We start from the raw sequence: 57671 nt of genomic DNA, 5'->3' as shown, positions 1-57671 counted from the left end.
AGGCAACAAGCATAATGAAAGCAATGGCACCCATTAAACCGATACCGTCTGCCATCACTTTATCCAATGATTTGTAAGGAATTACAAAAAATGCAAGCATGAGGACGAGACCTGTTAAAGCACCAAGGATTAAGTTTTCGGATATAATTTGTACAATCAACGCACCAACAATAGCTACCAAGGTTAACAAGTGTTTGGAATTAAAGGTCAAGTCAACCTCTGCTTCTTCACGAACTTTAATCGTACCACTTCCACCTGAACCGATAATCGGATCGCGTTCTTTCCGGTAAGTGATAAAAACAGCAACCAACAGTCCGACTACCATTCCCAGTCCTGGCATCAACATGGCAAGCGCTGTATCCCATACAGACAATTCAATGCCATTTTCCGCTAAGCCATCTACTATGATACCGTGGTAGATGAACCCAAATCCAAGTGGCAACATCACATACGGTGCCTTCAGTCCAAAAGTTAATGCCGAAGCAACTGCACGGCGGTCAATTCGCATGGAATTAAACAACTTTAATAACGGTGGTATCAAAATAGGTATAAATGCTATATGCACAGGAATCGCATTTTGCGATAAACAAGCAATCCCAGCAATAACAAGAACAATCGTTGTTCGTCGGCCACCTAATTTCTTGATTAGAAAATCAACTAGAAAACCGACAATTCCAGTATAGCTAATAGAAATAGCAAAGGCTCCGAGTAAAATATAACTTAAAGCTGTATTTGCCTGGCCACCCATTCCACTTACTAACAGATTGATGGAATCACCGAATGACAGCCCAGACATTAATCCAGCAACAATCGCAGCAGCAATGATTGCCAATATAACGTTCAACCGTAACAAGCTTAGAATGGTCAAAACAAGTACAGACACAACAACTACCCATTCCATAAGTAGTTCCCCCTTAAATCTTTTTCACTTTAACACTTTATCATAATAAAGTATTAAAGGATAAATTTCAACCCCTAATTGCTAAAATAACAAAAAAGATAGTTGCTTAACTTCCTCTAGAAGCGGTATAAGCACTATCTTTTCTGGATCTTAATTCTCTCTACTTTACCTTGAATGAATAGGAAACATGGTCTTGGATTGGAAGCCAAGCTCCTACTCCTTGCTTCGTCACATTTTTAATTACAAGTTGTTTTTTCGTTCCCTTCAGTTCAATATATACCTCCCCAAACGTTACTTTGCCTTTTTCATTGATTGCTGGTGCATATGCTTCCAATGTACCGGTCTGTTCAGGGGGGACGGGGTAAGAGTGAGCCGTTTTCGTATTCCTGCCAATCGTCACTTCATAAGCAAGTGGCAGTTTTGTCTTTTCTTCTGTCTTATTCAGCATCATTTTTCTAACTGTTTCTGAATTGGCAATTTTGTTTGTGAGCATTCCTCTTATTTCTTTATTCTCTTGTTGGATATAGTTCAATTGTTGTTGGGTATCTCCGCTATTTTTCAATTCATTCTTATTGATCTGCTGATACTCCCAATTCACAGATGTTTCCTCTGATTCATAATGAAGCGGCCAGCGCCCGAGAAAAATCTCTGCCCGATAGCCAATCCCGATCGGCGACGGTTTGATCGTTGTTTCATTCAATTGCTGAATCAAATCAGAATTATCAATTGGAACGGAGGTGCTTTCCAATAATTCCTTTGTTTCATTACTAGGTTCAACAGATTGACGATCAGAACTGTCATTTTGTGCCGTGTTTTCCTTAGATATATCCAATACATGACTTGGCAGTTTGAAACTATCGGTTGTATCCTTCTTCTCTTCTGCTGAAGCAAAAAGCGGAAAAACAAGTAGGATGTATAAAGTAAGCATCAGAGCAGACAATCTCTTTAATTTCATAAGCCTCCATCCTTTCTTTTGTCTATAGTTTTTTCGCTTCATGAAAAAATATACCCTTCTCATACAACAAGTTCATGAAGTAAATTTAGATAATGATTTCACTATACTTTAAAGGATGAGAGATTAATTTTATTTGTGCACGAAAAAGGCCGCACCTCACTTGGCACCGCCATTCCCATTGAAATTTTTTCTTATTGTACGTTCATGAAGGTATGCGTTTAACACTCCACCGAGAAGGACGATTATGCCAAACAAATAAAACCAAACCATTAATACTATAACCGCCCCGAGACTGCCATACATTGTGGAGTAATTTCTCAAACTGCTTACGTAAAATGAAAATACCCAAGAAACTAATTGAAAACCAAAGGTAGAAAATAATGCACCCCAGACTACATTCCTGAAATATACTCTTCGGTGGGGAGCCAGCTTATAAAGCGCGAGAAGGGCAATAAAGAAAATAATGGAAGATGTAACCCAGCGGAAAGTCTCCCATATTTGAAGAAACTCATGGGAAGATCCGAAGAATGAGAAAAAATACTCTCCAATCATTCTCCCTGAAACCGGAAGCAATAATGCGACAATGACGACTAAAAACATCCCGATGGTAAGCAGAATTGATAAGAAACGATACACAATAAATATACGCTTTGGTCTTATGCCGTACGCTCGGTTCAATGCTTTCGTGACTGCGTTGACTCCATTAGAAGCTGCCCATAGTGTTCCTATGATACCGATGGAAAGTAATCCACCATTATGGGTGTGGATGAGGGTTAACAGATTGGATTCAATTAAATGGTACACCTGAGGAGGCGCATAATCGACGATCAACTGTAGAATCATATCTTCGTCCAAAGGAAAAAATCCGACTAAATTAACTAAGAATAATAAAAACGGAAAGAGTGAGAGAAGAAAGAAATAAGCTAATTGTGCAGCCAAACCAAATACATCTACTTTTTCCATACGTTCATAAAATTCTATTGTAGCTGGAATCAGTTTTTTCAACATTTGTTCCTCCCACACCATCCATAAACATGCCCCATCGCAAAACCTTGAGATGGGGCATATCTTTTGTGCTATTTTATTCTTCAGTCTTAATTTTTATTCATTAAACGATCGAGTGTGGTTTCAACTTGTTCTAATGCATTAATTGTGTTTTCCGCTCCAACCGTGAAGTTTTGATTAACTCTGTCAAATGACTCACGTAGCTTATGGACGGTTTCCGTTGGGTTGCTAAGTAATTCACTGGAATTATCTTTCAATTTGTTTAAACACTCTTTGGTATAACTGCGTGTTTCTTTGTCATACTGCATCGCGAGTGCACCGAGTAACGCACCAGCTACCATGCCGAAAATCAATTTCCTTTGTCCCATGTTCTTCTCTCCTTTACCATTACGCTAGATTATCATGCCTTGTTCATTCACTTTCTTATATTATAAGCAAATTACATAATAAGAAGCAAAGAAAGCTGTAGAATTTTGTCTATTTATCTTTAACCTTCCTTTACTTTTGTAATCTTATTAAGATGATTTTTGTATTTTGTAAAAAAAGCTTGACTTATTGTGAAAAATTCGGAATATTATATAGTATAAATCTATTTGAAAAAAGGAGGATGAAAGGATGATAGAATTTTTAGAGAAGGTCAGTGGATTTGTCTGGGGCCCTCCCCTGCTTGTACTAATTGTAGGAACCGGGATCTATTTAACACTCAGACTTGGATTTGTGCAGATTTTCGCACTACCGACCGCACTTATAAACGCATTCAGCCGGAAAAAACAAGATAAGTTATCAGAAGGGGACATCTCCCATTACGAAGCTTTGACCACTCAGATGTCAGCTACAATTGGAACAGGTAATATTGTCGGGGTGGCTACCGCCGTTATTGCTGGAGGACCTGGTGCTGTTTTTTGGATGTGGATTATGGCTGTATTCGGAATGGCAACCAAGTACGCTGAAGCGGTACTTGCAGTAAAATATCGGGTAAAAGACGCTCGAGGAGAGATGGCTGGTGGTCCGATGTACTACCTGGAGCGTGGCCTGAATGCAAAATGGCTGGCTATTCTATTTGCGATTTTTGGTTCGATTGCCGCATTTGGAATTGGAAATATGGTACAAACAAATGCCGTGGCAGCTGCTGCGGAAAACTCGTTTAGCATTCCTGGATGGGTAACTGGTATTATCTTAACTATTATAACTGCTATCGTCATTCTCGGGGGTATTAAAAGCATCGGTCGTGTAACCGCTTTCTTTGTACCTATAATGGCTGTTTTTTATTTAGCAGGTGGACTAATTATTATGATTTTAAATTTTGATCTCGTTCCAACTACAGTAAGCACCATTCTTACAGATGCTTTTACTGCTGAAGCTGTTGGTGGGGGTATCTTAGGTACAGTAATCCGCTATGGGGTCGCCCGAGGAATCTTCTCGAACGAAGCTGGACTTGGTTCTGCTCCAATCGCAGCGGCTGCTGCAAAAACAGACTATCCGGGAAGACAAGGTCTTGTTTCTATGACACAGGTATTTATCGATACCATTATTGTTTGTAGTATAACTGGAATCACTATCGTTATGGCTGACCTTCATCAAACTGGTATAGCAGGTGGAGCATTGACAGGGGAATCCTTTGGTACATTCCTTGGCACGCCAGGAATCTATATCGTAAGTATCGCTACGATTCTATTTGCATACTCTACACTCATCGGTTGGTCATATTATGGTGAGAAATGCTTTAACTACTTGTTTAAGAGTCCGAAAGCCGTTTCTATTTATCGTTTCGTTTGGGTTGCAGTTGTATTTGTAGGTGCAGTTACAGTCATTGATATTGTCTGGTTGTTTGCAGACATATTTAACGCACTCATGGCAATACCGAACTTAATTGGACTACTCGGACTATCCGGAGTTGTAGCTTATGAGACGAAACGATTCTTGAAAGTCGCAAAAGAAGAAAAAGAAGCTGAAAAACGAGCGAAAGCCTCATAATATGTATAATTGAAAGAGGACCAATTCATCTTTGAACTGTTCCTCTTTCAATTTCTTATTTTTTTAATCAAGGAAATGACCTCATCGTCATGTCCTGGCTCAATATATACTAAATCCGTGTTATTAACAATGGATTCCGTAAAAATCCTTAAATCCTCATCCGTAAAACCCTCTGGAGTATTTGTTTCCCAGTGGCTGGGAACAAAATAAACATTGATTGTACCATCACCGTTACTACTATATGTAACAGAACCCTCCACTAACCGGGAACCTGTCAACTGGACAACTTCTTCTGTGTATGTTGCACTTGATTCCGCATTCGGGTTCACGGCTTCTCCCTCAGGAATATGTGTAACATACAATTCATCTATTTCTTGGTTTGGTCCAAGTTGCAACCAGACCCTAGCATATTCGATCTGTTCACTACTATAAGTTGATAATAAATCCACTTCTTCCTCATTTAGCCTATCTACAGCATTCTTCTGATACTCATCTTCTACTACAGACTCTTCAGAAGCAAGCGTTTTAAGAATGCTCTCCTCTATTTCAATTTCATCAAAACTCGAATTCTCTTCGGTTAGAAGACCCTTATCTTCCTCGGCTTCATTTTTCAAAAGGATGGAATGATCTTCTGCCACGGCATTACCACTACTACTGCAACTGGCGAGGATAAGAAAAGTCAATGCGAATACAGTTTTATCAATGTTCCCCTTCACCGCACTATCCCTCCATTATGGTTCAAACTGATTTATGCAATACTTTTTAGTTAAGCAATAGGAGCGATACACTGCTCATCGTTATTTTTCGCGGTATTCACATAAGTAGATACGGGATACGCTGTGAAGGATGGATCAGAAAAGCTGTGAAGTAATTGCTTCGCTTGAACTGGTTTATATTCCCTTGGATCAATCCATCGATCTTCCTCGCCTTTTGGCAGGATAATCGGCATCCGATGATGGATATCTTGCATGAATCCATGAGAATCCTTCGTTAAAATCGTACAGGTAAATAATGTCTCTTCTCCTTGAGTCCACTTGTCCCATAAACCAGCAAAAGCAAAAAACTTTCTTCCCTCTACAGAAATGCGTTGCGGTATCTTCTCTCCTTCTTTTTGCTGCCATTCATAAAAGCTGTCTGCCACAATAAGGCAACGTTTCCTCGCCATAAGTTGTTTAAAACTCGGTTTGACGTCTGCTGTTTCACTTCTCGCATTGATCATTTTATAACCGATTTTAGGGTCATTCGACCAAGAAGGGACCAACCCCCAACGTAAATATCCGGCACGTTTTTTCTTGCCATCATGAATAATTGCGAGTACATTTTGTCCTGGCGCTACATTATAACTTTGATGAAAGTCATCGATTGGTTCCTCCAAATCAAACTCATCCAAAAGTTCTAATTGATCCCCAAGCAACGTATATCTTCCACACATGTGATGACCCTCCCTAAAAAATACTGAAATCCCAATGACTTGCTATATGTCGTAATAATCGGGTTCCTGCAACACTGTTACCTTGTTCGTCTAGAGCTGGACCATATACTCCAACTCCACAGCCATCCATAAACGGCAGCACTTCTTCTCTAATACGTGGTGGAACAGAAGCCATAATCCCCCCAGCTACACCACTTTTGGCTGGGACGCCAACGTAGGCCGCGAATTTACCCGAAGCATCGTACATTCCACAAGTAAGCATCAATACTTTAGCTAGGCGGGCAATTTGTCTAGGAATGATTTCCTCACCAGTAGTTTTATCCATTCCATCGTTCGCTAGGATTAAACCTAACTTAGCAAGGTCTTCCACTGTGATTTTAATCGAACATTGTTTGAAATAAGTCTCTAAAGTTATCCCTAAATCAGATTCCAATACTCCAGCCTCTAACAGGAAGTATCCAATGCCCCGATTTCGGATGGAGGATTCTCTTTCAGACTCATAAACGTCCACATCCAACTCTGGGCGACGCCCGAGGATTTTTTCCAACAGTTGAAAAATCCCTTCAAGCTTTTCATCTGATGTTCGTCCTTGTAGCATTGATGTCACTGTGATTGCCCCTGCATTGATTAATGGATTGAATGGTTTTTCAATTTTTCTCATTTCAAGATGGATGATTGAATTAAATGCATGTCCTGTAGGTTCCACATCTACTCGATTCAGCACATAAGAAACACCTCGGTCCATACAAGCAACAATAAAAGCAAATACCTTGGATATACTTTGAATGGAGAACGTAGCATCCACGTCTCCAGACTTGATTGTCATCCCATTATTCCCCATAATAATGACCCCAAGTGCATTGGGATCAGCTTTAGTCAATTGCGGGATATAAGAAGCGAGTTCACCATCGACAGTATGCTTACGATAAAATCTTACCCAGTCATCCACATAATTTTGTAGCCATTCCTGAGTGAGCTCTGTATTTAAGTTAGTTGAACCCTGTACCATTCAAATCACCTCTCACCATAGTTTACGCATTGTATGTATAAAAAGTCTCCATAAACAGACAAAATTGTAGAAAATCTAACGTGTTCCGGATATTATATGAATCGTACCACCTTTTATCCAATAGTATGATTCAAAATTACATTATTTGTCCCGCCCCTTTTAAGCAGGAATATGTCATATTATTGGATTCGAAGGGCAAATTTACTTCCATTGTAGCAAGCTAATCTCTATTTAGGCAAAGAAATAGGAGGCTAGAATCTAGCCTCCTACTCTTCGATCATATATTTATTCAACTCAAGCGTCTTGCGCTTTCTCTATTATGTCGTCTAGCTGCAGCGACCAGGGACCGCCCGAACTTCATGCGCTTCCGGTCGATAAGTCAACATCGGTTCGTCACCTCACCGTGTTTCCTTTATCTTCCTGCACCGCATTCCAGTTCGGCTGTCCCTAATCGGTCGCTTCCGCTTTTGTTTTTATTTTCCAATAAACATTTGTGTCCAGTGGTTACCATTTTCCACAAAACCTACACCGATGTGTGTAAATTCACCGTTCATGATATTTGCACGGTGTCCTGGGCTGTTCATCCAAGCATTTACAACCTCTTCCGGAGTACGTTGACCTTTTGCGATGTTTTCTCCAGCTGTACGGTAGTCAATACCGAAGCTCTTCATCATATCAAATGGTGAGCCGTACTGTGGGCTATTATGGTCAAAGTAACCAGTTGTAGCCATATCTCTAGATTTTTCACGAGCAACTTTGCTCAGGTTTTCGTCAATTTGTAAAGGTGCTAGACCTTGTTTTGCACGTTCTTGGTTAGTAAGTTCCACCACTTGTACTTCAAATTGGCTAAGTGCGCTTTGTTGCTGTTGTGGTTGTTCTACTTTTTCAGCTGGTTGCTGTGTTTGTTGCTGCGGCTGTGCTGCAGGTGCTTTAGTTTCTTCTTTTGCTGGTACTTGTGGTGCTGGTTGCTTAACTTCTTCTTTTTTCTCTACTGGCTGTTGTTTCTCTGGTGCTGGTTGTTTAACTTCTTGTTTTGGTTGTTCTTTCTTAACTGGTGCTTTCTTTTCTACTTCTTTCTGATCAGCTTTTTGTTCAGCTGGGATCAGCTTTTGAAGTTGTTCTAAATCAAAGTTTGTTAAGAACTTCGATTGAATAGTTTCTAGACCTTTCTTTAATAGGTTAGAAGCATCTTCTTGAGATAGCATTCCTGATTCCCCATTAATAGAATAGTAGACTTTATATGAAAGGTCCTTTTCAACTGGTGCAGCATCCGCAGAAGCTGAAAATGCACCTCCAAATGAAAATACAACTGCTGAAGCAGCAATAACCGTTATTTTACGAAGCATATTTTACATCTCCTTAATTTGTGTTTTTTTGTGCTGTCTTGCTTGCAGAATCATCATAGCACGACTTTTTTGTAATAATTCAACCATAGATTTCCATACTCCTATTCTTTTAGTTTAAATTCAGAACGTTTTTGGAGAAACCTTTATGTAATCACAAACCTCCACTTGGTATAAAAATCTAATATAGGGAAAAAACTATGATTTATGGTAGCTTTTACTAACAAATTAGACTTGACAACATACAAGGTTCTCCGTTTTGTTACAAGAACTGTGATTTTTTATTACAAAAAGACAAATTTGTAATTGAAATGTTACTTGATTTCACCCCCTTACATGTCTTACGTTAAAGAGAGGTAGTATATAATTTTAGAGCCGATTAGAGTTCATTCCTCTCTAATTTAAACAGAGGGATTTCGACAAAATTTGCACGGTGTTATATAGAAAGTAGGAAAACTACCAATTGAACAAACTGAATTAAAATAAATAGATGAAAAACTATTATTGGAGGATTAATCATGTTTTCAAATGCAGAGATTGGAATAGACTTAGGAACAGCTAATATTCTCATTTATTCAAAGTCAAAAGGAATTGTATTGAATGAACCATCTGTTGTGGCGATCGACGTAAACACAAAAGATGTCGTTGCAGTCGGCACGGAAGCTAAAGAAATGATTGGTAAAACACCGAAAAATATTATACCGATCCGACCGCTCAAGGATGGGGTAATCGCAGACTATGATGTGACTGCACAAATGCTGAAAGTATTATTGAAGAAAGTAAGTAAAAAAATTGGCGTTTCCATGCGTAAGCCTACTGTTGTCGTTTGTACACCTGCTGGAAGTACCGAAGTGGAAAGACGTGCCATTCACAATGCAGTTGCAAGTTTTGGCGCCAAAACTGTTCATTTAATTGAAGAACCTGTCGCAGCTGCAATCGGAGCAGATCTGCCAGTTGATGAACCACTCGCAAGTGTTGTTGTAGATATTGGTGGAGGAACATCAGAAGTTGGGATCATTTCCTTTGGCGGGGTCGTATCCTCTAACTCCATACGTGTTGGTGGAGACAGCTTAGATGAAGAAATTATCAGCTACATCCGTAAAACATATAATGTATTAATCGGAGAACGTACAGCGGAAAACATCAAAATGGAAATTGGCTTTGCCCATCCAAATCACGATGAAGTAACAATGAGTGTGCGAGGACGTGACATGGTTACAGGCTTACCGGATACCATTGAAATCTCATCAAAAGAAATCTATGAAGCAATTAAAGAACCACTAGTAAAAATCCTTGATGCTGTAAAAGCAACACTTGAAAACTGTCCGCCTGAGCTTAGTGGAGATATTGTAGACCATGGGGTTGTTTTGACAGGTGGGGGTTCATTACTTCAAGGGATGAAGGAATGGCTATCCAACGAATTAAGTGTACCAGTCCATATGGCACCTAACCCACAGGAAGCTGTCGCCATTGGAACTGGAAAATCACTCAAAATGATCAACAAACTGCAAAAAGCAGCCAAATAAAGACTCTAACGGAAGCATACGTTCAGTGACAAGGCATTGCCACTAATCGGCCTTCCTTTAATAAACCTCAATAAAAACTACCCGAGTGGATTTTTTCTCTCGGGTAGTTCTTTTAATGTTTATAATACAGTTTCCTTGATCTCAATTCCCCTCTTTGCCAATTCCTCAATATATATTTCACCTGGTACTCCGAACTCAGGTGGATAGACCCCTTTATCCTTTATTAAACCTTTACCGATCAACTGAGCAACGATTGATATTGTACTGGCAGTCACTCTTGCCATGGCAGTTATATTTTTCTCTCTATCTTTGAATGTCTGCATTTCATATTCATACGTCTTCGCTTGGCCCGCCTTATCTCCAGAAACGATTACCCGGAGTAACACGGCATCATCTTTATCTCCTAATTCTACAATTGGGTCAAGGGTTTTCAACAATACTTGGCGTGGGCTGACCTTTGTTCCTCCCACCTCGACTTCATAATCTAGTTTAGTGAGATTTAGATCAACCAGCAATTTAAACTTTTCAGCATGTCCCGGGTAACGAATTGTCTTATATTCTAGTGTTTGCACATTTGGGAAGGATTTCGTCAACGTGGATGTGCCTCCAGATGTATGGAAGGCCTCCAGCGGTGCGAATTTATCAAAATAAATTTCCTCAACTTCGGATAGAGATGGGACCGTTGTTTTTTTCCCATTTCGGATAACAACGGAAGGATCCGTGTAGTGATCAAAGACACCTTCCATTGAAAACACATGATTATAGCCAAGAGGTGGTTCCGGTCGAACTGGGATACCGCCAACATACAAACGAATCTCTTCCACCTCATCCAATTTGCTTGCGCCATACCCTGATAAGATATTAATCATACCTGGCGCCACACCCAAGTCTGGGATAATGGTTACCCCTTTTTCTTTGGCTTCATCATGTAAAGTTAACACTCGGTCTGTCATCCCCCCGATATGTCCACCTAAATCTACGACATGTGTTCCTACTTGAATCCCGGTTCTTGCCACGATTTCATTAAATGTATAAAATAGCGCATTAATGACTACATCAAATTTCCCGATATATTCCTCAAGTTCCTCTTGATTACTTGCGTCCACTATATAGGCAGTGAGTTTCTCCGAGTCGATTGCCTCTTCTGCCGCTTCCAGCTTTTTGCGATCCACATCCGCAATGCCTACCTGCAAAACTTGTTCTTGCTGCGCTAAATCCCTTGCCGCTTCCTTACCCATTAATCCTGCGCCTAATACTCCTATTTTCATATGCATTCCCCCTGCATCAGTAGTGTTGGTTAAATCATTCTTCCACATCAATTTGGGCACGCTGTAATTTCCCACTGAAATCCACGTACACCGCTTTCCATTCCGTGAACACGTCCAAAGCCTGCACCCCAGAATCTCTGTGGCCATTTCCGGTACCTTTCGTTCCTCCAAACGGCAAATGGATTTCCGCTCCGGTAGTACCGGCATTCACATAAACGATTCCAGTGTCCAAATCTCGCTGTGCTTTAAAGACACGATTCACATCTCGTGTGAATATCGAGCTCGATAAACCGTAAGTAACACTGTTATTCACTTCAATCGCTTCCTCGAATGTTTTTACTGGAATCAAGGACACGACAGGACCAAATATCTCCTCTTGAGCAATCCGCATCGTACTTGTTGCATCGGTAAACAGTGTCGGTGCAAAATAGTACCCTTTATCAAAATCTCCGCCAGCAAGCACATTTCCACCAGCCAGTAATTTCGCACCTTCCTCTTTTCCGATTTCAATATAGCGTTCAATCTTTTCCAGACCCGCTTGATTAATAATAGGTCCAACCCGAATTCCATCCTTCAGTCCATCCCCGATTTTCAGGTCCTGCATCGCTTCAAGCAAGCGTCCTTCCAGCTCTTCTTTTACGGATTCATGGACAATGACCCGGCTGCAAGCTGTACAACGCTGCCCGCTCGTACCAAAGGCACTCCAAATAATCCCTTCAACAGCTAAATCCAGATCTGCATCATCCATTACGATGACGGCATTCTTTCCACCCATCTCCAAGGAGACTTTTTTCAACTGTTTCCCACAAGCTGCTGCTATTTCTCTTCCAACATCGTTCGATCCAGTGAAGGATATCACGCGAATATCGTCATGATAGACCATCGCATCACCAACTGTATTTCCCGAACCAAAGACGACATTGATGACTCCCTTCGGCAAGCCGGCTTCTTCAAAGATTTTCGCAAGCTCGTACGCCATTATTGGAGTTTCCGTAGCCGGCTTCCATATGACCGCATTACCCGCTACAATCGCTGGAAATGACTTCCACGTTGCAATCGCGATTGGAAAGTTCCAAGGTGTTATAATGCCCACTACACCAATTGGTGCACGTTGGCTCATAGCAAATTTATCCCGTAATTCGGCTGGTGTCGTCTGGCCAAATAATCGTCTGCCCTCGCCAGCCATATAATAGGCCATATCAATTCCTTCTTGAACTTCTCCTCTTGCCTCTTCCAGCACCTTGCCATTTTCCATCGTCAGCAATTTAGATAAGTATTCTTTCTTTTCCTTCATCAAAGTTCCTACTCGATATAACACTTCGGCCCGCTGAGGAGCTGGCACGAGCGCCCACTCTTTTTGAGCAAGCTTTGCGGCTTCTACAGCTCGATCTACCTCTTCTTTTCCAGACAAAGGCACATGCACAATTTCTTCTCCAGTCGCAGGATTATAGACAGCTGTTTGTTCATTGACTTCAATCCATTCCCCATTGATAAAATTCTTTAGAACTTTCTCTTCCATGAACATAACCTCCTAATCTATTCTACTTTTGCATCTTTAAAAGCATGCATATAGGGATCAGCAAAATTTCACTCCCTCATTTATGTAAGCGATTACAAAGATGCATATATACACTATTCTATATTTCTTTGCAATTTCCTTTTTAACGTGTAAAATTAAGATAATTCAAATATCATCATTTTTTTCCATTTTATAGATTCGGCATTGAAGGAAGTAAAGGAGGAAACAGTTTGCGGCTCATTACAGTTGATTTTGATGGCACATTGTTTGAAGGAGATTCATTTAAGCTGATGTTTCAGGCGGGTAAGAAGGAATTTGGCCTCCAAAGTTGGACAACCATTTTTCTTGGTACGTTACAGGCCCTGTTTTTAGGAGTGACCAAAGGGAAGCATGCTCTCCGCATTCATTTTTTCAAAGCCTTCGCGAAGACATTTAAAGGCAAATCCGAGGACGAACTCGCCTCATTTTTTGATCATTTAATTCAGGGTGGAAAAGGTCAAATCAACCAATCTCTTGTCAATAAAATTAAAGAACACCAGAAAAATGGCGACGAAGTCATTATCCTTTCAGGCGCCTTGAAACCATTTTTGGATGCATTGATTGAAGAGCTGGGTCTTACAGTTACAACCATCGGAACCGAATTGCTTTATGATGAAAAAGGAAAATGTACAGGAGCTACAGGACCCGTCGTAAACGGCGAAGGAAAAGTACAAGCAATAACCAACTGGCTAAAAGTAAGAGAGTTAGATCCCGAACAGTTGGAAATCTGGGCATACGCCGATAGTGAAAGTGATATTCCCCTGCTCTATTTCGTCGACAAGCCAATCATTGTTAATCCGAAAAACAAAATGAGGGAAGTTGCGGAAGTAAATCACTGGCCCATTTTTGGTGAGAGTTGAATCTTTTCATACAATTAAATGACGAATATACTATATAGAAATAGAGTTCCAACTTTGAATGGAACTCTATTTTTATTGATTCACCTGTTATAATAGTAGCTGGACGGAAAAATTGATGAGTGTTATTTCTCAATTGTTTGTATAGCACAAGGACAGTACGAACGTCGAAGATATTGTATATGGAAGGAACGGAATATAACCGATGAAATCTAAATTATATATTTCCATCATTTGTTCATTAATATTTTTATTATTACTTGCAGCATGTGGTGGGGGCGAAACAAAACAAAGAGACCAAAAGAACACCGATAGAGAGGAATTAGTTTTAGCAGTAGGTTCTGAACCAGAAGAAGGGTTTGATCCAACGACAGGTTGGGGACGCTACGGTTCACCGTTATTTCAAAGCACCTTATTACAACACGATCCTGACTTTAACATAACTTATGACTTGGCAGAAAACTATGATGTCAGTGATGATGGATTAACGTGGACGGTTGATATACGGAAAGATGTCAAATTCTCAGATGGAGAAGCGTTAACTGCTGATGATGTTGTTTTCACTTTTGAAACAGCAAAAGTGAGCGGTTCAGTCATCGACCTTAGTAATTTGGAAAGTATTGAAGCAACTGATGAATATACAGTTCAATTTAACTTAAAAGAGCCACAATCTGCTTTCATTGATTTGCTCGTAACAACAGGAATTGTTCCAGAACATGCCTATGACAAGCAGTATAATGAAAATCCGATTGGTTCTGGACCTTATCAGTTGGAGCAATGGGACAAGGGACAGCAAATTATCGTTACCGAGAATCCATATTATTATGGAAAGAAACCATATTTTAAAAAGCTGACATTCTTATTTTTAAATGAAGATACTGCCTTTGCGGCCGCGAAAGCAGGTGAAGTTGATGTAGCTTCCGTCACAACTTTATGGATTGAAGAAGAAGTCGAAGGAATGAATCTTCTTGAACTGGAAAGCGTGGACAACCGTGGAATTATGTTCCCCTATGTACCAGAAGGAGATGTGACAGCAGAAGGTTATCCTATTGGTAATGATGTAACTGCGGATATCGCAATCCGTCAAGCAATCAATCTTGCAGTTAATCGTCAGTCTTTAGTAGATGGAGTGTTGCAAGGATTCGGCACGCCTGCATATTCGGTTGCCGATCAGCTACCTTGGTGGAATGAGGAAACAAAATTTGAAGATGGAAGAGTGGAAGAAGCAAAACGTATCCTCGACGAAGCAGGATGGATAGTCAATCAAAACGGCATTCGGGAGAAAAATGGAATAACAGCTGAATTTCAACTACTCTACCCTGCTGGAGACCAAGTCCGTCAATCTTTATCCATGGCAGTCGCTGATATGATTGAGCCCCTTGGTATTGCAATACAAACAGAAGGACATAGCTGGAATGAATTAGCTAGATTAATGTATTCCAATCCTGTTATGATGGGCTGGGGTAGTTATTCCCCATTAGAAATGTACAACTTATACAGCAGTAATACAAAAGGAATCGGTTTCTACAATGCCAATTATTATGGAAATTCTGTAGTGGATCAATATATGGAACAAGCGCTGAACTCCCCTTCCCAAGAAGAGGTTTATGAACTTTGGAAAAAAGCACAATGGGACGGGAAGACAGGTTTCTCGGCTCTCGGTGATGCGCCTTGGGCTTGGCTTGTCAATCTTAGTCACTATTATCTCGTAAATGAAAGACTTGATATTGGTGAACAAAAAGTTCAACCACATGGACATGGCTGGCCGATAACAGACTTTATCGAAGAATGGCGTTGGAAAGAACAAGAATAGAAAGAAGGGGCGATGTTGCGGTTTAAAAAAGCAATACGTTATATAATTGGAAAGTTAATTAAGCTAGCAGTATTACTCCTCGCTGTGAGCATTTTATCATTTATACTCGTCAGCAATTCGCCAGTAGACCCTATCCAAAGTTATATTGGAGCAGATATGACTAGAGTCAGTCCGGAGCAACGGCAAAGCATCGCTGAATATTGGGGTCTGCATGAACCACCTGTGCAGCGATTCCTCCATTGGGGGAAGAATCTTTTACAAGGGGACATGGGTACATCATTGATTTATCGCAGTCCTGTATCCTCAATAATCGCTGAACGTTTTGTCGCTTCGCTGGCATTAATGAGCTTAGCCTGGGTACTTTCAGGTCTTTTTGGCTTTTTACTAGGTATCATTGCTGGAATGAAAGAAGGAACTTGGATCGATAAAATAATCAAAGGCTACTGCTTCACGTTGGCATCTACCCCTGCATTTTGGCTCGGGTTAGTGCTATTAATATTGTTTTCCGTATGGTTAGGCTGGTTGCCAATCGGACTCAGCACACCTGCTGGAATATTAGCGGATGAAGTCAGCCTGTTGGAGCGAATAAGACATCTTATTCTACCTGTATTGACTTTAAGCATTGTCGGAGTGCCTCATATTGCACTACATACAAGACAGAAGCTTATAGAAGTATTGAATAGTGAGTATGTCCGGTTTGCCAAAGCAAAAGGTGAACTCGGTTTTACATTACTCTGGAATCATGGGTTGCGCAATATATCCCTCCCTGCTATATCCGTCCACTTTGCATCATTCGGTGAACTGTTTGGAGGGGCGGTTCTCGCGGAGCAAGTATTCTCCTACCCTGGTCTTGGACAAGCGGTTGTCCAAGCTGGTCTAAGCGGTGATGTCCCTCTGCTGCTTGGAATTGCTTTATGCAGCACCATTTTCGTGTTTATTGGTAATTCAATTGCAGACATCCTATATAAAGCGATCGATCCTCGAATGCGAAGAGGTGATTTATAATGGGACGCATCACATGGAATTTAAGGCAGCGCACCCTTGGTATGATCATCTTTTCCTTACTATTGCTTCTAGGAATGATTGTTACAGGAATAGTCATCGGTGATGATAAACTTGCAATTAATCCTGATGCAATGAACCAAGAGCCTTCGCTCGACCATTTATTCGGAACAGATTGGCTTGGCAGGGACATGCTTGCGCGGACATTGAAAGGACTGGCACTTAGCTTCTTTGTCGGCTTGCTTGCCGCTTCATCAAGTGCAATGATTGCTCTAACGTTCACACTTATCGCATCATGGAACCGCGCCCTTGATCGAATCGTCACCTGGCTTATCGACCTATTTCTCAGTGTACCCCACCTCGTCCTATTGCTCTTGATTTCATTTGCCATTGGCGGGGGATTTAAGGGAGTTGTAATTGGGCTAGCCCTTACACATTGGCCGAGCTTGACCCGTATTCTAAGGGCTGAGATGTTGCAGGTTAAGACAGCTCATTATGTCCATTTATCCAAACAATTAGGCAAGACTCCTATCTGGATTGCAAGAAGACATATACTGCCCCATCTATTGCCACAGCTTTTTATCGGGTTTCTCTTGCTGTTTCCGCATGCGATTCTTCATGAAGCTGCCATTTCATTTTTAGGTTTCGGATTACCTGCTGAACAGCCTTCTATCGGGATTATTTTATCTGAATCCATGCGTTACTTATCTACCGGAAAGTGGTGGCTCGCTGTTTTCCCAGGATTGTCATTACTCCTGATGGTTCTTCTCTTTGATACGCTCGGACAACATATTCGTAAATGGGTAGATCCGTTTCACGGACAGAAAGGAGTATAAAAATCATTGGCTTTAACAAATATAGAAAATGAAAAAACTCCTCTGTTGGAGGTCGAGGATTTTGCACTCACTTTCCGTTTGTATAAAAAGGGATTACGTGAGCAGCGGATGCAGGTTGTTCGCAAATTGAATATGACGATCAATAAAGGGGAAGTCGTGGCAGTTATCGGAGCAAGCGGCTCTGGAAAAAGTTTGCTTGCAGATGCGATATTAGGGATCCTTCCCGAAAATGCAATCACAGAAGGCAAATTGCACTATCAAGGCAAACCCTTAACAAGAGATAGACAGAAAAAACTTAGAGGAAATGAGATATCTTTGATACCTCAGTCTGTCAACGCCCTCAATCCGCTCATGAAAGTAGGAAAACAAATACAAACAGCTCTGAAGCATAGTGGTCACCGCAAAGCGCTACAACGAGATATTCTGCAGAAAGTAAATTTAAACGAAGATGTAGCTAATTATTATCCGTTTCAACTATCTGGTGGGATGGCAAGAAAAGTTCTTTCGGCAATCGCACTTGTCGGTCATCCTGAATTAATTATTGCTGATGAACCAACGCCGGGATTGGACTCACAATCACTTCAGGAAGTAACGAGCTTTATTAGAAGTCTTGCTGATGATGGAAAAGGGGTCATGTTCATCACCCATGATATAGATACCGCATTGAAGATAGCGGACACGATTGTCATTATGAATAAAGGAGAAACCATTGAAACCGTCCAAGCAGGACATTTTAATGGTAATGGGGAAAACTTAAAGGAAAGCTATACAAATGAATTGTGGAATGCACGCAACCAAATCCTAAAGTCCAATTATAAAAAAAAATCGTCACCATCTCCTGGTGATAAATCCCTTCAGATTAGAAATCTAAACTACTCGATTAACGGTAAACAGATTCTCGAGGATATCAATTTCGATGTCCTACCAGGAGAGGTTGTAGGTTTGATGGGAGAAAGCGGCGCAGGTAAAACAACACTTGCTCGAATTATTGCAGGTCATCAACAAGCAGATGGTGGTTCCGTAAAAATTAATGGACATGAACACAGAAAAGGACGAAATCCAATTCAACTTGTCGGACAACATCCGGAGCAGTTTATTAACCCTAAATGGACGATGGGACAAGTACTTGAAGAAAGTGGTATGTTGGATAGTGAAGTGATTCATATGCTTGGTATCCAGGAAGAATGGTTGTCCCGCTGGCCAAGCGAATTATCAGGAGGAGAGCTTCAACGTTTCTCGATTGTCCGTGCGTTACATCCGAAGACGAAGTTTCTGATCCTTGATGAAATAACTACAATGCTCGATGCAATCAGTACAGTGGAAATTTGGAGTGTTGTCTTAAAAGTTGTTAAACAGCGGAACATTGGTTTACTGGCAATTAGTCATGATAAACAATTATTAAACCAAGTTTGCCATCGCATTCTTGATTTCCATGAGCTATAGACAGAAAAATAGCGTAACACCTTCATAAAGGAGTTACGCTATTTTTCTTCGGGAGCTCAGTCCCCGCTATATCGATAAACCAACTCAAAACTATCTTCGTTAAGCAACTCTGCTACATGGACATGGACGCCGTGACCCAGTATAACTTCCGATTCCGAAACAGCGATCACCATTGCTCTCGTGTTTTTCCGTTTATCGAGGTATACATCGCCTACGTACGGTTGAAGCATTTTATCCTTCTCTGCCAAATAAGAAATGGATTCATCCTTCAAGCGTTGTTCTTCTGGAACAAGGTCTTTGTCATAGTAAGCAATCTCCTGGCTCGCATCATTCTTACCTGGTACCATGACGACATATTCATGGTGTTTTACCCCATTGTCTCTTGTGGTAGTCACACTTACATCATCAACACTTTCGACCTTCTCTATTTCATTTAAGGAATAGTGATCTAGTAAATCTGGAGCTGGTTTTGTAATTAAAATATAATCGCCCGGCTCCGGCTTCGTATACTGATCAATGGTATAACGTTTTCCATAAAAAATGAATGTATCGTTATGTTTCGGTTTATAAAGTTCGATTTCACTTGCCTTGGTTAATATTTGCTCCATATCTTTCAACCGATACAAATGGACCGACTGCTTAAACATCGGTTTGACAGAGTATACTTTATGCAACTCGTTTTTGTAAAAAACGAATTGACCTTTACGCACCTGGTATAACTTCATATGCAACCTCCTGAAAATAGCCATTTAATGTTGTCCACATCTATCAATGATTCACTTTTCAGCCTTATTTTAAACCTGTCCGTCATTTTCAAAAGCTTCAATTTGGAGTGATAATTCTTCCCAACGCTCAAGTTTCCTGTCCAGGTTCTGTTTCACTTCTTCCAATTCACCAAAGAGCTTTTGCACTTTTTCCGAATCACTGCCAGCATTTCCAATCTCTTGTTCTAACGCCTCCACCTGTTCTTCCAACGCCATGATGTCATCCTCAATCGTGTCCCATTCCTTCTGTTCTTGATACGTTAATTTCTTCTTCCGCTTTTTCTCTTTAACGACTGGAGGATTTTTTTCTGATTTGGTTCGCTCTTTCGTTACCGTTCCGCTTATCGTCTCCAAATATTCACTATACGTACCAATAAAACGCTTGGTCCGTCCAGTACCAGTAAAAATAATCAACCGTTCTGCAACACGATCTAAGAAATAGCGATCATGGGACACCGTGATGACAACTCCAGGAAAGTGATTTAAATACTCTTCTAATACGCTTAGTGTTTGCGTATCGAGATCATTCGTCGGTTCATCAAGGAAAAGTACATTTGGCTCGGTCATTAGGATTTTAAGTAAATAAAGTCTTCGCTTCTCTCCACCTGACAGTCTGCGGATATAGGAGTACTGTTCGCTGCGGGGAAAGAGGAATCGCTCACACATCTGTTCTGCTGTAATTACAGAACCATCGACAGTCTGAATAACTTCCGCCGTTTCTTTAATATAGTCAATAACCCGTTGCTCCCCGTTGAGCTCTTCATCACCTTGTGTATAGTAACCGATTTTCACCGTCTCTCCTACTTCAATTTCTCCAGAATCCGGAGAAAGACGCCCAGCCATCATATGAAGGAGGCTCGATTTACCTGAACCATTAGGACCAATAATTCCGATTCGGTCTCCAGGAATAATCAGTTCATTAAAATCTTGTAAAATCTCTTTTTCCCCAAATCGCTTGGAGATATGTTTCATTTCCAACACTTTTTTCCCAAGACGTGCGGAACCGATTTGTACCTCTAAGTCCTGTTTAGACGTATTAAATTTCTTCTCTTGCATTTCCTCGACTCGTTCAATACGAGCTTTCTGTTTAGTCGAACGGGCCCTCGCTCCCCGCTGCAGCCATGCAAGCTCTCGGCGAAGTACATTATGATGCTTAATTTCACTGCTTCTCTCCAGCTCTTCCCGCTCTGCTTTCTTCTCCAAGAAAATCTCATAATTACCTTCGTATATATAAAGATTCCCTTTATCCAATTCATAAATCCTGTTTGTAACACGATTTAAGAAATATCGGTCGTGAGTAACAAGAAGTAGAGCGCCCGGGTAACTCTGCAAATATTTCTCGAGCCACTCAACTGTGCTGTGATCCAAGTGGTTTGTCGGCTCATCCAGAATCAATAAATCGGCCGGTTGGATGAGCGCCTTAGCAAGAGCTACTCTTTTTTTCTGACCGCCGGATAAATTTCCAACCGGCTCATCAAACTTTGTAATTCCTAATTTGGTTAGTATTGTTTTCGCTTGAGTACTTGCTTCCCATGCGTCTTCCTCGTCCATTTGACGCTGCATAAAGAGAAGTTTCTCCTGAAGCTTTTCATTTCCGGGATCCTCTTGAAGCTCAAGCAATGCTTGCTCATATGCACGCAGAAGCTTCATGATTGTAGAATCTCCGAAATAAATCTGTTCCATCACTGTAAGCAAAGGATCCAGTTCGGGATCCTGAGCTAAATATTCAATCTCATAGTCTTTCGCATGTTTAATCTTTCCATGTTCCAAAGACTCTAATCCAGCAATCGTCCGCAGAAGTGTTGATTTTCCAGTCCCATTTACACCGATCAAACCGATACGCTCCTGTGGTTCAATCGAGAAAGAAATCTGATCAAAAAGAACTTTTTCCCCGAATGATTTATATAAATTTTCAGCAGTTAACATTAGAAATCCATCCTATTCGGCTTTATCGTTTCGTTTTTGTCTTATAAAATTTTTCACTACCATCACAATTATAAATAGCAGCCAGGAAGTCACGATATAAAAGATCCGTTTACTTGTATCTGTCATATCGCTAAAGAAGAATGCCATACCAATCCAGATGACACCAATAACTCCAAGCTGTGCTAGTAAAAGCTTCTGCATATCTATTCCCTCCAACTTATACCTATTCCTTAGTTTATCTTACTGACTGATATATTTCCATTTCTAGACGGGTGCTTGCAGCTTCTACGGAGAAGTAGTTGCTGTCTAGCCCAGATGTTTATTTTTCCAGCCAAAAAGGCGAGCTTATATGCTCGCCTAATTCAGCACGATGAAGTCATTAATCTTCATCTTTTACATCTATGTCTTCCGGAATCGGTTCATTTAAATATTCTTGAATCATCAACCGATATTTCTCCACTTGTTCAAAATGTGTAGTAAACTGTTCCTTATTCACCAAAAAGGTATTTCCGTCATGAACTGCACGAATTTTACCTTGAAGAATAAGTGCCGTGACCTTCTCCTCGGGCATCGATAAATACGCTGCCGTTTCCTTAACAGTCAGGTACATCATTCTACACATCCTTTATGATAAAAAATTTTCCACTACCAGTTTAGTAGAAATTGTTTTAATACGTCACATTACTCAGCCAGTACATCGTGGTACTGCGTTGTTTCTTCCATCCGTTTCTTTGCGAATACACAAAGAGGCTTGATTTTCTTCTTATTTTCTCGAGCATATAAAACGACTTGTTCCAATAACTTTCCAGCAACACCTTGACCTCTAAGTTCATCAGAGACATACGTGTGATCAATAACGAGCATTGTTTTACTAGATTCCAAATACGTCATTTCAGCAAGTGGTGACTTCACGTCTTCACCCACATAAAATTTGTTGGCTGCTTTCTTAATGGTTGTCATTCTAATCCCCCTAAAATATGCTACTCTACTATTATAGCCTAATAAAAAAGATTTTTGGGTAAATTTATTTGCAATTCTTTAGAAAAACTTTACACCTAGTTAATATTCAGTTGTCTTAAGCGGGTATAACCTTTATAAATCCTCTTAAAGCCATACAACTTCCATATTGGTTTCAATCACCAATTTCTGTTACGCTTAACCGAAGGAGTGATTGCTATGCAACAATTAGTATTCCAGTCGGCCTGGGACAAACAGATTGCCCCAAACGATCGGGAGAAAATCATAAAACTATTCAACTCATCAAAAGACGATTTACACACAGAAATTACTTTTTTGCCTATAAAACAAGCATTTAACCACGAACATGCATTACTTGTTACAGTACTTATCCATAACTTTACTGACATTGATTTTCCTATCGAGAATCTGCAGCTATCCTATTATGAAACCAATCATCCAGTAGCGGAACATTCATTTTCTTTTCCAGGCTTAACCGTTACGGCCAATACAAGTATGCCATGGACCTTTATTTTCCCTCATTCCAGCTGGTTAAGTGAGCCATTGCTGCAAGATGGTGAACTGATTATTATTAATTAAATTTAAAAACTGACTTTTCAATATTTAATGATAAAATAAGGTAGAAGCGGAGCATATAAGCTCTTATCTCAAGGAAGAGGAGTGGAATTCATGCAGGAAAAACAAGTTGAAAGAATCCGTAACGGAAATGGATTTATCGCAGCGCTTGATCAAAGTGGTGGCAGTACACCGAGAGCCCTGAAAAATTATGGGATAACAGAAGATCAATATGATGATGAAGAGAAAATGTTTGACCTCGTCCATGACATGCGTACTCGTATCATTACCTCACCTGCTTTTAATTCTGAACGTATCCTTGGTGCTATTCTCTTCGAACAGACGATGGATCGAAAAATTGAAGGAAAGTACACTGGGGATTATCTTGCAGAAGTAAAAGGGATTGTTCCTTTCCTAAAAGTAGATAAGGGACTTGCGGATGAAGAAAATGGTGTACAACTGATGAAACCGATTGAAAATTTAAAAGAGTTATTGGACCGCGCAAACGAACGGAATATATTCGGCACGAAAATGCGTTCCGTCGTTAAAAAGGCAAATCCAGAAGGCATCCGCCAAATCGTCGAACAGCAATTTGAAATCGGGAAGGAAATTCTGGCTTCTGGACTGGTACCAATCATAGAGCCTGAGGTAGATATTTTCAGCGAGGATAAAGCACAGTCAGAAGAGATTCTCAAAGAAGAAATTCTCAAGCAGTTGAACGAATTAGCTGAGGGCCAAGATGTCATGCTCAAACTGTCTATCCCCACCGTGGCAAATCTTTATAAAGAATTAGTCGAGCACCCTCGTATCATTCGGGTAGTTGCTCTATCAGGTGGATATCCATTAGATGAAGCAAATGAGAAATTAAAAGAAAATAAAGGAATCGTTGCCAGCTTCTCCAGGGCACTGACACAAAACCTGAATGTCAATCAAACGGATGAAGAATTTAACCGAGCCCTTGATGAAGCAGTGGAAACCATTTATGATGCTTCAGTAAATAAAAATTAATTGTTGAATAGCCCCATTCTACAGTACTTGTAGAATGGGGCTATTTTTTTCTTTGTATGCCTATTGACAATAAACTCATCCACTATTATAGTTATACACACGAGTGTAACACCGTAATACCATAGAACGACTAAAGGAGGGTCGGCCGATGAGAAATATATTCACCGAAGATAAACCCATCTATCTTCAAGTTCGTGAGCAGATTGAAGATCAAATCATCAATAAACAATTACAAGCAGGTGACCAGGCGCCTTCAATAAATCAACTTGTAAATTTTTTTAAAATCAATCACCAGACCGTCTCAAAAGGAGTTAATCAGCTTGTGGAAGAAGAAATTCTTTATAAGAAAAGAGGGATTGGAATGTTCGTTTCAGAAGGAGCTAGGGAAAAACTTCTCGTCAAACGACGCCAATTATTCATTGAGGATCATATTGTGAACCTTGTACAGGAAGCTAAGAAATTAGAAATAACCGATGAAGAAATTTTGAAGTTTATCAAGCAAGTAAAAGGAAGTGAAAAAGAATGAATATAGTCGCTAGAAATCTCAACTTCGCTTATGGACGTCATGAGCATGTTCTGAAGGATATTAATTTCGAGATCAATGAACCTAAAATCTATGGTCTATTGGGTAGAAATGGTGCGGGTAAAACATCGCTTCTCTCCATTATCGGCTCCTTCCGTGAACCAACTTCAGGCGAATTATTGATAAAAGGTGAAGCTCCCTTTGAAAATGCAGAAGTGATGCAGCAGGTAACTTTTATGTACAGTAAAGATTTCAGCAGTGAAACAGAAAATGCCAAGTCCTTGTTGAAGGATTCCAATCGATACCGTCCGAATTTTGATTACGACTACGCATTGCAACTCGCCGAAAAATTCAAACTGGATTTGAAGAAACCATTATCTAAACTATCAAAAGGAAAGCAATCGATATTCAATGTGATTGTAGCACTAGCAAGCAGAACTCCAATTACGATATTTGATGAGGTTTATCTTGGTATGGATGCTCCGGCTCGAGATTTATTTTATAAAGAACTGCTAAAAGAACAAGAACTGCACCCTCGCATTATGATTCTATCCACACACCTCGTATCAGAAATGGATTATTTATTCGATGATGTACTGATCATAAAGGACGGAAAACTATTGCTCCACGAATCATATGAAGAATTATTATCACGGGGAGTCACACTAATTGGAAGTAAGCAGGCAGTGGATACTTTCAGCAACGGAAAAGATATTATTCACCACGAACAATTAGGCGATACACATTCTGTCACCCTCTACGGAGCATTCGGTGAGGATGAAAAACAACGCGCCAAACAGCAAGGGCTACAAGTCGGCCATAGTTCATTGCATGACTTGTTTATTCAACTCACGAAGGAGGAGGATTGAGATGAACAAACCTATACCGTTCTCACGAATCGGTTTTGATTTACTGCAAGCACAGCTCATCTGGACATTATGGTATTTGGGGATACTCGTCCTTGTCAATATTGTCAGACTTGTATTCTCTGCAGATGAAATCGATACATTTTATAATCATGCTTTTGTTGCAAGTAACGTTTATATGCTCGTAATAGGGATAATTTCAATTTACTTCCTTCCCTACTTTGTAGAAAATGGAATAACTAGAAAAAACTATTTTTACGGGAATATCATCGCTAGCATATGCTTATCGATATTAATACCTATTATTGCTTATGTTATTACCATTTTTGAAGGACTTGTGCTAAGTAACTTAAAACAATCTATGCTACATGCTGTGCCTGACCCGGATACAAATTTCATCGGTGATATATTTCAGAGCATCCTTCTTACTCCCCATGTTGATATGGAAGCAAACCTCTTATTATCACTAGGTTTATTCAGCATCAATATATTTGGATTTTACCTTATCGGTTGGCTGATTGGAACTGCCTTTTATCGATTAGGAGTAATTGGCGGCCTGTGCTTCATTGCCATATCACTTTTAATCATCGTAGCAAAGGATTCTTTCTTGAGAATAGCCATGGACCATCCATTATTTGAGAGTTTTTCAATCTTTGAAGCTGTGCCTGAAAGCATGGCATTGGTTCTCGTATTTATCATTCTATTGGTACCTATATTCCTTATCCGCCTCTTAACGAAACGAGCACCAGTTAAAATTTAAACACACAAAGAAGGGGGATAATCCCCCTTCTTTTATACTGATTCTGTATTCGGCTTAACTAATTTCTTTCTCAGCCAAGGCTGTGACTTCCAACGTCGATACGCGAAAATGCCTCTAAACCACTCATCCATTCCTTGTGCAAGCCAAACACCGAGCAGACCTAAACCAAGATGGATACCAAATAGATAACTGAAAACGACCGCAATCCCCCACATTGATATTATGCCGATCACAACTGGGAATCTTACATCTCCTACCGATTTCAGAGATCCCATCAACACCATGTTAAAGGCACGACCAGGTTCAATGAATACAATCGCCCAAAGGACGGGTACCGCAACCGCAATAATTAATGGGTCCTCTGTAAACATTCCAAGTAAACTCTCCCCAGTTAATGCAATAACTAATGAGATAACGAGGGAAACAAGGAAAGCAATTCTTAATGTTTTCAAGCCCCGCTTCAATGTTTTATCATACAATTGTGCTCCAACATAACGAGCCACCAAGATCTGTGTACCTTGAGAAATCGCAATTGAGAACATGAAACAGAACATGGATATATTTAAAATATAAACCCTAGCTGCTAAAGCGGCATCACCAATAATTGCTACAAAGCTTGTAATCACCACTTGTGAAAACTGATAGGAAAGCTGCTCCCCAGCTGAAGGGATACCAATACCCATCAAATTTTTCGTATTTGTTTTGTCTATTTTCAGAATGTCTTTCAGATTAAATTTAATCGCCAGACGTTTATAAACGAAAAACAACAGAGCAAAAACAAGAAATATCCTAGCCACGATGATCGCAACAGATACACCTACCACCCCTGTTACTGGAATGCCGGCAAAACCATATATAGCAATGAAGAAACCTATAATGCTGATTATATTCATAACTATCGTCACGAACATTGTTTCTCTCGTATAGCCATAGCTTCTGAGCATCGCACTTAATGCCAACGCTACCGATTCAATACATAAGGAAAGACCAGTAACGACTAAGAAAGTGTGCGCAAAATCATAAACTTCCCCGCTCAATCCATAGAAGTTTAAAAATATACCACCGAATAAAATTACAACAATGGTCATCGCAATACCAATCCAGAAATTCAACCCAAATGCAGATCTTGCATAATTTCGGGCCACCTTAATATTATCGGCTCCAAGGTTCTGCCCAATTAAAATCGTTGCACCAATTGCAGTAACGTTAAAAATAAGAATAAATATGTTCATAATTTGGTTGGCTACACCAACCCCAGCAACCGCATTATCGGAATACCCACTCAAAATCAAAGTAGCAATAATCCCTACACTCATATGTAGAGAAATTTCAATAAAGAGCGGCCATGTAATACTGAACAGTGACTGTTCCTGATATTTATTTGTTTTTACACTCAATGGTAATCGTTTCTCCTTTACGATTATTTCGTTCTCCTAATTTATAAGCAGTTCTTTTCCAGCAAAAAAGACCGCCCAAAAGTTCGTAAAACCACGATCTTCCGCGACAGCCCACATCAACATTAGCATATTCCACTATTCGTTTCCCTATTAGTAAGAGGTTATGTTTTTATAATTTCTGCATTAGAATATTATATCATAAACCATGCACTTTTCAACCAAAAAATAAAAAGGAAAAACGCAACCTGCGAATTTCCTTTTTTCTTAATCTATTACTGATTTCGTTTATTCTTGTTATGAATTTGATTCGTATCGAAATCCTCTGCAATTTCCGTTTGATAGTTAAACCCTCTTTTGTATTTTTGTTCCTCCTGATCAGGAAACACATTGGCCTCCACATATCGATGGAAAAATATTTCAAAAAAAGTTACACCGATGGCTGCTAATAAAGAAGCCGTAAAGGTATTATCAATCGCAGTCATATTTTCTATATACAAGTAAATTACGGCCCAAGCAAGCCCGAAGTCTGCAATCGTTCCTATTGTATTATTTGTCTTTGGCAGGATAAATAAATCACCAAGCAAATATGCCAACGCCCCTAAGATAATCGATAAAACCAACACTTGCGTAAATGTCATACCAAAACTGAATCCTAAAATCAAATATAATATAGCCACGGCACCGACGAACTTAATCAAAAATGCTCTCAAGTGTTTGTTCAAGTTGAAACCTCCTTTTATTCCAAGCCTGTGAGTAAAAACTGAGCTATTGCTATTTCGCTAACTTCAAAGCTGCTTTCGATGCCTTTAATTCCACTTTCAACTGTTTATCGAAATCTCTAGGATGGTAGTAGCCTTTCTTTATCATGTATTGACTGATTTGCTTATGGGTTTGGATAGCATCATTTAATTGACCACGGAGCAATGTACGTACCTCAGGGGTTACAGATTCCGTTAAAGCAAAGGTCAAATTTCTAACCGCTGCTTTGGATGAAATCAGAAAATCGAGAGCAATTACTTGATCTGTCATTCCGCTCATACCTGCAATTTTTTGGAGCATATTCGTCACATGACCACCTCCCTACTCTTTAATAATTCATTAATTTGGTCGACATGCTGCTTTCCTGCCGACACTTCCATCGTAAGAATGTTTTTGAGCTCTTCACATCCCACTAATCCCTGCATAACTGCAGCTTTTGTTAGACTTAGATTTTTTAAAGCCAAGACTTCCTGCAGTTCCATTCTTTCATGGAGAGCTAATTTCTTCTTCATGACTTCACCTCTAATCAAACATTTTTCATAGCTTTTGCGATATCCTCCATTACTATTCAATTTCTTTTATCGCATAATCTAGCAACGCCTTCAGGAACCCTATTCAATATGTATAGGATGGAATTTTCGTGGAAAAGTAGGATTACTTAAATCAGGAGGTTATGCATATGGAGAAAGATCACTTGGCTTACCATGAAACTGTCGATACTCATGAACTTTTGAACTTGAGGACTATAGGATTACTCAAGTCCAAGCTGATGCAGGGAGTAGTCTTTGACCAGGAATTGCGCAAATTAATGCAAAAAAATGTAGAGACATCGATTATGGATATGAAAGAATTGAAACGATTATATCCTGAGAAAAGTCCGGAGTGAGGTGACAACCATGAATGATTATTTAGATCCAATTAACGCCGTGGGAATGCCCGAAAAGATTGATTCTGCGATCGCACTAGATTTATTGCTGACCGTGAAAGAAGCAATCCGCAATTATTCCGTTGCCTTAACGGAAACTACGAGTCCGGAACTCAGAACTACACTCCACCACCAAATGGAAGCTATGATTGATTTCCAAACTGAAGTGATTCAGCTCATGGCCGATAAAAAATGGTTTCATCCGTATGACTTGGATGAACAACAAATACTAGACTTGAAATCAGCTCAGAATGCAATAGAAATAGCTGCATTGAACCTTTTCCCAGACAACAACAACCGAAAAGGACTGTTCCCTACACCACCAAAATAAACGTAAGAAAGGAGTCAAATGATGAAAGCAGTCACCTATCAAGGAGTTAAAAATGTAGTAGTCAAAAATGTAGAAGCTCCCAGAATTCAGAAGCCAGATGATATCATCGTCCGCCTTACAAGTACTGCGATTTGCGGTTCCGACCTGCATCTTATTCATGGAATGATACCAAACCTTCAGGAAGATTATATTATTGGCCATGAACCGATGGGCATAGTGGAAGAAGCGAGCCCAGAAGTTAAAAATGTTAAAAAGGGAGATCGGGTCGTTATTCCCTTCAATATAAGTTGTGGCGAATGCTGGTACTGCATACATGAACTGGAAAGCCAATGTGATAACTCTAACGATAATGGCGAAATGGGTGCATATTTCGGTTACAGCGGGACAGCTGGTGGCTATCCAGGTGCACAAGCAGAGTACTTAAGAGTTCCATATGCAAATTTCACTGCTTTTAAAGTTCCCGATGATAGTGAAGTGGATGATGATAATCTACTCTTACTATCTGATGCAGGTACGACCGCTTATTGGAGTGTGGACAACTCCGGGATGAAAGAAGGAGACACAGTCGTTATTCTTGGTGCGGGACCCGTTGGTTTACTGGCACAAAAGTTTGCCTGGTTAAAAGGTGCAAAAAGAGTAATCGCTGTAGATTATGTTGGATACCGATTAGAACATGCGAAGCGGACGAATAACGTAGAAATAATTAATTTTGAAGACCATGAAAATGTAGGTTCCCATTTACATGAAATCACTAAAGGTGGAGCTGACGTGGTCATTGATTGTGTTGGTATGGATGGAAAAATGAGTGACCTCGAATTTCTTGCCACCGGACTCAGGCTTCATGGTGGTTCGATGGGCGCACTAGTTATCGCAAGTCAAGCGGTTAGAAAAGGCGGCAATATCCAGGTTACTGGTGCCTATGCAGCTAGATACAACGCCTTCCCATTAGGCGATATCTTTCAGCGCAACGTAAATCTAAGAACAGGTCAAGCACCCGTCATTCATTACATGCCCCATCTATATAAACTCATTGCTGATGGCAAGGTTGATTTAAGTGATATCATTACCCATCCGCTACCTTTGGAAGAAGCAGCATATGGATATGAAATTTTCGATGCTAAGCTGGATAATTGTATAAAAGTAGTTTTAAAACCGTAACGCAATTGCCATATATTGGATGTTCCGTTCTAGAGAGAGTTATGATATAATATTCTTCTATATTTATATAGAAGGAGGATGCCGCATGGCAAAAAAAGCATTAGTGGTAAAACAACAAAAGCCACAGAAATTTGCAGTTCGCGAATATAGCCGTTGCAAACAGTGCGGCAGACCACACAGTGTACTACGTAAATTTGAATTGTGTCGTATCTGCCTTCGTGAATATGCATATAAAGGACAACTTCCTGGCTTGAAGAAAGCTAGCTGGTAATATATAGAGATAAAACGGTGAGAATATTTTTATTCTCGCCGTTTTTTTACATAAAGCAAAATAAAACCTGGATAAGCAATTTATTGCTAAACTGCTTATCCAGGTTTATATATCATAACTTAGCGATTATTGTTAGGAAAAATCTTGTCCGCAAAATTTTCCCCTCGAAGAATAGTGTATCCCGTTTGACAAAAATCACTCAAAAATTCTTATAATGTTTTATTATCAGTTTCTGCTCTTAATTTAAATTGAAGTGGATTCAGTTGTTCCCATGCATTTCCTACTTGCAGTAATTGTTGTTCAGATAAATGCCTGCCTATAAATTGCATACCTGCTGGAAGTCCGTTGCTATCTATTCCCATAGGTACGGCTAAGGCTGGAACGCCTGTTAAATTAACCGGTACAGTAAATGGCAGTGTTCGCTTTACAACATCTAAATTTTGCTTCACCCAGTTTGCTTGAAATTTTGGAGTCTTAATAGGTATCGTTGGCCCGAGCAACATATCCACTTCTTGAAATGCCTTCTCAAATGCTTGAACCATTCTTCTTCTTGCCTGTTGTGCTTGAACATATTTTCTTCCTTCCATTAATGATCCAGCCAAAAAAAATGAACGAATATCTGGAGAATAATCTTCCGGGTGTGTTTTTAACCATTCGTTGTGAAAGGCAGCCGCCTCACTGCCTACAGTCAAATATCCAGAAAATGTGGACATCTCCAGTTCGGGAATCTCCAGTTCTTTTACCTCTGCACCTAGATACTGTAACTGGACGACTGCCCTTCGAAACAACATTGCTATATCCTCATCTAATCCCTTAACATAGTAGGTGGGAATCCCAATTTTGATTCCTTTTATATCATTATGGATTGCCTCTGAATAATTAGGTAGTGGAACACGTAAAATTGCTGGATCGTTCGGGTCATATCCTGCCATAACTTGTAGCATAATTGCCAAATCGCCAACCGATCGCGCCATTGGTCCAACCGTGTCCAATGACCATGCGGAAGGGAAAACTCTAAAGGTACTGACTAGTCCATAAGTGGGTTTTAAACCGTACACCCCGCACATTGACGCTGGTAAACGAATGGACCCGAATGTATCACTGCCTGTTGCAAGTGTAGCCAGCCCAGCTGCTAAAGAAGCTGTCCCTCCCCCACTTGAACCTCCTGGCATATATTCGAGATTCCAAGGATTACGAGTGGTTCCAAAAAAAGGATTAGTTCCAGTAGAGCCCGCAGCAAGCTCATGCATATTCTGTTTACCGAGCATAATGACACCGCCATGTAACAATTTGTTCACGACAGTTGCCGATTCACTAGGAAAAAAATCTGCAAAAAGTTTTGACCCATCCGTCGTTCTAATACCCTTCGTAAATTTATTGTCCTTTATTCCAACACCAATACCATGTAATGGTCCTAAATATTCTCCTTTCATAATTTTATTTTCCGCGTCCTTTGCCTGAATTATAGCCAATTCCTCCAGTGGTGTAATGTATGTCCTAAGTGTCCCGTCCATTTGCCTGATACGCTGTAACATATGTTTTGTCAGTTCTACTGGCGAAAGCTGTTTTCCTTTGATATATTTCCCCAGTTCTCTAGCTGTCATTAAAGAAAGATCGTTCATTTCAATAGCTCCTTATCTACAACTGTAATGGGAACTTCCATATTTAAATACGGAGCATTTGCCAAAGGTTGCTCTGCTTTCTGTACCGTCAATAATATGTCTTTTATAAAGACAAGATCAGACTCAATCACTGGAAAACCTTGTGCTTGTAAGTTGTTCTTTATTAAGAATTCACCCATACCTTCAACCCCTTAAGATGATGTCGCGCTATACTATATGAATGCCTATTTGAATTGTGCAAATTTAGTTCTAGACAGAGGTTATCATTCATAGCTATAACATTGGGTGATTAATTGAAAAAGGTGGGTATGCTATGGATGATAAGTCTTCAAAAGATAAAAAACAGACAGACCAGCCTAGAGCCGAAAATGCAAAGCAGCAACAACTGGACCATTTCCGGATCCGAGATACAGGAAATCCATTAACTACAAAGCAAAACCTAAAGGTATCCAATGATTCGGAAACATTAAAGGCTGGGGTACGTGGACCGCAACTGACCGAGGATTTTTATTTTCAAGAGAAAATGGGGCATTTCAATCGGGAAGAGATTCCTGAGAGAGTGGTGCATGCAAGAGGATATGGAGCGTACGGTGAGTTTGAGTGTTATCAATCAATGAGTCATGTGACAGAGGCAGGTTTCTTACAAGAAGCTGGAAAGAAGACTCCGACGATTGTCCGCTTCTCAACGGTTCAAGGTCCAAAAGGTTCTTATGATACGGCAAGAGATTTACGCTGTAAAGGGGTCAAATTTTACACAGAGGAAGGGAATTATGACTTAACAACGATTGCCATGCCGGTATTAATCATACAAGATCCAATGAAATTCCCTGATGTGATGCATGCATATCAAAATAAGCAGGATGAAGGAATTCCTACCGCCACCGGTGCCCATGACAGGTTCTGGGACTTTGTAGCAAGTAATCCGGAGTCCATCCATATGGTGACCTGGATTATGTCAGACCGTGGTGTTCTTAGAAGTTATCGTGAGATGGAGTCTTGGTCGATTAATACGTATATATTCATGAATGACCAAGGCAAAGGAACTTTCGTAAGGTTTTGTTTGGAAGCCGGTTGATGGCGTTCATTCCTTGCTTAATGATGAGGCTCTAAAGATTGGTGGATTAGACCCTGATTATCACCGTCGCGATCTCCGTTTATCCATTGACCTCGGGTATTATCCGGAATACGAGCTTGGTGTACAAATGCTTGAAATGGAAGATGAGTTTAAATTTGATTTTGATATTCTTGATCCTGCGAAGTTTTGGCCGGAAGAATTGATACCGGTTCAAAAAATTGGAAAGTTAACATTAAATCGTAATGTGGATAATGAGTTTGCCGAATTGGAACAAGTTGCATTCAATCCTGCGAATGTTGTTCCTGGAATAGGTTTCTCTAATGACCCCGTCCTGCAAGGAAGGTTGTTTGCATATCGTGACACACAGCATCACCGTCTAGGAAGCGCGAACTACGATGAATTGCCAGTAAACCGTCCACTTTGTCCATTTCATAACAATACCCGTCGCGGATTTATGCGTCACCGGATTGACGTTGACCAAATAAATTATCGTAATAACTCCTTAGCTGGCAACACACCGTACGTTACTCCACCAGAAGAGGGCGGTTATAAAGAATATCCGAAACGTGTGGAAGGCCATGTCATCCGGGGACGAAGCCCATCATTTAATGACTTTTTTACTCAGCCTAGAATATTCTGGAACAGTTTGACTCCGGTGGAGAAACAACATACGATAGAAGCCTTCAGTTTTCAGCTTGGAAAAGTAAAAACCGAGTCTGTCCGTCAAAAGAATGTCGATCTCCTTGTGAATGTGGATAGGGAAATGGCGTCCATTATTGCTGATAATATCGGTGTAAGAAGACCAAGCGGAGATAATGTACCTGTCTCAACAAGTTATCCTTCTCTAAGTCAGGCAAATACTCCAAAGTATGCGAGGATGCAAAAAGTAGGAGTTTTGATTGGAGACGGATTTAATGATCAGGAAGTAAATGACGTGCTAAATGAATTGAGAAGAAATCAAACTGTCATCCGAATTATAAGCCAAACATTAGGAACGGTCACAGGTTCAGGTGGTACAAAGCTCCGGGTCGACGAAACATTCTTGACTTCCAGCCCTTATCTCATGGACACTCTCTATGTAGTAGGGGGAACTTCCAAAACACAAGATAGATTTAATGCGAATATCGCCGATTATATTCGTGTGGCTTATACACATTACAAGCCAATAGGGGTCGCCTCTACCGGACAATCATATATTCAACCATCACCTGGAAACAACTTAGCCGGAGTCGTCTTCGCAAACAATAACCCTAATTTTGCTCGGGACTTTGTTGCGGCAATCACACAACAGCGTTTCTGGGATCGGACATAATAAAAGGTGGAAAGGATAATTTTGATATCCTTTCCACTTAATTTATTGACCTAATTAATCTTCCCAATAAAACAAAGCATCCAAGAAAAACTGCCTATGAGAGTTGTCTCATAAGCAGTTTCACAATAACTATTCATCACTTCCGCGATAACGCTCATACGGCAGGGTGTTCCATGTCCGGTACTCTAGCTGGTCTTTTTGAATTGGTGTGGACAGGTCTTCAAATATCTTGCGGGCAACGTCCAACTCTTTCTTAGCTTCTTGCTTATCTTGATACATAAATTCATCAGAAGCAGTTTCTGGCGCCTGTTCCACCTTCTCTTCCAGGTTCTCGACGACCATTTCTTGATGTCGATGGATCGTTTCCCTTGCTTCTGTCACCCAATCATCTTGGGCTGAGCGATTGACATCGGTTACATAAGTGAATTCGTTATAAATATCCCGGTACACCCTATCAGCATTCTCCCTGACGTCACGAGTGACTGCGATTAAGTCTTCAATTGTCAATTGCTCAGGCTCCAGCTCCTGTTTCCGCTTCGCACCGCCGAGGCGTTCGTTCTTCAAGTAGAACGGGAAGATACTCTTAATCGTTTTACCAACTGGATTAATCGCCACCTGATTTTCATCAATACCTTTAGGCTGGATACCTTGCATTGCAATCCGCGCTGACTCTGGACGTACGATTTCTTTCGGTGGAAGTATACCGTATCGTAGAAGCTCACGGATACCTGTTCCAGAAATATTGATGCGATACTTATCATCATGCGGGCAAGTATATTCAGATGCCGGACTATCGCAACGTGTGCAATAAAATACTTCATGGAATAAACGAATGTCTATGCCGAGCTCCTCTGGTTTGAACGTATCAAAAATATTATGGGCTGCATACTTATCGTAGTAATCACCGATACCTGCATGGTCCCTTCCGATTAATGCATGAGTACATCCATAATTCTTCATAATCAGAGCGTGAAGTACTGCTTCGCGTGGACCAGCAAATATATACGTTACCCGAAGTGGAGCAAGAATTGTCCTTTCTTTTGGATAATATGTCTCGAGTACACTACGGTATGCAAGCATCCGGAATTCATGGCGGGTATACTCACGTTTTGCCATTTCCACTAGTGGCTGAACAAATAGCCCATCCAATTCTTCCAGTGCATTACGGTGGATATATTCATGACCGCGATGGAGTGGGTTTGCCCCAGTTATAAATCCACCTACGGAATTGAACTTTTTCTCTTCATAGAAAAGTTTCCACGTCTCTTTCGGCTCCATTCGAATACTTTCGAACGGGCCCCAATGGACACGGCGCAATAAATGAATCGTTCCTCCGAGTGCTGTATCACCCATTCTCCGGTAAATCGAATCTACTCCCGGATGATCACGATCAGTCGTGCCAAATAATTGTTCTGCCCGAAATTCTCTATCATAATCAAAAATATCTTCAATCGTTAAAATGGCCACTGGCTGCCTCGAATGATCGGCAAGCGCAATCTCATCACCGACTTTTAAAGACTTGATAATCTCTTTATTTTTATCGCCAATCGGTGCAAAGCTTAATGGTACTGGCCAAACAACCCCATTGCTTAATCGCCCTTCAGTAAGAACGGATTTATAATCAGCCTCATTCATAAAGCCTTTATTTGGCGATAAGACCCCTGTCGCAATCATTTCTAATGTTATGACGGCTTCCAAGTCCACCATAATCATTGGTAAATGGTTCGCCTTTTCAAGCGCCGCCTCAAGCTCTTCCCCTGCAAGCACTTGATTCACTAACTCACCACCATGTGGTTGTTGTGGATATCTAAGCTTTTTTGAATCATCTAACACCTTTTGACTCATAAATCTTCCTCCTCTATTTATCTATATACAATATATTCTATGTTTCTATTTCTATCTCCTGCATAAAAGTTCGTTTATCTTGGACCCCTATAACCTGTATTCGCTCTTACCTTAACCTCTGCATATCGAACCGGGTCATATTCCTTAGATAAAACGGTTCCTAAATAACCTGCTAGGAACCCTAGAGGTACACTAACAATCGCCGGATTGGAAATAGGGAAAATCGGTTCACCAACAAATAGTGCCGCTCCCTCTACTGGTGAAAATACGCTTGGACTCATCGAGACTAAGATGAGTGCTGACAATAATCCGGTAAGAAGTGCAGATACGGCCCCAGTTGTATTGAAACGCTTCCAATATACCGTATAGAGAATAACTGGCAAGTTAGCACTCGCTGCTATACAGAATGCTAAGGACACAAGAAACGCTACGTTCAAATACTGTGCTCCTAGTGCAAGAAGGATGGAAATGACTGATACAGCCAACGACGCATTGCGGGCTGCCAACATTTGCTGACGGTCGGTCGCTTTTCCTTTTTTAATGATCTGGCCATAAATATCATGAGCAAATGCGGAGGCACCAGATAAAACGAGACCTGCCACTACTGCTAAAATGGTTGCAAATGCTACCGCACAAATAAATGCGAATAGAATGTCTCCCCCAATTGCCTGTGCAAGTAACGGTGCTGCCATGTTTCCACCTGGGTTAGCAGCAAGAATCGAATTTTGCCCAACGAATGCTGCTGCACCAAAACCTAAGAATAACGTTAAAATATAGAAAAGTCCTATCGTCCATGTCGCAGTAATCACCGAGCTTCTTGCAGTTTTTGCATCTTTAACGGTGAAGAAACGCATAAGGATATGTGGTAATCCCGCTGTACCAAGAACAAGAGCAAGCATTAATGATATCGTGCCTAGTGGCTCTGTATAAAGAATTCCTGGCTTCAAATAGTCAGCACCATGATTTGTCGCCGTTTTAACAGCTGTAAACATGGATGAAATATTAAAGTTGAATTTCATTAAAACGAGGAAAGATATGACTACCATCCCAGCCATAAGAAGAACGGCTTTAGTAATCTGCACCCAACTAGTCGCAATCATTCCCCCAAATAATACATAAATCGTCATCATGACTCCGACGATCAATACTGCAATCCAATAATCGATTCCAAACAGCAATTGAATTAATGCACCTGCACCAACAAGTTGAGCAATCATGTAGAATAAGACAATCGTGATTGTACTTAGTGCCGCGGCCCCTCTAATTTTTTTCGCATCAAAACGGGAATTAATCATATCGGCAATAGTATATTTCCCAAGATTCCGTAGCGGCTCCGCTACCAAGAATAAGACAACCAAATAAGCGATCAGAAATCCGATACTATAAAAAAATCCATCAAAACCATTCAGTGCAATCATTCCGGCAATTCCGAGGAACGATGCAGCAGATAGATAATCTCCGGCAATCGCTAAACCATTTTGCCAGCCGGTTAATCCACCACCGGCTGTATAAAAATCTCCGGTACTTTTCGTACGTTTAGCTGCGTAATAGGTGATGACAAGGGTTAGTATGACGATAGCTAAGAAAAGAATAATAACTGTTGCATCCATCAACTATTACCTCCCTTTATCTGTTCATCGATAATATCCTCTGCCATCTCATCAAATCGGTTCGCTTTTCGGACGTATAGTGTACACAATACCCATGTCATGACGAATTGGGCAATTGCAAACACCCACACCCATGATATATCACCGAAAAATGATGAATTAAGAAACGTTGTATATGAAGTGAGAATTGGAAGCGTAAAGTAAAAAATCAGAAAGAAAATCGTCCAAGGAACTATAAACTTTTTCTTACTCTTCATAAAGGATTTGAATTCCTTACTTTCTTCTACCTTAACGAAATCAATAGATTCCTTATTATCTTTTTCAACCGTAATTGGCTGTGTATTCATATTAGCCACCCTCTCCATTCTCCTGAGATTATAAATTCCCGAATCGCCGCTACCCGTATGCTTTACTACCTTCCGATAGACCTCCCCTCATTGAAAGCGCTTACTGGCAGTATAATAATTCAAAGGAAGTTTGTAGCGTTTTTTTCGTGAACGGTTGGATTTCAGGATTGAATGGTTACACCATACAGATTAGTGGTTATATTTTGAACTTTTTTATTAATATTTTACTTGCCGCACGGCTAACTGGTATTTTCGTTTGATCTTTATCTTTCAATGTCACATTACTCGTTCCATTGAACCATGGAGTAATTTCTAAAATATGATTTAGATTGACTAGATAACTTCGATGAGTCCTAAAAAACGAATGATTTTTCAACTTATCTTCTAAATCCTGTAATGTCATTTTACTTAGTATCACCTTATCCTCTGTATGGATCTCCAATTGCTTTTTATGAGGTACAGCATAATAAATCGAATCTGGTGAAAGTACCACCATCCGTTCTCCATCATCAATCAGCAACTTATCAGTTGCCGGCTGCTGTTCATTCACTGCATGTTTGCTTCCTTTCGAGGAGATCGCTTTACGTAGTCTGGATATTGCCCTTTTAAAATTTGCTTCCTCATAAGGCTTCAGTAAATAGTCAATTGCTTCAATATCAAAAGCATCCATCGCATACTCATCATAAGCCGTAGTAAAAATAAACAATGGACTTTCTTCTTTCATTTCAGTAATGGCTTTAGCTGCTTCAACACCTGACATACCTGGCATTTCAACATCAAGAAAGATGACATCTGGCTTATGTAGACGATATTGTTCGATGAGTTCTTCCCCAGATTCTGCATGGGGAGATAATAATATATCTTCCTCGTCTTGCAAGAGATACATCAGCTCTTTTCTCGCCATTGCTTCATCTTCCGCAATCATCGCTCGAATAATCATAATATCACCTTCCTCTCCAAGTGATGACTTTTCGGAATCCGGAAATACACCTCACTACCTCCCTGTGGCAGATTACGTATTGAAAGCTTGGAGGATTCCCCTAATAAGCTGACAAGTCGTTGATTGACATTATAGATACCGATCCCACCACTTTTTCCTTCTGATAGTGGTTGTTCACCTGCAAATTGTAAAACATGCTCTGGAAATCCATTACCGTTATCCCGAACTAAAATAAACACGTCTGTTTCTTCCAATGATATATCTATTTCAATCTTTCCACCTTTTGATTTATGATGCAGACCATGGTTAATACAATTCTCCACCAGTGGTTGAATCGTTGAAGGCGGGATATATATATTGGAAAGATCATCAGGTTTATTAATATTTATCCTCAATCTATCCATAAACCGAGCTTGAATAATCGATGTATACGCTTCTACATGCTCACATTCCTTCTCAAGCTCAACAAGTGACTTGGAGACAAGCCGAAGGTTGAACCGCATAAAGCTCGCAAGTTTTAGTGTCAGATGGCGAGCCGTTTCTGCATTTTCCCGAAATAATGTCGCGATTAGCTGCAACGTATTAAAAAGAAAGTGTGGATTGATTTGTGCCTGTAAATTACGTAATTCCGTATCCCGCATATGCATCTTTAATTTCTCTGCATGCAGCATGGTCAATTGGTTGGAAATAAACTTCCCCAAACCTTCTGCCATCGTCAATTCCACTGGGGAAATATGTTCTGGCTTTCGAAAATAAAATATAATTAAACCTGTATGCTCCGTTCCTTGTGTAATTGGTATCATAATCGCTGCTTGAAACGGACAATTTTTTTCTTTACATTCCACTTCTTCCTTCTTATATGTAACTTGCATTACCTTGGTCCGAATGGCTTCCTGAGCAACCGAAGATCGAATGGGTTCACCAATTAAGTGATGCCTGCCAATACCCTTGTAAGCAAGTACTTCCTTATTATTTGTAACACTGACTGCGGCCAGCTCCAGCCGTTCATATAATAATTCCGCAATTCCTTCTGCCATATCACCACTGAAATCCTTTTTTAAATAAGGAATCGCTTCTTCTGCTATTGTCAATGCTTGCTTTGTAGCAATTGCTGCCTCATTTTCCTGCTCCTTCAGTACAATTCCTACCATTGCTGTAAATATGGCGATTGCTAAGCTGTTTGATAACACAAGCGGAAGGCCGATCCAATCGACAATCTCTACAATATCTAATGCATCTGTATAAAAAATCAGCAATAACTGCATCTGTAAAACTGGCGGAAACACTCCAATAAATAAAGCCTTTAAAGGAGAGATGACCCGTTCATTAGAGAAAAATCGCGCCGTCAATCCCGCCAATAATCCAGTCAATGGATTAACAAACCCATTCGCCAACCAACCGACACCGCCTAGGAACATAAGATGGATACCGGCTATCAAACCCGCACCGAATCCAACAAATGGCCCCCCTAACAAGCCTGCAATTACAACCGCCACCAAACTCATACTGACGATCAACTGATCATCTTCCACTGGTAAGACGATAAAGTCGACATTTAGTACGGTCCCATCAGCTATCAGAATCCCTGTTGTCGTACTAGCAATAGCAAAAGCACCAAATACGATAGCATGAACAATCGACATACCTTTATTAAATTTACGATCAAGCAGTTTCTTGAATCCAGGTGTTCGAGTCAATACAAAGGCGATGACAAGCAGAAGACCTATCCGTTCAAATAAGATGAGTGTCAAGTCTTTCATGATGCATCACTCCTCGACTGGACCCCTGTTTGAGCCTGTTTATAAAAATCTTCATAAGATATTTCCGACGCAGACTGTCTTCGTGATAATAGCGTGCCAAGAACTGCTCCGATAAACCCGATTGGAATTGCAATAATTCCCGGATTATATAAAGAGATAATGGCTTCACGTTGAATCAGACCCTCCGGATGCATAATATGGGGACCGATTAATAGTAGGAGCATCGATGCAAACAAACCACTTAACATCCCGGATATCACTCCAAGGCGATTAAAACGTTTCCAATAAATTGTAAGTACCAAAATAGGAAAAATGCTTGAAGCTGCAACGATGAATGTCATGGAAACAAGGAAAGTAACATTCATCGTTTCCAGTCTTAAAGCAAAAATCGTAGAGAGTATACCGACTACCAAGGCTGTCCAACGAGCAGCAAGCAGTTGCTCCCTTTCCGTTGATTTCCCACGTTTAATCATATGATGATAAATATCATAAGAAAAAGCTGTCGTTGCTGAAATCACTAATCCTGCAACTACTGCCACAATCGTCGTAAAAGCTACTGCGGAAATGAATGCCAATAGAAAATCTCCCCCTACCGCCCGAGCTAGTAAAGGTGCCGCTAAATTCCCAGTAGGATCCGCTGAAATTAATGTCTCATACCCAATAAACGCTATCGTTCCCAATCCAAGTATTAATGTCATAACATAAAATATTCCAATAATCCATGTCGCGCTTAATAAAGAACGCCGCACCTCAAATGTATTCTTCACTGTAAATAAACGGATTAATATATGAGGAAGACCTGCAGTACCTAATACCAAAGCCAACTGAAGTGACAATAATTCAAGCGGGCTTTCAAACAAATGCCCCGCATGAAAAAAATATTCTCCAAGTGGCGAGTTTTCTTTCACATCCGTAACAATCGCAGCAACGTTCCAGTTATAATTTGAGAGCACAATTAATGAAAGCAAGAATGTGCCTGACATTAATACGATTGTCTTTACAATTTGCACCCAAGATGTTGCAATCATACCCCCGAACATGACGTATATAGTCATTAAACTTCCAATGACGAAAACAGATATCGAATAATCGATATCAAGCAATAATCTTAATAAAAATCCAGATGCCACCAGCTGCGGAATCATATAAAATATTGAAATTGAAAACGCACCGATCGCCATGATCAAACGCATGGTGTTACCTGGAAACCGCGAACAGATCACATCTCCCAGTGAATACTTGCCAAGTCGATGAACAGGCTCAGCAACCAAAAAGAGGACGACTAAATAAGACACTAAAAAACCAATAGAATATAAAAAACCATCATAACCACTGAGTGCAATTGTTCCAACAATACCTAAAAATGAAGCAGCGCTAATAAAGTCACCCGCAATAGCCATTCCATTCTGGAAGCCGGTTAAACTGCCTGCTGCCGTATAATATATATTCGTAGTCACACTTCGCATAGCTGCCCAATAGGTAATAATCAACGTGCATATGACAATACAAATAAAAAATAAGAAGTATGTAAGATTCACCGTTACTCCTCCTGTATCATTTGCTCGATCACTTCATCTAATTTCTTCGACTTTTGATGATAAATAAAGCCGAGCAGCCAAATCATTATGAACTGTAGGAATGCATAAACCCAAGCCCATGACACGCCAGGAATAAAACTGGTTTGATTCATTTTTTCGGGGAAAAGGGAGAGGGATATAGGAAGCATGAAATAGAAAAGAAATGCAAAAATAATCGCTACAATAATAAATCGTTTCTTTTTACGCATAAGTTCTTGATACGTTTCCTTCACCAACTTCTCCCTCCCGTAAAGCAAATATCTGTAAATTTCTTTAATTATGAATATATATGATAGGAATGGGATTGTAAAGTTTTAAGTTTTGGTTTAGGAAAATTACCGCAACATTGGCTTGATATTAATTTCCCTTCCATAATTACGTATATCCCCTCCTATAGAAAAGGAGCCCAAACAAGATTTGGACTCCAACAATTAATTATTTTCTTCTAATTCGTTTGTTAACATGTTTAAACCATCTGCAGATGCTGCGACTTCTTCAAACGCTTTCCCCAGTGCATTGATACGTTCAACAAACGCTTCGATTTCTTCTACCAATTTATTGTTTTCATTATCGTTATCATTCATAGTTTCGACTATTTCCCCAAAATGCGCTTCTGTTTCTTGAGAATAACCATTGCCGATTTGAACATCTTGGTGAATATCTTCTAAAGTATTCGTTAATTGTTTAACCTGTTCATTTGTCGTTTTAATTAATGATGCGACGTTTACAACTGCATCTTTCGTTTGATCGGAGAGCTTTCTCACTTCCTCAGCAACAACTGCAAATCCACGGCCTGCTTCACCAGCTCTTGCCGCTTCTATACTGGCATTCAGAGATAATAAATTAGTCTGTTCTGCGACTCCTGATACAATATCAATTATCTCTTGCATCCGTTGCATAATTGTCACTAATTCTTTCGCATCCACACTCATACCTTCAACCGACTTGTTAATCATGCTCATTTTCGAAGCAAGTCGATTCATTTCTTGCTTGCCTGACTCGGCTTTGTCTTTTGCTGTTTGAGACAGTTTTGAGCCTCTAGATGCCAATGCAACAATCTCATCAGAATGGTCAATCAACTTTTCTACAGCTGCATTCGTCTCTTGGGAAATCGCTGCCAAATTCTCTGATGTATTCACAATGTTCATCCGGAAACCGTCTTTTGTTTCATTCGCTTCACGTTTGATCCGCTTTGTTTCGTCCTCATAAGCTTCCAATACTAACTGCTCTTCCAGATTTATAATTTTAGTAACGGCCCTTATTGCTCTAAGTGCATCTTCCCGTTCTGATATTTGTTCTACAATTACATCAATAAAGGAAGATAAAATATCGTGGAAAGCAGCTACATACCATTTTGCTTCTAAACCAATTCGCACATGAACATGCGCAATAATCCGTCTTTTTTCAACGTAAGAGGGATCAATCTCGCCTGAGAACATTTCAACGATATGACGTCTTAACGTTTTTTTCAATCGTTCAATAGAACTATGCTTGTTTATTATATGAATGAGGGAAGATTCTTTTCCCAAATTATCATAGAACTGATTAATAATCGTATGTATTTTATCATTTATATATGGCTGTAACGCACGAAGAATCTGCAGGTCTTCTAGTGTAAGTCCAATCATCTTGATTTGGTGGTCTAACGGAATGTCTCGCTCAATCTCTAATTTAACTTCCGGATAATGTGTTTGAAAAATGGATTCTATTACTTTTCTACGCTGTCTAAATAACATCATGTGGCCCCCTGTCACCTATACAAAACTATTATACTATAACTAAAGCATTATAACTCATTCTATTATATCAAAATAAACTAGGCATTTAGGATGTAATTACTATTTCACTCATTTTTTCAGTTGAAATGGAAATATACTTCGCTAATCAAGAAAAAAACACACGATCCAAATCATCGTGTGTTCTCTTTCATCGATATTAACGATCGAAAATCATACCAGTTTTCTAACCGTTCAATCGCTGATTCTCGATTATATGATTGATCCATAATCATCAAATGGGTAGAGGTATGTGTAAGTGTGTTTAAGACAGCTGGTTTGTCATCAATATAATAGTCCAAATCCAATGTCTCGATTATTTTTATCTTTTCATGATCCTGCATACCATAGAAAAAGTTTTCATCTTTTACCGGGAAACCTTGTTGTTTCATCCATTCCCTGCTTCGTATTCCATGTACCTTGGGTCTTGCTGTAATATAATAAATCTCATGACCTTCCTTTTCCAATTCAAGCAACGTCTCAACAGCACCTGGATACGCTGGACAATCCGTATAATAGATCTCTTCCAATGAGCTTACCCACATGGCTTTTCCTTCTTCATCCGTCAATCCAAATGGTTCATGGATTTCCACCCGTTTTAAGGCATGGAATATATCCGATGACAGATCTTTCTTCAGTTTCTTCTTATAAATTTTAAAAGCATGTTCCCGCAAATTTATCAATGTGTCATCTATATCAAAACCAAACTTCATGAAGCATCCCTCGGTTCATTATATTTCGGGTAACCTATAAATTTAAAATCTTTTCCGACAGGCAACATTTGAGTGTCAGTTAATTCAATTGCATCCTTCATCAGCTCAATTCCTGCGCCTTCAAGAAATGTCGGTGCATCCTTACCACCGATAAGCTTTGGCGCAATATAGAGGACGACTTTATCAATCAACTTATGCTCCAGGAACGAAGCATTTACATTGCCCCCACCTTCAATAATTAAAGAAGAAACGCCATTCTCTCCCAATACCTCTACAACTTCAACCGGATCAACATGTTCCTGACTTTTCGTTACAAAAACTTTGATACCGATTTCTTCTAATTGTTGTTTTTTTTGTTCATCGAATCTCCTGCTCGTAAATATCCAGGTTTCGGCTTCGTTGTCTGTAACGAGTTGATAATCCAGAGGGAGCTTCAATGTAGAGTCTAAAACGACACGAATTGGATTTCTACCATTTGGTATTCTAGTGGTGAGTGCTGGGTTATCTTTCAATGCAGTATTAATGCCTACCAGGATTGCCATATTTTCATTCCGTAAATGATGGACATCATGCCTTGCTTCCTCCGAGGTGATCCATTTACTGTTATAACTATGGGATGCCACCTTACCGTCAAGTGTAATTCCAGCTTTCAGCGTAATGAATGGTTTCTTCTCTACAATAAATTTATTGAAGACTTCATTCATTTTCCACGCTTCAGCTTGCCTTACTCCAGTAATGACCTCTATGCCAGCATCCTTTAGTATTTTTACACCGTTACCTGCTACTAATGGATTGGGATCCAAAGTGGCGATGACTGCTTTTTTAATTCCCGCTTTTACTATCGCTTCCGCACAAGGACCGGTTCTGCCATGATGGGAACAAGGCTCAAGAGTTACATAAATCGTCCCACCCTTTGCCAATTCACCAGCCATTCTTAAAGCATGTATCTCTGCGTGGGGCTCTCCTGCTTTTAAATGAGTGCCTACGCCTACAATCCTGTTATCGTTCACAATAACTGATCCTACAAGAGGATTAGGATCAGTCTGTCCTTTCATAGCCCTTGCATTATCTAATGCAAGATCCATATAAACTTCATGATTAGTCATTTGGGCATGTTCCTTCCGATTCTAGATGCCCGGATTTTTCAATTTTCGTTTCCAGATACTTTTTGTTGTATTCCGAAACATCGCCCCATAGTGGGGTTCTACCGGCAAGGACCATTCCTGAAGTCTTTAATGCTTCCAATTTATTTGGATTATTTGTAATCAAGGTAACTGGTTTTAATCTTAACGTTTTAAGGACAGCAATTGCATCATCATAGTTACGTAAATCATTATCGAAACCAAGACTTTCATTCGCTTCAACCGTATCAAAACCATTTTCCTGAAGTACATAAGCCATCGCTTTACTAAATAAACCGATGCCACGCCCCTCGTGGTTTGCTAAGTAGAATAATGCCCCAACACCATGTTCCTTGATTTTCTTCATCGATTCTTTTAATTGGAATCCACAGTCACAACGCTTGCTCCCAAAAATATCACCCGTGTGACAAATGGAATGGAAACGAATCAATGCATCATCGGCATTTTCAAAATCACCATAGACAAGCACACTCGACTGCTGGTATTCTGCAAGGTTTGAAGATGCAAGATTGTCGATGATTTTTTCATAATCCTCGGTAACCTCGTCATAATTCAACCAGCAATACCATTGAAACACGACTGTTTCCCCATATAAATTGACCGGAAGCTGGATCGGTCCGACTAAATATATGGCCTTACCGTCTTTCTTGATTAATTTTATTTTATCTTTTAATAGCGAAAAAGCTTTTGATTCAACTTTTAATGGCGCCATATTTTATTATCTCCTTTCACGTACATACTTTAGTATAGTGAAATTTATAATTTGCTTCAATTTATCTTTCTCGAAATTAAAGACTTTTATTAAAAAGTTCTATCTAATAACATATGACAAGTACGTGAAAACTGATTGACCCAGATTCTATGGAGAGGATACCGCCAAGCCACTACTCACTTTTCCCAGATAATCCATAGAAGAAAAGCTTAGTAAGATCTTCAGTCAGCGGCAAAGCTGTTTTTTCCATACCTTCCCGTCGCATATAATCAGCAAACATCTGGATATATAATAAAATAGCTTCATCGGAAACACTTTGATCGACATATCCTTGCTGCTTCCCATCTTCAAATAATTCAAGAAATCGCGGCAAAGCTACCTCATTATAAAACTCCATAATATAATTATCTTCCTTTATATATTCCTTCATAAAATGCTCAAAGAATTCTTCATTAATCTGATTTGCCACCAATGCCTTCTCGAAAATAATTGTTTTTACCTTTTCCGGAAATGGCATATCACTATTAAATAATTGTTCATACTCATTCCAAATTTTATTTACATAATAGATGATTACCTTCTGGATTAAATTATCTTTACTCTCGAAGTAATTGTATATCGTCACCTGTGATACGTCTGCTTCTTTAGCAATCTCCGCAATAGATACTTTGTGGAAACCATGTTTAAGAAACAACGATAAAGCAGCCTCTAAAATATTATTTTTCTTCAATTCTTTTCTTCGTTCAAAGCCGTTCATCCCTATTCACCTCAACCATAGTTTAATAAAATTTTTGAAATATAACAATCAATTTAGTTCAAAACTATTGCATCCACGTTTATTTTTATATATTATGAACTATAAGAGATAAAATATTTCAAAACTATATTGTCAAAGAGGAGAGGAAGCTCATGTCTATAATTAAAGTCGAGAAGCTTCGTAAACGTTTTGGAAAATTTTCCGCATTAAATGGTGTGGACATGGAACTAAATAAGGGGGAAATTTACGGTTTCATCGGTCCAAACGGTGCCGGTAAATCGACAACGATCCGAATATTATTAGGAATTATGAAAGCGACAGAAGGTAAAGCAGAAATTTTTGGTAAAGATGCTTGGCGTGACGCTGTGGAGATTCATAAACGACTGGCCTATGTACCTGGGGACGTCAATCTCTGGCCAAATTTAACTGGTGGTGAAGTAATTGATTTATTCACTGATCTCAGGGGTGGAAAACGGACAAAGAAGCGAGAAGAATTATTAGAAAGATTTTCTCTTAATCCATCAAAAAAATGTGGCACCTATTCCAAAGGAAACCGGCAAAAGGTGGCCTTAGTGGCGGCATTTGCTTCTGATGCTGAACTTTTTATTTTTGACGAACCTACTTCAGGACTGGATCCACTTATGGAACAGGTATTTCAGGAATATGTGCAAGAGGTAAAAGATGCCGGTAAAACAGTACTGCTTTCCAGCCATATTTTATCTGAGGTCGAAAAGCTTTGTGATCGGGTAGGTATTATTCGGCAAGGAAAAATTATTGAATCAGGAACCCTAAATGAATTAAGGCATCTCACTCGCACACATCTTCTTGTAGAGACGAAGCAGAGGGTGACTGATTTACAAGCGTTTTCTGGGGTTTATGAACTAAATCAGAACGATCTTACTCTCAGTTTTCAAGTTGATGCAGACAAAATCGATTCCGTAATCAGACATATAAGCCAGTTTGGCATCAAAAAGTTGGAAAGTGCTCCGCCGACATTAGAAGATTTATTCATGCGACATTATGAAAATAAACAATCAACTGATGTGGGGGCGCATCCTAATGCTTGAAAAATCAAATACGCTGATCCGTTTCATGATAAAAAGGAATAAAATCCGGATACCGCTTTGGTTGATCGGAATCACCTTTTTTACATGGATGATTCCTGTCGCGTTGGATGATATGTTTCCCACACAAGACGAGCGGGATGTGATGGCTGAAACAATGGCCAATCCTGCGATGACCGCGATGGTCGGTCCAGGTGATGTGGAAAATTATACACTTGGTGCAATGACGACTCATAATATGTTACTTTTCACAGCCATTGTTGTCGGATTGATGAGTATACTAATCGTTACCCGTCATATAAGAGCTGAGGAAGAAGATGGTCTTTCGGAATTAATCCTTGCCCTTCCTGTCGGCAGGCTAGCGAATCTGAATGCAGTCCTCATTACTTTAGTTATAGTCAACATTATTTTAGCGTTCGTAACTGCTACTGGTCTATATGCTTTAGGATTGGAAAGTATGGATTTGGAAGGTTCATTATTGTATGGAGCAAGTCTTGGAGCAACCGGAATTTTTTTCACTGGTACGGCCGCAATCTTCAACCAAATCGTTGCAAGCGGGCGTGGTGCAACAGGATTATCCATCGCCGTTCTTCTTCTCGCTTATTTAATTCGCGCGGTTGGAGATGTTACTAATGAATCTTTATCGTTATTATCACCATTAGGTTTAGTAACTCGTACGGAAGTCTATTCCAATAATAATTGGTGGCCGATTCTTTTACTCCTCGGATTTTCTATGGTTTTATTTTTATTGGCAAATTATCTGAATGCCGTCCGTGATGGTGGTGCGGCTTTAATTGGGACCCGCAATGGAAGGAAGCATGCTTCCAGGTTTCTTGGAAACCCTATCGGTTTTGTACTTCGGATTACACGAACTGCATCTATTAGCTGGGCAATTGGATTGTTTGTCCTTGGGATGTCCTATGGGTCCGTCATGGGAGATTTAGAATCTTTTTTCCAAGGTAATGAATTACTTGAAAAGATGCTGATTGAAAAAGAAGGCTATACATTAACAGAACAATTCATTCCGATGCTAATGCTTGTTATGGCTATTTTAGCTTGTATTCCACCAGTTATGAATATGAATAAATTAATTGGCGAAGAGCGGAAAAATCGAACGGAGCACGTACTCGCCACTCCTGTATCTCGTACGAAATTAATGGCCAGCTATCTACTTGTAGCAATAATCAATGCCTTCATCATGCTATCTTTAACTGCCTCTGGATTATGGATGGCAGCAGAGGCGGTGATGGAAGAAGGATTTTCCTTTGTGATTATATATCGAGCTGCCTTAGTATATTTCCCCGCAGTACTCGTAATGCTTGGTCTAGCAGTTCTTTTAATTGGAGTACTACCCCGATTTACAAGTCTGATTTGGTTATACATCGCAACTTCTTTCATTATTAATTACCTTGGCGGATTACTTCAGTTCCCCGACTGGGTTGAAAATTTATCCCCCTTTGGTTACATCCCAGCTATTCCAGTGGAAAATATGGATTGGATAACAGTAATCGCCTTAAGTATAACAGCTATAATACTAATTGTACTTGGCTTCACTAGCTATAGTAGAAGAGATATTACCGGATAATTAAAAAAGGGGCAGCTGCAAAATATACAGCTGCTCCCTTTTTTAAATATCATTTACAGACGATTATCTTCATCATCATCTAAGAGCCAATTTCTTTGAGATTGACGGTTGCGTTTTTCAAGTTGATCTTCATCTTCCATAAAAACTGTATCCAACTCTCTGGATTGCTGGGACTTGTCCCTTCTATTTTCCATATCAACATCTAGTTCTTCACGTTTCACTGAGTCGAAAACTTCTTCAGTATCTTGCACCCGCTTTTTACCAATTTCTACTTCTTCCCTTACAATTGGCCGTTTCCTAACTTCAATTTCCTCTTCTTTAAGAGGAACACGAATTGTTTCATCTTCCATTCGATGATCAGCATCAAATGGATCCTCTTCATTAACAGGTTTTCTTTCCACGTAAATCTCTTCCCGAGTTACTGGAACATCAACTTGCTGAATATCTTCGTGCACTTCTTTTTTAACTTCCACTTCTCCAGCGGATACTTCCCGTTTGTCAATATCGAGTTCTTCTTCACGCAGTTTCATCTTACGCTCCGTGTTTCGCTCCACATCTGAGTTGAAGTCACTTGTTACACCAGTAGTGTTCAATGTTTCATTATAATCATCTGGAGCAAGAACAATAATCCTGCCGAGTTGCACTTCATCATTATACTTTTCCGCTTCTGTATCAGACAGACCATAACCGGTGAAACGGTCTACAAATCCACCGGCTTCATTGTAATTATCTTCTGTGAGGTCACCCTTAAAGAAGTCTTTGACTTTTTCCCAAAAAGAATCCTCTTTACCATAAGATGATAAATCATCTGTCGTTGTTGTATCATAATTCGTCTCGTTCCATAACCAGGAAGACTGTTCACTATTTTTCGCAATCAAAGTAATATCTTCAGGTGCATATCCCGCATTCTCCAATTTACTTACGACGTCCATCACTTCTGCTTCTGTATCATAAATACCGATAACTTTCTTAGCCATGATATAACCTCCTGTTAGATTGATCTAACTGAGATATACTCAGTGTGGTGCGTGTAGGTTATATTCCCAGATAAGAAATTTCTAAACGGAATGATAATTATTTTCTACTTTTGTAATAATCTCTCCATTACTTCGATATCTCGAACAATCCATGGACAAGCGTCCAAATCTACTTTTTGTTTATTCCTTACTAACGCTTCCTCCAGTGGCATCCATTCGTTCTGATAGTCGTACTCCTCTTCATATGGATCAAGCATTTTTTCTACCACATCATGACCAATCCTACAAAAGTAATAATGAGAATCCATTATCATCACATCTGCTTGTTTTCCTCTTCTTTTTTCCAATGTAACTCCATACTTCCTGATTGAATCTGTCAATATTTGAAATCCTGTTTCTTCACGGACTTCCCGGATTAATGTATCTATCAGTGTTTCCCCTTCTTCTACACCGCCACCAGGAAATTTACAATCACCGAACTTACTTGTGAGCAGTAGATACTTTTCCTCTTTCGAAATGATTGCCCGGGCTGCAGTTCTCTTGAATACTGAAGACTCTCGCGAATAATTTTTAAAGTCAATAAAAATATCCATCTCCATACACATACTCCCCCAGTACATTTATCGCTTACATCCATTCAATCACAATGTTAATAAAAAACACACTAATTTCTGGGGAGAAATTAGCGTGCTTTTTCAGCTCCAATATATTTTTTTAATTTAGGCATCACTTCAGTCGCTATTCTTTCAATATTCTTTGCGACTTTATCAAACGGCAGTCCGCCGATGTCCACTTGTGCAATAAATCGAGTATGACCAAATAGCTCATGTTGTTTGAGAATCTTCTCCACCACTTGGTCTGAGCTTCCTACAAATAAAGCAGTTGAAGGAGCTGCTGCGGCTTCAAAATCTTCTCGACTCATCCTCATATAGGAACCGCGTTGTTTACTTATATAATTCCAGTAATTCGAATAGTATGGGTAAAATTCTTCTTTTGCTTTTTCTGTCGTTTCCCCAACATACGTATGTCCTGTTACTGCAACTTTTAATATATCAGGATGATGTCCTGCCTGCTCACCCGCTTCGTGATAGATATCAACGAGTGGTTTAAAGCGCATCGGGTCTCCTCCAAGTATTGCTAGAGCCATACCTACTCCTAATCTTCCGGCCCTAGCAGCACTATCAGGTGTCCCGCCAACGCCAATCCAAATAGGTAGCTGTTCTTGTAATGGACGAGGAGCGATTTGACCCTCCTGGAAGGATGGACGGAACTTACCATTCCACGAAACCACTTCATTTTTATTTGCTTTTAAAAGTAGATTCATATGCTCTTCAAAAAGTTCGTTATAATCATTGAGATCATAACCGAATAATGGGAAAGATTCGATAAACGCACCTCTACCAGCAAGAATTTCAGCACGCCCTCCTGACAAGATATCCAATGAAGCAAAATCTTCGAATAAGCGGACTGGATCAAGTGTACTTAACACAATTGTGGTGCTCGTTAATTTGATTTGTTTCGTCACTTGAGCTATCGCTGCTAATACGACTGCAGGAGAAGAAACAACATAATCCAATCGGTGATGCTCACCGACGCCAAAAATATCAAGACCTGCCTCATCAGCAAGTTGTGCGGCCTGAACAATCTCATCCATTCGTTGTTTTGCTGAAATTGCTTTCCCTGTTAAAGGATCAGGCCCCATATCAGCTAAAGTGTATATACCAACTTCAAAATTAGTCATATTTTCTTTCCCTTCGTTATCTTGTTACTTTATGTAACTTAGTTTATTATCATAACTCAACTATGTCAAGTACATTTTATCTTCAGCATCCGTGTTTATGTATATTCAGTATTGAAGAAAATTATCATTAAAACTTTTCATCCATTCTGCTTGAACGGAATTCTTCAAAATATATTGCCGGTGAATAGAACACACTAAAAAAAGGTTTGGAGTTAATATCTCCAAACCTTTTATGAAGTAAAATATTAGAAGGAATTAATTCATGTCATATGACCTCATCTTCGCCAATTCCTTTTCTCTTCTATTACGAAGAGCTTTCCGACCTTCCGACCATTCGAGGAGAAGAACAATAAAGCCTATGGATAAAATTAATAAATATGCTAGGATGCTTTTAATTTCACCAGATACTAGCAACCAAGTTAACCAAGAAATGAAAAGAACGGGAATGATAGCCCCCCAATACGCACTATTTCTAGCTGATAAAAAGAATTGTAATCCCAAGAACCCAGCAATGATGAGTGCATCGTATATACCAAAGCCAAACATTACTTTCCACTCCTTTCTTTCTTGTATTTTTCAATTATCAATTTAGCTTCCTCAAGATTTATACGATCGTCAATGGAAAGCTGTTTGATGAACTTGATAAATTCTTCATTATCTGCTGCATCATTTAATTTTATCTTTTCAATGAGTCGATCTAATCTTATCCTCACGGTTGGATAAGAGACCTCATAAATTTTTGCGATTTCTTTCAGAGAACCTGAATTAAGCACAAAGTTTTTCACGAACTCTACGTCTTCTTCTTCCAAAGATAATATCCAGGCAGGCACATTATTAGCATCCATTTTCTTCACCCCTCATTATTTACTTTAATTTTAACATAAAAATAAATAAAGTAAAGTATTTGTTTAATATTATTTAATATTTATTGAAAAATATACTTGTAATAATCAATAAAAAAAGGAATTACTTTTTAACCAGTGTTAACACGAAAAAATATGCGAAAATCCATGAAGGATAATCGCATATTTCTAACTTCATTCATTAAATTTAGTCTTCATTAAACCATAATGCATCTTTGATATCAACATCACCATTATAATTGATCAGAATCTCATCTCCTGCTTTTATATCGGTGAAAGCATAGAAGTTGAATGTATGCCCCTCGAAATCAATTTCATAATTCGCATTCGGTTCATATGAATGATTGAACAACATTCCATAACCAAGAAGTATTGCCGTATGATTGATTCCATACTCAAATGCGTAGTCCGCTAACAACGTCTTCTCAATATGTTGATGCTGATCATTAGGATAGGAAATCACGGGCGCTGCATGTAATAACTCTCCTTTTTTAATATCACATGTTGCGAATACTCCTCGATTGAATTCTCCATCGCTTAATGAGGATGTTTTAATTTCTATCATGTTGGTCACCTACTCACTGTTTATTTTATTTCTTTAACTTTAATTCCGTATGATGATATAAACTAAGTAAATCAGATAGGCACCAACAAGCACTAAACCTTCCCGCTTCCCAACCCTGAAGCTGGTCCTGGAGAAAGCCAATAATATGACAGTCAGTACTATCATAAGTATAACATCAATAAATATTTTATCGTTTGCTTGTAATGGAGAAATCGTTGCAGAGGCGCCGAGTACAAATAAGATATTAAAGATATTACTTCCAACAATATTACCAAGTGCGATTTCGCTTTCTTGTTTCAACGCCGCAGTAACGGAAGTGACCAGTTCAGGAAGAGACGTTCCAATCGCAATAATCGTTAACCCCACCAGAGTTTCACTCATTCCAAGGGAGTAGGCAATTTCTGTACCATTATCAACGACCAAATCTCCTCCAAATATGATTGCAGCTAAACCTAATATAGTGATCAGTATATTTTTCCCCCATTTGAGGTCTTCAGGTATAGGATCTCCAGCTGTATCTTTTCGATTTTTTAGTCCAATTTCGATCACATAGTACATAAAAATAGATAAGAACAATAAAAATATAAGCCCGTCACTACGTGTAAGCAAATTCATATTGGCTCCCTGCAGTGCCATATCACTCATTAGAATGAGCAATGCAACACTTGCAAGTAAGGTAAAAGGAATTTCCTTTCTAATCGTCTCATTCTCAACTTTCAAAGGGTAGATAAAGGCTGCCAAACCTACAACAAGGGTAATATTAAAGATATTGCTTCCAACCACGTTTCCCAGTGAAACATCTGCACTTCCTTCCAATGCAGCTATAATACTGACAGTCGCTTCGGGTGAACTTGTCCCCAATGCTACAATGGTCAACCCGATTAACATAGTCGGAACCCGCAGCAATTTAGCAATATTAGAAGATCCGTCTACAAAGAGATCGGCACCCTTTATCAACAATCCAAAACCAATAATCAATAGTATATATGCCATGCTTTTGTTCTACTCCTTAAACTGTCTTTACTTTTATTGGCTAACTACTATTTAGTCATACCCGATTATTAAGTAATTAAAAAGTGAACGTAAAAACACTTTTAAAAGGTATTTAATACATTACACTTTCTGATGACTCCCATACTTTTTGCGAATATCAAACAAAAGATGTATCAGGCTTGGATAATACGGAATAAATTCTCTTTTCTTGATCATAGAAAGGATTTCTTCCTTCGAAGCCCATTTGACTGATTGTACTTCTTCTTGTTGCAGCTTTAAGTTCTCTATGTTAACTTCTTTTTCAATTAAGTAAATATCATCAAATCCTGTTTCAAAATTAATTGTAAGATGGGGCCTTACATTTTTCAGGTTTATTTTTAGCCCTAATTCCTCTTCTGTCTCCCTCTCTGCGGCTTCTTGACTACTGTCACCTGTCACAGCACTTCCTCCAACAGATAAGTCCCATTGATTTGGCCAGCTATCCTTAAAAGGCTGCCTTTGTTGAATCAGCATTTCCCCTGCCGAATTAAAAATGCAGACGCACAACGACATGATATTCACCTTCTGAAAATTCATCCCCGCGACGAATAACCCTATTCTGTTTGATTCTATCCATATCATAAATATCCCAGAATTCCATTACTTCCCCCTAAAATTAAATGTATTTTTTATAAACATTTGAGGTAATTTCACCAGTAAAAATTAAGCTGCCAGATAGTAGCTCACTGGCAGCTTTACTCAGAATTATCCAATCTGCAACGTAATCTTCCCAAAATTTTTTCCTTCTTCCATATACTTCAAGGCATCTGCAGCTTCACTAAGCGAATAAGTTTTATCAACGTATGGCGAAATTTTATGTTCTTCAAAGAAATCGACCATATCTTGAAAATCTTCAGGGCTACCCATCGTTGTCCCTTTTATATCGATTTGTTTGAAAAATACATGTGGAAGCACCAACTCTTTAACCGGGCCTCTAGTTGCTCCAAAACTTACAATTCGGCCTGCTGGGTTACATAGATAGATGAGATCTTTGAACGTATCTCCTCCAACACCGTCAATAACAAGATCTGCTCCACCCATTTCTTGTTTCAGTTCTTTCGCCCAATTTTCGTTTCGGTAATTGACCCCACCTTTTGCACCTAACTCTTGTGCCTTCACAAGCTTCTCGTCACTGCTGGATGTCACATATACATTTGCCCCATGTGCAACAGCAATTTGAAGGGCAAACAGTGCAACACCGCTCCCGATACCCGGAATTAAAACCGTTTCTCCTTTGTTGAGATTCCCTCTGTACATTAATGAACGGAAAGCAGTCACCCCAGCCAAAGGAAGGGCGGCCGCTTCCTCCCAAGATAAAAATTCCGGTTTTGGAGCGATATTTTCTGCCGGAACAATTATATATTCAGCATATGTACCATCAGAAGGCATCCCTATTATCCGGTGGTCTGGTCCAGAGTAAGCCCTGTTTTCTCCCCATTCCAAAGCTGGATTAATGATCACCGAGCTTCCAATGTTAATATTAGAGACTCCTTCCCCAACTTCAACTACCTCAC

Annotated in this window: 60 protein-coding genes and 1 pseudogene (2 of these 61 cut by a window edge); 19 read left to right on the top strand and 42 right to left on the bottom strand. The window is 39.6% G+C overall.

The genetic code is table 11. The features are described 5' to 3' along the window. The 4 genes from M3210_RS04430 to M3210_RS04415 all read right to left on the bottom strand — a co-directional run. On the bottom strand, positions 1 to 901 hold the 5' portion of the coding sequence (locus M3210_RS04430; RefSeq protein WP_251511953.1) for a Na+/H+ antiporter family protein. The gene continues 416 nt to the left of window position 1, outside the view; 901 of the gene's 1317 nt are visible here — the first part of the coding sequence; it begins with the start codon at positions 899 to 901; its stop codon lies beyond the left edge, outside the window. Positions 902 to 1061: 160 nt separating this feature from the next. After that, complete coding sequence (locus tag M3210_RS04425) at positions 1062 to 1856, bottom strand: YfkD family protein (protein ID WP_251511951.1); 795 nt, start codon at positions 1854 to 1856, stop codon at positions 1062 to 1064. Between the two features lie 156 nt (positions 1857 to 2012). Then, entirely contained in the window at positions 2013 to 2861 is an 849-nt protein-coding gene (locus M3210_RS04420; protein ID WP_379595441.1) for a YihY/virulence factor BrkB family protein, read from the bottom strand. An 89-nt stretch (positions 2862 to 2950) separates the two neighbouring features. Continuing rightward, positions 2951 to 3229, bottom strand: a complete 279-nt coding sequence (locus tag M3210_RS04415; RefSeq protein WP_251511947.1) for a YtxH domain-containing protein — start codon at positions 3227 to 3229, stop codon at positions 2951 to 2953. A gap of 247 nt (positions 3230 to 3476) precedes the next feature. On the opposite strand from M3210_RS04415, the gene M3210_RS04410 reads away from it, so the two are divergent. Continuing rightward, positions 3477 to 4835, top strand: a complete 1359-nt coding sequence (locus tag M3210_RS04410; RefSeq protein WP_251511945.1) for an alanine/glycine:cation symporter family protein — start codon at positions 3477 to 3479, stop codon at positions 4833 to 4835. 47 nt (positions 4836 to 4882) lie between these two features. On the opposite strand, the gene M3210_RS04405 is transcribed toward M3210_RS04410, so the two are convergent. The 4 genes from M3210_RS04405 to M3210_RS04390 all read right to left on the bottom strand — a co-directional run bounded on the left by M3210_RS04405 (position 4883) and on the right by M3210_RS04390 (position 8622). Continuing rightward, positions 4883 to 5551, bottom strand: a complete 669-nt coding sequence (locus tag M3210_RS04405; protein ID WP_251511943.1) for a YdeJ family lipoprotein — start codon at positions 5549 to 5551, stop codon at positions 4883 to 4885. A 50-nt stretch (positions 5552 to 5601) separates the two neighbouring features. Next, positions 5602 to 6267 (bottom strand): SOS response-associated peptidase, encoded by a 666-nt coding sequence (locus M3210_RS04400; RefSeq protein WP_251511940.1) that lies wholly within the window; start codon positions 6265 to 6267, stop codon positions 5602 to 5604. Between the two features lie 13 nt (positions 6268 to 6280). Continuing rightward, positions 6281 to 7276, bottom strand: coding sequence for a glutaminase (locus M3210_RS04395; protein ID WP_251511937.1), 996 nt, complete (start codon positions 7274 to 7276; stop codon positions 6281 to 6283). A 473-nt stretch (positions 7277 to 7749) separates the two neighbouring features. Then, positions 7750 to 8622, bottom strand: a complete 873-nt coding sequence (locus M3210_RS04390) for a CAP domain-containing protein (protein WP_251511935.1) — start codon at positions 8620 to 8622, stop codon at positions 7750 to 7752. A gap of 515 nt (positions 8623 to 9137) precedes the next feature. Here M3210_RS04390 and mreBH point away from each other — a divergent pair. Continuing rightward, entirely contained in the window at positions 9138 to 10145 is a 1008-nt protein-coding gene (mreBH, locus tag M3210_RS04385; protein WP_251511932.1) for a rod-share determining protein MreBH, read from the top strand. 119 nt (positions 10146 to 10264) lie between these two features. Here mreBH and M3210_RS04380 read toward each other — a convergent pair whose 3' ends face one another. Both M3210_RS04380 and M3210_RS04375 read right to left on the bottom strand, forming a co-directional pair. Further along, entirely contained in the window at positions 10265 to 11461 is a 1197-nt protein-coding gene (locus tag M3210_RS04380; RefSeq protein WP_379595448.1) for a saccharopine dehydrogenase family protein, read from the bottom strand. Further along, on the bottom strand, positions 11448 to 12932 hold the full coding sequence (locus M3210_RS04375) for an aldehyde dehydrogenase family protein (protein ID WP_251511927.1): 1485 nt from the start codon (positions 12930 to 12932) through the stop codon (positions 11448 to 11450). The genes M3210_RS04380 and M3210_RS04375 overlap by 14 nt, the downstream gene beginning before the upstream one ends. A 230-nt stretch (positions 12933 to 13162) precedes the next feature. Here M3210_RS04375 and M3210_RS04370 point away from each other — a divergent pair, with 230 nt between their 5' ends. The 5 genes from M3210_RS04370 to M3210_RS04350 all read left to right on the top strand — a co-directional run bounded on the left by M3210_RS04370 (position 13163) and on the right by M3210_RS04350 (position 18922). Further along, complete coding sequence (locus M3210_RS04370; protein WP_251511925.1) at positions 13163 to 13831, top strand: HAD family hydrolase; 669 nt, start codon at positions 13163 to 13165, stop codon at positions 13829 to 13831. 202 nt (positions 13832 to 14033) lie between these two features. Continuing rightward, positions 14034 to 15641, top strand: coding sequence for an ABC transporter substrate-binding protein (locus tag M3210_RS04365; RefSeq protein ID WP_251511922.1), 1608 nt, complete (start codon positions 14034 to 14036; stop codon positions 15639 to 15641). A gap of 15 nt (positions 15642 to 15656) precedes the next feature. Further along, complete coding sequence (locus M3210_RS04360; protein ID WP_251511920.1) at positions 15657 to 16646, top strand: ABC transporter permease; 990 nt, start codon at positions 15657 to 15659, stop codon at positions 16644 to 16646. Then, positions 16646 to 17479 (top strand): ABC transporter permease, encoded by an 834-nt coding sequence (locus M3210_RS04355; RefSeq protein WP_251511917.1) that lies wholly within the window; start codon positions 16646 to 16648, stop codon positions 17477 to 17479. Before M3210_RS04360 ends, M3210_RS04355 begins: the two co-directional genes overlap by 1 nt. Before the next feature lie 6 nt (positions 17480 to 17485). Beyond that, on the top strand, positions 17486 to 18922 hold the full coding sequence (locus M3210_RS04350) for an ABC transporter ATP-binding protein (protein ID WP_251511914.1): 1437 nt from the start codon (positions 17486 to 17488) through the stop codon (positions 18920 to 18922). Positions 18923 to 18978: 56 nt separating this feature from the next. Here M3210_RS04350 and M3210_RS04345 read toward each other — a convergent pair whose 3' ends face one another. The 5 genes from M3210_RS04345 to M3210_RS04325 form a co-directional block, all read right to left on the bottom strand. After that, positions 18979 to 19647, bottom strand: coding sequence for a hypothetical protein (locus M3210_RS04345; RefSeq protein ID WP_251511912.1), 669 nt, complete (start codon positions 19645 to 19647; stop codon positions 18979 to 18981). A gap of 69 nt (positions 19648 to 19716) precedes the next feature. Then, the gene (locus M3210_RS04340) at positions 19717 to 21612 is read right to left on the bottom strand and encodes an ABC-F family ATP-binding cassette domain-containing protein (RefSeq protein WP_251511910.1); all 1896 of its coding nucleotides are present in this window, start codon (positions 21610 to 21612) and stop codon (positions 19717 to 19719) included. Positions 21613 to 21624: 12 nt separating this feature from the next. Continuing rightward, the gene (locus M3210_RS04335) at positions 21625 to 21813 is read right to left on the bottom strand and encodes a hypothetical protein (RefSeq protein ID WP_251511908.1); all 189 of its coding nucleotides are present in this window, start codon (positions 21811 to 21813) and stop codon (positions 21625 to 21627) included. A gap of 178 nt (positions 21814 to 21991) precedes the next feature. After that, positions 21992 to 22222: an excisionase family DNA-binding protein gene (locus tag M3210_RS04330; RefSeq protein ID WP_251512029.1), complete on the bottom strand. Its 231-nt coding sequence runs from the start codon at positions 22220 to 22222 to the stop codon at positions 21992 to 21994. 71 nt (positions 22223 to 22293) lie between these two features. After that, positions 22294 to 22572 (bottom strand): GNAT family N-acetyltransferase, encoded by a 279-nt coding sequence (locus M3210_RS04325; RefSeq protein ID WP_251511906.1) that lies wholly within the window; start codon positions 22570 to 22572, stop codon positions 22294 to 22296. A gap of 216 nt (positions 22573 to 22788) precedes the next feature. Between M3210_RS04325 and M3210_RS04320 the strand changes: the two genes are divergently transcribed. From M3210_RS04320 to M3210_RS04300, 5 genes are all read left to right on the top strand, one after another. Continuing rightward, positions 22789 to 23169, top strand: coding sequence for an SLAP domain-containing protein (locus M3210_RS04320; RefSeq protein WP_251511905.1), 381 nt, complete (start codon positions 22789 to 22791; stop codon positions 23167 to 23169). Positions 23170 to 23259: 90 nt separating this feature from the next. Then, on the top strand, positions 23260 to 24153 hold the full coding sequence (locus M3210_RS04315; protein WP_251511902.1) for a fructose bisphosphate aldolase: 894 nt from the start codon (positions 23260 to 23262) through the stop codon (positions 24151 to 24153). Positions 24154 to 24301: 148 nt separating this feature from the next. After that, on the top strand, positions 24302 to 24679 hold the full coding sequence (locus tag M3210_RS04310; protein ID WP_251511900.1) for a GntR family transcriptional regulator: 378 nt from the start codon (positions 24302 to 24304) through the stop codon (positions 24677 to 24679). Beyond that, on the top strand, positions 24676 to 25545 hold the full coding sequence (locus tag M3210_RS04305; RefSeq protein WP_251511899.1) for an ATP-binding cassette domain-containing protein: 870 nt from the start codon (positions 24676 to 24678) through the stop codon (positions 25543 to 25545). The genes M3210_RS04310 and M3210_RS04305 overlap by 4 nt, the downstream gene beginning before the upstream one ends. Position 25546: 1 nt before the next feature. Beyond that, positions 25547 to 26302 carry a hypothetical protein gene (locus M3210_RS04300; protein WP_251511898.1) on the top strand — a complete coding sequence of 252 codons (756 nt, stop codon included), beginning with the start codon at positions 25547 to 25549 and terminating at the stop codon, positions 26300 to 26302. 32 nt (positions 26303 to 26334) lie between these two features. Here the strand turns inward: M3210_RS04300 and M3210_RS04295 are convergent, their stop codons facing one another. From M3210_RS04295 to M3210_RS04280, 4 genes are all read right to left on the bottom strand, one after another. Next, on the bottom strand, positions 26335 to 27699 hold the full coding sequence (locus tag M3210_RS04295) for an MATE family efflux transporter (protein ID WP_251511897.1): 1365 nt from the start codon (positions 27697 to 27699) through the stop codon (positions 26335 to 26337). A 272-nt stretch (positions 27700 to 27971) separates the two neighbouring features. Beyond that, positions 27972 to 28421, bottom strand: a complete 450-nt coding sequence (locus M3210_RS04290; RefSeq protein WP_251511896.1) for a YndM family protein — start codon at positions 28419 to 28421, stop codon at positions 27972 to 27974. Between the two features lie 49 nt (positions 28422 to 28470). After that, positions 28471 to 28758, bottom strand: a complete 288-nt coding sequence (locus tag M3210_RS04285; RefSeq protein ID WP_285853562.1) for a spore coat protein — start codon at positions 28756 to 28758, stop codon at positions 28471 to 28473. A 5-nt stretch (positions 28759 to 28763) separates the two neighbouring features. After that, positions 28764 to 28970, bottom strand: coding sequence for a hypothetical protein (locus M3210_RS04280; protein WP_251511894.1), 207 nt, complete (start codon positions 28968 to 28970; stop codon positions 28764 to 28766). Between the two features lie 167 nt (positions 28971 to 29137). Here M3210_RS04280 and M3210_RS04275 point away from each other — a divergent pair, with 167 nt between their 5' ends. From M3210_RS04275 to M3210_RS04260, 4 genes are all read left to right on the top strand, one after another. Continuing rightward, complete coding sequence (locus M3210_RS04275; RefSeq protein WP_251511893.1) at positions 29138 to 29344, top strand: spore coat protein; 207 nt, start codon at positions 29138 to 29140, stop codon at positions 29342 to 29344. A gap of 10 nt (positions 29345 to 29354) precedes the next feature. After that, positions 29355 to 29714, top strand: coding sequence for a spore coat protein (locus tag M3210_RS04270; RefSeq protein ID WP_251511892.1), 360 nt, complete (start codon positions 29355 to 29357; stop codon positions 29712 to 29714). 21 nt (positions 29715 to 29735) lie between these two features. Then, complete coding sequence (locus M3210_RS04265) at positions 29736 to 30872, top strand: zinc-dependent alcohol dehydrogenase (protein WP_251511891.1); 1137 nt, start codon at positions 29736 to 29738, stop codon at positions 30870 to 30872. An 85-nt stretch (positions 30873 to 30957) separates the two neighbouring features. Continuing rightward, positions 30958 to 31143: a type Z 30S ribosomal protein S14 gene (locus M3210_RS04260; protein WP_251511890.1), complete on the top strand. Its 186-nt coding sequence runs from the start codon at positions 30958 to 30960 to the stop codon at positions 31141 to 31143. Positions 31144 to 31352: 209 nt separating this feature from the next. Here M3210_RS04260 and M3210_RS04255 read toward each other — a convergent pair whose 3' ends face one another. Next, positions 31353 to 32765: an amidase gene (locus tag M3210_RS04255; protein WP_251511889.1), complete on the bottom strand. Its 1413-nt coding sequence runs from the start codon at positions 32763 to 32765 to the stop codon at positions 31353 to 31355. Next, positions 32762 to 32944: a hypothetical protein gene (locus tag M3210_RS04250; RefSeq protein ID WP_251511888.1), complete on the bottom strand. Its 183-nt coding sequence runs from the start codon at positions 32942 to 32944 to the stop codon at positions 32762 to 32764. The genes M3210_RS04255 and M3210_RS04250 overlap by 4 nt, the downstream gene beginning before the upstream one ends. A gap of 134 nt (positions 32945 to 33078) precedes the next feature. On the opposite strand from M3210_RS04250, the pseudogene M3210_RS04245 reads away from it, so the two are divergent. Then, positions 33079 to 35152 (top strand): annotated as a pseudogene (locus M3210_RS04245) (catalase). Between the two features lie 129 nt (positions 35153 to 35281). Here the strand turns inward: M3210_RS04245 and M3210_RS04240 are convergent. The 12 genes from M3210_RS04240 to M3210_RS04185 form a co-directional block, all read right to left on the bottom strand. Next, the gene (locus M3210_RS04240) at positions 35282 to 36997 is read right to left on the bottom strand and encodes a sulfate adenylyltransferase (RefSeq protein ID WP_251511887.1); all 1716 of its coding nucleotides are present in this window, start codon (positions 36995 to 36997) and stop codon (positions 35282 to 35284) included. Positions 36998 to 37071: 74 nt separating this feature from the next. Beyond that, entirely contained in the window at positions 37072 to 38607 is a 1536-nt protein-coding gene (locus tag M3210_RS04235; protein ID WP_251511885.1) for a solute symporter family protein, read from the bottom strand. Next, entirely contained in the window at positions 38607 to 38954 is a 348-nt protein-coding gene (locus tag M3210_RS04230; protein ID WP_251512028.1) for a DUF485 domain-containing protein, read from the bottom strand. The genes M3210_RS04235 and M3210_RS04230 overlap by 1 nt, the downstream gene beginning before the upstream one ends. 196 nt (positions 38955 to 39150) lie before the next feature. After that, positions 39151 to 39894, bottom strand: a complete 744-nt coding sequence (locus tag M3210_RS04225; RefSeq protein WP_251511884.1) for a LytR/AlgR family response regulator transcription factor — start codon at positions 39892 to 39894, stop codon at positions 39151 to 39153. Beyond that, positions 39891 to 41654, bottom strand: coding sequence for a LytS/YhcK type 5TM receptor domain-containing protein (locus M3210_RS04220; protein WP_251511883.1), 1764 nt, complete (start codon positions 41652 to 41654; stop codon positions 39891 to 39893). Before M3210_RS04220 ends, M3210_RS04225 begins: the two co-directional genes overlap by 4 nt. Next, positions 41651 to 43192, bottom strand: coding sequence for a solute symporter family protein (locus M3210_RS04215; protein ID WP_251511882.1), 1542 nt, complete (start codon positions 43190 to 43192; stop codon positions 41651 to 41653). The genes M3210_RS04220 and M3210_RS04215 overlap by 4 nt, the downstream gene beginning before the upstream one ends. Before the next feature lie 2 nt (positions 43193 to 43194). Further along, positions 43195 to 43464: a DUF485 domain-containing protein gene (locus M3210_RS04210; RefSeq protein WP_251512027.1), complete on the bottom strand. Its 270-nt coding sequence runs from the start codon at positions 43462 to 43464 to the stop codon at positions 43195 to 43197. A gap of 198 nt (positions 43465 to 43662) precedes the next feature. Next, positions 43663 to 44967, bottom strand: a complete 1305-nt coding sequence (locus M3210_RS04205; RefSeq protein ID WP_251511881.1) for a globin-coupled sensor protein — start codon at positions 44965 to 44967, stop codon at positions 43663 to 43665. Between the two features lie 173 nt (positions 44968 to 45140). Continuing rightward, positions 45141 to 45719, bottom strand: coding sequence for a 5' nucleotidase, NT5C type (locus tag M3210_RS04200; protein ID WP_251511880.1), 579 nt, complete (start codon positions 45717 to 45719; stop codon positions 45141 to 45143). Next, entirely contained in the window at positions 45716 to 46825 is a 1110-nt protein-coding gene (gene ribD, locus M3210_RS04195) for a bifunctional diaminohydroxyphosphoribosylaminopyrimidine deaminase/5-amino-6-(5-phosphoribosylamino)uracil reductase RibD (protein WP_251511879.1), read from the bottom strand. Before ribD ends, M3210_RS04200 begins: the two co-directional genes overlap by 4 nt. Further along, the gene (locus M3210_RS04190) at positions 46818 to 47573 is read right to left on the bottom strand and encodes a GTP cyclohydrolase II (RefSeq protein ID WP_251511878.1); all 756 of its coding nucleotides are present in this window, start codon (positions 47571 to 47573) and stop codon (positions 46818 to 46820) included. Before M3210_RS04190 ends, ribD begins: the two co-directional genes overlap by 8 nt. A 172-nt stretch (positions 47574 to 47745) precedes the next feature. Further along, on the bottom strand, positions 47746 to 48330 hold the full coding sequence (locus M3210_RS04185) for a TetR/AcrR family transcriptional regulator (RefSeq protein WP_251511877.1): 585 nt from the start codon (positions 48328 to 48330) through the stop codon (positions 47746 to 47748). Between the two features lie 152 nt (positions 48331 to 48482). Here M3210_RS04185 and M3210_RS04180 point away from each other — a divergent pair, with 152 nt between their 5' ends. After that, entirely contained in the window at positions 48483 to 49397 is a 915-nt protein-coding gene (locus M3210_RS04180) for an ABC transporter ATP-binding protein (RefSeq protein WP_251511876.1), read from the top strand. Beyond that, positions 49390 to 50979, top strand: a complete 1590-nt coding sequence (locus M3210_RS04175; protein ID WP_251511875.1) for an ABC transporter permease — start codon at positions 49390 to 49392, stop codon at positions 50977 to 50979. The genes M3210_RS04180 and M3210_RS04175 overlap by 8 nt, the downstream gene beginning before the upstream one ends. Before the next feature lie 53 nt (positions 50980 to 51032). Here M3210_RS04175 and M3210_RS04170 read toward each other — a convergent pair whose 3' ends face one another. The 9 genes from M3210_RS04170 to M3210_RS04130 all read right to left on the bottom strand — a co-directional run. Next, positions 51033 to 51956: a DUF2382 domain-containing protein gene (locus M3210_RS04170; RefSeq protein WP_251511874.1), complete on the bottom strand. Its 924-nt coding sequence runs from the start codon at positions 51954 to 51956 to the stop codon at positions 51033 to 51035. 104 nt (positions 51957 to 52060) lie between these two features. Next, complete coding sequence (locus tag M3210_RS04165) at positions 52061 to 52555, bottom strand: NUDIX hydrolase (RefSeq protein ID WP_251511873.1); 495 nt, start codon at positions 52553 to 52555, stop codon at positions 52061 to 52063. A gap of 83 nt (positions 52556 to 52638) precedes the next feature. Continuing rightward, positions 52639 to 53697, bottom strand: a complete 1059-nt coding sequence (locus M3210_RS04160) for an LLM class flavin-dependent oxidoreductase (RefSeq protein ID WP_251511872.1) — start codon at positions 53695 to 53697, stop codon at positions 52639 to 52641. 255 nt (positions 53698 to 53952) lie between these two features. After that, positions 53953 to 54243 carry a hypothetical protein gene (locus tag M3210_RS04155; RefSeq protein WP_251511871.1) on the bottom strand — a complete coding sequence of 97 codons (291 nt, stop codon included), beginning with the start codon at positions 54241 to 54243 and terminating at the stop codon, positions 53953 to 53955. Next, positions 54243 to 54542: a DUF2089 family protein gene (locus M3210_RS04150; RefSeq protein WP_251511870.1), complete on the bottom strand. Its 300-nt coding sequence runs from the start codon at positions 54540 to 54542 to the stop codon at positions 54243 to 54245. The genes M3210_RS04155 and M3210_RS04150 overlap by 1 nt, the downstream gene beginning before the upstream one ends. A 205-nt stretch (positions 54543 to 54747) precedes the next feature. Further along, entirely contained in the window at positions 54748 to 55125 is a 378-nt protein-coding gene (locus M3210_RS04145) for an SET domain-containing protein (RefSeq protein WP_285853551.1), read from the bottom strand. Positions 55126 to 55164: 39 nt separating this feature from the next. Continuing rightward, positions 55165 to 56118 carry a calcium/sodium antiporter gene (locus tag M3210_RS04140; protein WP_251511866.1) on the bottom strand — a complete coding sequence of 318 codons (954 nt, stop codon included), beginning with the start codon at positions 56116 to 56118 and terminating at the stop codon, positions 55165 to 55167. 120 nt (positions 56119 to 56238) lie between these two features. Further along, positions 56239 to 56631 (bottom strand): NUDIX hydrolase, encoded by a 393-nt coding sequence (locus M3210_RS04135; RefSeq protein ID WP_349774311.1) that lies wholly within the window; start codon positions 56629 to 56631, stop codon positions 56239 to 56241. 231 nt (positions 56632 to 56862) lie between these two features. Further along, on the bottom strand, positions 56863 to 57671 hold the 3' portion of the coding sequence (locus M3210_RS04130) for a zinc-binding dehydrogenase (RefSeq protein ID WP_251511864.1). 196 nt of this gene lie beyond the right edge of the window; the window shows 809 of its 1005 coding nt (coding positions 197–1005); its start codon lies beyond the right edge, outside the window — the gene reads right to left on this strand; the stop codon is at positions 56863 to 56865.

The sequence above is a fragment of the Oceanobacillus luteolus genome, from assembly GCF_023715655.1.
GTDB classification, from domain to species: Bacteria; Bacillota; Bacilli; order Bacillales; family Amphibacillaceae; genus Oceanobacillus; species Oceanobacillus luteolus.
Note: the sequence above shows the minus strand (reverse complement) of the source record. Positions and strands in the feature narration are given on the sequence as shown.

What these genes read in the sequence shown, in the direction of transcription:
- M3210_RS04225 (WP_251511884.1), bottom strand. Translation starts at nt 39,894, where the DNA reads ATGATTATTCGAGCGATGATTGCGGAAGATGAAGCAATGGCGAGAAAA.
- M3210_RS04175 (WP_251511875.1), top strand. Translation starts at nt 49,390, where the DNA reads ATGCTTGAAAAATCAAATACGCTGATCCGTTTCATGATAAAAAGGAAT.
- M3210_RS04150 (WP_251511870.1), bottom strand. Translation starts at nt 54,542, where the DNA reads ATGGATGCTAATAATGTGCCTGCCTGGATATTATCTTTGGAAGAAGAA.
- M3210_RS04160 (WP_251511872.1), bottom strand. Translation starts at nt 53,697, where the DNA reads ATGACTAATTTTGAAGTTGGTATATACACTTTAGCTGATATGGGGCCT.
- M3210_RS04200 (WP_251511880.1), bottom strand. Translation starts at nt 45,719, where the DNA reads ATGAAGTTTGGTTTTGATATAGATGACACATTGATAAATTTGCGGGAA.
- M3210_RS04165 (WP_251511873.1), bottom strand. Translation starts at nt 52,555, where the DNA reads ATGGAGATGGATATTTTTATTGACTTTAAAAATTATTCGCGAGAGTCT.
- M3210_RS04335 (WP_251511908.1), bottom strand. Translation starts at nt 21,813, where the DNA reads ATGCAGAAGCTTTTACTAGCACAGCTTGGAGTTATTGGTGTCATCTGG.
- M3210_RS04230 (WP_251512028.1), bottom strand. Translation starts at nt 38,954, where the DNA reads ATGAATACACAGCCAATTACGGTTGAAAAAGATAATAAGGAATCTATT.
- M3210_RS04330 (WP_251512029.1), bottom strand. Translation starts at nt 22,222, where the DNA reads ATGTACCTGACTGTTAAGGAAACGGCAGCGTATTTATCGATGCCCGAG.
- M3210_RS04400 (WP_251511940.1), bottom strand. Translation starts at nt 6,267, where the DNA reads ATGTGTGGAAGATATACGTTGCTTGGGGATCAATTAGAACTTTTGGAT.
- mreBH (WP_251511932.1), top strand. Translation starts at nt 9,138, where the DNA reads ATGTTTTCAAATGCAGAGATTGGAATAGACTTAGGAACAGCTAATATT.
- M3210_RS04315 (WP_251511902.1), top strand. Translation starts at nt 23,260, where the DNA reads ATGCAGGAAAAACAAGTTGAAAGAATCCGTAACGGAAATGGATTTATC.
- M3210_RS04320 (WP_251511905.1), top strand. Translation starts at nt 22,789, where the DNA reads ATGCAACAATTAGTATTCCAGTCGGCCTGGGACAAACAGATTGCCCCA.
- M3210_RS04205 (WP_251511881.1), bottom strand. Translation starts at nt 44,967, where the DNA reads ATGTTATTTAGACAGCGTAGAAAAGTAATAGAATCCATTTTTCAAACA.
- M3210_RS04255 (WP_251511889.1), bottom strand. Translation starts at nt 32,765, where the DNA reads ATGAACGATCTTTCTTTAATGACAGCTAGAGAACTGGGGAAATATATC.
- M3210_RS04275 (WP_251511893.1), top strand. Translation starts at nt 29,138, where the DNA reads ATGGAGAAAGATCACTTGGCTTACCATGAAACTGTCGATACTCATGAA.
- M3210_RS04310 (WP_251511900.1), top strand. Translation starts at nt 24,302, where the DNA reads ATGAGAAATATATTCACCGAAGATAAACCCATCTATCTTCAAGTTCGT.
- M3210_RS04280 (WP_251511894.1), bottom strand. Translation starts at nt 28,970, where the DNA reads ATGAAGAAGAAATTAGCTCTCCATGAAAGAATGGAACTGCAGGAAGTC.
- M3210_RS04240 (WP_251511887.1), bottom strand. Translation starts at nt 36,997, where the DNA reads ATGAGTCAAAAGGTGTTAGATGATTCAAAAAAGCTTAGATATCCACAA.
- ribD (WP_251511879.1), bottom strand. Translation starts at nt 46,825, where the DNA reads ATGACTAATCATGAAGTTTATATGGATCTTGCATTAGATAATGCAAGG.
- M3210_RS04185 (WP_251511877.1), bottom strand. Translation starts at nt 48,330, where the DNA reads ATGAACGGCTTTGAACGAAGAAAAGAATTGAAGAAAAATAATATTTTA.
- M3210_RS04180 (WP_251511876.1), top strand. Translation starts at nt 48,483, where the DNA reads ATGTCTATAATTAAAGTCGAGAAGCTTCGTAAACGTTTTGGAAAATTT.
- M3210_RS04305 (WP_251511899.1), top strand. Translation starts at nt 24,676, where the DNA reads ATGAATATAGTCGCTAGAAATCTCAACTTCGCTTATGGACGTCATGAG.
- M3210_RS04140 (WP_251511866.1), bottom strand. Translation starts at nt 56,118, where the DNA reads ATGGCATATATACTATTGATTATTGGTTTTGGATTGTTGATAAAGGGT.
- M3210_RS04155 (WP_251511871.1), bottom strand. Translation starts at nt 54,243, where the DNA reads ATGTTTGGCTTTGGTATATACGATGCACTCATCATTGCTGGGTTCTTG.
- M3210_RS04340 (WP_251511910.1), bottom strand. Translation starts at nt 21,612, where the DNA reads ATGTTAACTGCTGAAAATTTATATAAATCATTCGGGGAAAAAGTTCTT.
- M3210_RS04190 (WP_251511878.1), bottom strand. Translation starts at nt 47,573, where the DNA reads ATGGCGCCATTAAAAGTTGAATCAAAAGCTTTTTCGCTATTAAAAGAT.
- M3210_RS04220 (WP_251511883.1), bottom strand. Translation starts at nt 41,654, where the DNA reads ATGAAAGACTTGACACTCATCTTATTTGAACGGATAGGTCTTCTGCTT.
- M3210_RS04380 (WP_379595448.1), bottom strand. Translation starts at nt 11,461, where the DNA reads ATGTGGAAGAATGATTTAACCAACACTACTGATGCAGGGGGAATGCAT.
- M3210_RS04355 (WP_251511917.1), top strand. Translation starts at nt 16,646, where the DNA reads ATGGGACGCATCACATGGAATTTAAGGCAGCGCACCCTTGGTATGATC.
- M3210_RS04410 (WP_251511945.1), top strand. Translation starts at nt 3,477, where the DNA reads ATGATAGAATTTTTAGAGAAGGTCAGTGGATTTGTCTGGGGCCCTCCC.
- M3210_RS04425 (WP_251511951.1), bottom strand. Translation starts at nt 1,856, where the DNA reads ATGAAATTAAAGAGATTGTCTGCTCTGATGCTTACTTTATACATCCTA.
- M3210_RS04145 (WP_285853551.1), bottom strand. Translation starts at nt 55,125, where the DNA reads ATGATAGAAATTAAAACATCCTCATTAAGCGATGGAGAATTCAATCGA.
- M3210_RS04375 (WP_251511927.1), bottom strand. Translation starts at nt 12,932, where the DNA reads ATGGAAGAGAAAGTTCTAAAGAATTTTATCAATGGGGAATGGATTGAA.
- M3210_RS04260 (WP_251511890.1), top strand. Translation starts at nt 30,958, where the DNA reads ATGGCAAAAAAAGCATTAGTGGTAAAACAACAAAAGCCACAGAAATTT.
- M3210_RS04390 (WP_251511935.1), bottom strand. Translation starts at nt 8,622, where the DNA reads ATGCTTCGTAAAATAACGGTTATTGCTGCTTCAGCAGTTGTATTTTCA.
- M3210_RS04265 (WP_251511891.1), top strand. Translation starts at nt 29,736, where the DNA reads ATGAAAGCAGTCACCTATCAAGGAGTTAAAAATGTAGTAGTCAAAAAT.
- M3210_RS04395 (WP_251511937.1), bottom strand. Translation starts at nt 7,276, where the DNA reads ATGGTACAGGGTTCAACTAACTTAAATACAGAGCTCACTCAGGAATGG.
- M3210_RS04250 (WP_251511888.1), bottom strand. Translation starts at nt 32,944, where the DNA reads ATGGGTGAATTCTTAATAAAGAACAACTTACAAGCACAAGGTTTTCCA.
- M3210_RS04415 (WP_251511947.1), bottom strand. Translation starts at nt 3,229, where the DNA reads ATGGGACAAAGGAAATTGATTTTCGGCATGGTAGCTGGTGCGTTACTC.
- M3210_RS04300 (WP_251511898.1), top strand. Translation starts at nt 25,547, where the DNA reads ATGAACAAACCTATACCGTTCTCACGAATCGGTTTTGATTTACTGCAA.
- M3210_RS04135 (WP_349774311.1), bottom strand. Translation starts at nt 56,631, where the DNA reads ATGCTGATTCAACAAAGGCAGCCTTTTAAGGATAGCTGGCCAAATCAA.
- M3210_RS04235 (WP_251511885.1), bottom strand. Translation starts at nt 38,607, where the DNA reads ATGGATGCAACAGTTATTATTCTTTTCTTAGCTATCGTCATACTAACC.
- M3210_RS04285 (WP_285853562.1), bottom strand. Translation starts at nt 28,758, where the DNA reads ATGCTCCAAAAAATTGCAGGTATGAGCGGAATGACAGATCAAGTAATT.
- M3210_RS04270 (WP_251511892.1), top strand. Translation starts at nt 29,355, where the DNA reads ATGAATGATTATTTAGATCCAATTAACGCCGTGGGAATGCCCGAAAAG.
- M3210_RS04345 (WP_251511912.1), bottom strand. Translation starts at nt 19,647, where the DNA reads ATGAAGTTATACCAGGTGCGTAAAGGTCAATTCGTTTTTTACAAAAAC.
- M3210_RS04170 (WP_251511874.1), bottom strand. Translation starts at nt 51,956, where the DNA reads ATGGCTAAGAAAGTTATCGGTATTTATGATACAGAAGCAGAAGTGATG.
- M3210_RS04325 (WP_251511906.1), bottom strand. Translation starts at nt 22,572, where the DNA reads ATGACAACCATTAAGAAAGCAGCCAACAAATTTTATGTGGGTGAAGAC.
- M3210_RS04365 (WP_251511922.1), top strand. Translation starts at nt 14,034, where the DNA reads ATGAAATCTAAATTATATATTTCCATCATTTGTTCATTAATATTTTTA.